The organism is Bacillus sp. G1(2015b), from assembly GCF_001482475.1.
Lineage (GTDB): Bacteria > Bacillota > Bacilli > Bacillales > Bacillaceae > Bacillus > Bacillus safensis.
This window is the reverse complement of record NZ_LKIC01000030.1, coordinates 1-56,796: the sequence shown is the minus strand read 5'-3', so window position 1 is coordinate 56,796 and position 56,796 is coordinate 1. Positions and strand designations below refer to the sequence as shown.

The window sequence follows — 56,796 nt, the reverse complement described above, 5'->3', positions numbered from 1 at the left end:
GAATAATGGTTTCATCTTCATCTCCTCCTTTATCTATTGATCCTTTTCACGTTCTATTCATTTCTCAAACATTTATCGCACATTGAACAATTTTTCATTTTTCGTCTGTATTTATTTTAAAAAGGAAGAAAATCTTATACAATGATAAGTATGACAAAAAATAGTTGGTGACTGACATGACAAATGAATTTGAACATATGAAGCTGGAAAATCAGCTTTGTTTCTTGTTATATGCAAGTTCACGAGAGATGACGAAGCAGTATAAACCGTTATTAGAAGAATTAAACATTACGTATCCGCAATATTTGGCACTGCTTTTATTGTGGGAGCATGGAACATTAAATGTGAAAACGATGGGAGAGCTTCTCTATTTAGACTCCGGTACACTCACACCCATGCTGAAACGAATGGAGCAAAACGGACTCATTATCCGAGAACGCTCGAAAGAGGATGAGCGGTCTGTGCAAATTCGTTTAACGGAATATGGAGAACAGCTAAAGGAAAAGGCTACTGCAATTCCGTCTCACATGCTGACTGGGACAGGCAGATCAGAAGAAGAGCTAAAAATACTGCGCGCCTCTTTACATGAGCTTTTGCAAAATTTAACACAACCAAAAGGCTGAGGGAACGATCCCCTCAGCCTTTTATTGATGTCTAATTATTGTGCGACAGCTACTAGTTCTACTTCGATATTTCCTTGAGTTGCTTTTGAATATGGACATACACCGTGTGCTTTATGAACAAGTTCTTCTAATACTGACTGCTCAATGCCAGTTCCCTTTACTTCTAATTGAACGCCTAGTTTGAAGCCGCCATCTGAACTGTCTTTTAATAAGCTGACATGTGCTGTTACTTCACTTTCAAAACGGATACGCTCTTGTCTTGCTACCATTTGAAGGGCTGAATCAAAACATGCAGAGTAGCCTGCTGCGAATAATTGCTCTGGGTTTGTTGCTTTTTCAAGTTTTTTTGCTCTTGGTGTTCCAGGCATTGCTACATCATGCTCAAGTACACCATCTGTTGAAACAACCTTTCCTTCTCTTCCTCCGACAGCTGATACCGTTGCTGTAAATAAAACGTCTGACATGAATATAACCCTCTTTCTCTCCAATAATATTTTCTACAATTGAATTGTACACAATTTAAATTGCGGAGTCAATCAATAAATACTCTTTTTTAAGTTTTCCTCCCTGAACCCTTTTTATGAGCATGTCCCAAAATTGTTAGACATAAAAAAAGCCCTTTAACAAGGGCTTTTAGATCGTGTCATGCTGTGGATTCGGTTGTTCTAGCGTATGGTTTCTGTTATCTGGATCGGCATTTGCTGCTGCCAGCCACAATGCCATGATGGTGATGCTTGTACAGACGACTGCCCATTTTTTAAAATTCATATAAACAATCCCCTCTCTGAATATAGATTCGCGCATGTTCCGCTTCCCCATAGAACATGGAAGATTTTTCATAATCCCCCATTTCATTATAATACTTTGCGGTATCTAATGCCAGCTCCTCTATATCAGGATATGCATAGGCAGACTCTAAAAAATGGAAAATTTGTTTCATATGCTCCGCATCTTGTCTTAAATACAATGCTTCTAGAAATATGGTTTTCTGAATATGAATGTCATCTTGAAGAGCTTCTGCTCGCTTCATACATTCTTCTCTGTAGTGTAATGCTTCTTCGTGTTTTCCTTGTTTGTATAATATCTGAGCGGCTGTATAAAGAGGGTCTATAGATCGACGAAGATGATCGGATTGATTTTGATCAAATAACGAGATGGATTCTTTCATTAATTCGAGTGCGCGGCCTAAGTCTCCCATTCGGTAATAACTGTTGCCCATATTAAATAAAGAGGAGGCAATAAAACGCACATTCTGAAACTCTCTTGATCTCGCAAGTGCTCTTTCGAGATGTGGTAATGCTTTTTCATGCCTTCTCATATCATCGTAGTTACCGGCCACAATAAATTGACACTGAATGGTGCGAAGCGCATACAGTTCATGCTGAACATAAACATCCAGCGCTAGTTTAGCATGGTGCATCGAGATATGCGTTTGTTTCATGTGGTAATATATTTCTGACATTTTAAAATGAAATTCCGCACGTTCAATATCATCTGATACAAAAGAAAGCTTGTGCTCTGCCTTTTGATAAGACGATATGGCAGCAATATACTCCCTCCGTCCGAATTCATACATGCCTCTGAAAAAATGATAGTAGTATTCAAGCATGCCTGTGACATGCGTTTGATGCTCATCTATTTCTTTCGAAAGCTCGGAAAAGTTGGCGCGAAGCTTTCCTTCCTTTAATGGCTTTAAATAATCGAGCATGACCTCATGCCGAAATTCCATTAAAGAAAAATAGAGAAGCAAATTCTGATCTTCTTCCATTGAATCAAGAGAGGTGCGAATTTCCTGTTTTAACTGTTCTGCTTGTTCTGAATCAAATCTGCGGATTAATTCATACCACTTGTTGATTTTCACTCCAATATCCGAAGAGGGAATGATTTTCGCCATACGTTGCCTTCTCCAATCTTCTCAAAATATAAAACATTACCATATTTTATCATACTTGACCGGAGAAATACAAAAATGAAAGGAAAAAGAGAGCCTGTTGTCACAAGACTCTCTTTTGAATTCGTTATTCTCTTATTTGTCCTTGACCACGAATGACAAATTTTTCAGACGTTAAGGCTGGCAGACCCATTGGTCCTCTTGCATGAAGTTTTTGTGTACTAATACCTATTTCCGCTCCATAACCAAATTCAAATCCATCTGTGAAACGAGTAGAAGCATTATGATAAACAGCGGCAGCATCGACAGCTGTTAAGAAAAGGGCTGCATGTTCATCATTTTCCGTAATGATCGCTTCAGAGTGCTTAGAGCTATAAGTTTGAATATGCTGAATCGCTTCTTCTATGTTTTTTACTATTTTAATGCTGACAATCGGTGCTAAAAACTCCGTTGCATAGTCCTCAGTTGTCGCTAATGCAGCACTAGGAGCAAGCGCGCAAACAGCTTCATCACCGCGTATTTCTACCCCATTTGATTGAAGGGCTTCAAATAACGAAGCACCGTATGTTTTTGCCCAAGTTTCATGAATGACAATGCTCTCAATCGCATTACAAACAGATGGTCTTTGGGTTTTGGCATTCAGCACAATCCGCTCAGCCATTTCGTTTTTCGCTGTTTCATCAATGTAGATATGACAATTTCCCGCACCTGTCTCAAGCACCGGCACAGTTGACTCTCTCACTACAAGATCAATTAAATTCTTCCCGCCGCGCGGAATGAGGACATCGAGGTATTCATTTAAGGTGAACAGTGTTTTCGCCGTTTCACGGCCCGTATCTTCAATCAATTGCACACTGTCTACTGGAATATCCGTCGTATGAAGCGCTTCATGAATCACCTTTACAATCGCTTTATTACTATGAATAGCAGATGAGCTTCCGCGCAGAATCACAGCATTCCCAGTTTTCAAGCAAAGGGTCGCAGCATCGACTGTCACATTTGGTCTTGCTTCATAAATCATGCCAACCGTTCCAAGCGGTACACGGACCTTTTCGATGAATAGACCGTTTTCTTTTTGAATGGTTTCTAACGTTTCACCAATTGGGTCTTTTAGCTGAATGAGTTGAAGGGTCGCGTCTGCAATGGCTTCAATTCTCTCTTCCGTGAGTGTGATCCGGTCAATGACAGATGGCGTGAACTGCTTTTCCTCAGCCGCTTGAACATCCTTTTGGTTCTCCTCTATTAAATAAGCTGAAGATGCTTTTAGTGCACTTGCAATGGCGTGCAAGGCAGCATTTTTTTGTTCCGTCGTTTTTAGAAGCAGCTGATCTTTAGCTACACTTGCTTTTTTTGCTTTTTCAAGAACTTCATTCATCGTATTCCCTCCTCAGTTTTGTACATGCTGTACCCAGTGATCTCGGTGTATGACCTCAGGCTTCTCTTTTGAAAGCTCGTCACTTCGCATTCCTTTAATGCCAAGAAGCTCATCGGATGCGTACAAGGTTTGTCCCTTACCAACTAATCCGTTTGGCCCGACGACTTCTACAACCTCTCCTTTAGAAAAGTCACCAGCGACATCAATGACTCCTGCCGGAAGAAGACTTCTACCATTATGCAAAATCGCCGCTTCCGCTCCTGCATCAATCATGATCTTTCCAGAGACCGGTGAGTGGAATTGAATCCATTGACGGCGGTTGTTCACAGCTGATAAATCCTGTTCACCGATATACGTTCCGTCACCTTGACCCGCAAGAATGCGAAGCAGTTTGTCTTCCCCAGTGCCTGTACCAATGAAGACTTTCACACCAAGTGAAAGTGCCGTTTGTGCAGCAGACAGCTTCGATTTCATTCCGCCTGTTCCAACCTTTGAACCAGTGCTCTTTGCATATGAAAACAATTCTTCTGAAATGTGAGTCAGGACATCAAACCGCTTCGCCTCAGGATGCTCATTTGGATTTGCATCATAAATGCCATTGATGTCTGTTAATATGATCAATTGGTCTGCATGGATTAATCCACTGACAAGAGCTGACAGCATGTCATTATCCCCAAAGGTAAGCTCCTCGATGGAAACTGAATCATTTTCGTTTATGATCGGCAAAATCTTTCTTTCCAGCAGCTCCATCATCGTTGCGTAAGCATTTCGATATCTTGTTCGATCTGAAAAGTCATTACGTGTTAAAAGCATTTGAGCAGGTGTCATCTGAAACTGTGAAAAAAGCTCTGTATATTTTTGCATTAACAAGCCCTGACCAACGGCAGCGGCTGCCTGTTTCCCCTTTAAGGTCACAGGTCTTGATGGATAACCTAGGCTTCCAAATCCTGCCGCAACGGCTCCTGATGAAATTAAAATGATTTCATGCCCTGCTTCTTTGAGCTTTGCTATGGCTCTTACATGATCCTGCATCTTTTGTTCATCAATGGCTCCTTTTTGCTCTGTTAATGAACTGCTGCCAATTTTTATGACGATCCTTTGCTTTTTCATCCTTGATTCCCTCCGCTATACCTTTAGGCACAAAAAAATCCCTTTTTCTCCTTATGTAAAGGACGAAAAGGGATTTTCCGTGGTACCACCTTCATTGAATAAGCATGCGACATGCTTATTCCACTCAACTCCTGTAACGCCAGGCACGCGCTTAGATTTTTCCTCTAAGGCTCAAAGGGCAGGTTCAGCAGCTGTCTGCGGCAAATGTTTCAGCATATCATTTGCTCTCTTTACGCATCAGTTCCTGCTTACTATTCCTTTTCAACGCTCGTTAATTTTTTTATATTATCACCAATTGCTAAAGAAAAGTCAAGCGGTCAATTAAAGACAATCGTTTTATTCTCATGAACAATAATTCGATCTTCCAAGTGCCATTTGACAGCACGTGCAAGCACACTGCGCTCAATTGTCCGGCCAATATTTTTTAGAGCTTCCGCATCATCCCGGTGATCTACACGCTCAATATCTTGTTCAATGATCGGTCCTTCGTCTAAATCATTGGTCACATAATGAGAAGTCGCACCAATTAATTTGACTCCCCGCTCATATGCCCGCTTGTATGGGTTTGCACCAATAAACGCTGGCAGGAAGGAATGATGAATATTAATGATTTTATTCGGATGCTCTTCAATAAATTTAGGCGTTAAAATTTGCATGTATCGAGCAAGCACAACGGCATCAATGTCGTACTTTTCTAATAGAGCAAGCTGCTGTTTTTCTGCCTCTTGACGAATGTCTTTATTCGCCTTCACAAAATGGAATGGGATGCCGAGTGCTTCGACCGTATCCTTTGCCGTTTCATGATTGCTGATCACAACTGCGATTTCAGCCATTAAATTTCCGCTTTGCCATTCCCATAGAAGTTCATTTAAACAATGAAGCTCTTTCGATACAAAGATCGCCAGCTTTTTCAGATCACTTGCACGTGACATGCTCCATGTCATTTGAAATGATGCGGCAATTGGCTCAAAGCTATTTTTCAACTGATCTAAGTTGGCCGAAATGTCTTTCCAATCAAATTCAATTCTTAAAAAGAACCGGCCGCTTTCATGATCTGTTGTATATTGGCTGGATTCAATGATGTTCGCTCCGTGCTCAAATAAAAAGGAAGAAACAGCTGATACAATACCAGGCTGATCCGGGCAACTGACAAGCAGTCTGCCTTTTTGCTCGTGCTTTTGTCTGTGTAATTCAAGTTTCTCTGTAATCAATGTTCTCATGTTTCATGACCTCATTTACGTTTTCATTCTAATGAAATATTATACTGGACTGGAAAGAGAAAAAGCAATGAAGAGTCCATTTTTTATTGAATATTCATTCAATTCTGCACCTAGCATGATATAATGTGAGTAGACCTTTTATCACAAAAGGAGTGATGGAGATGAAAAGCATGACTTTGTTTGGTAAAGTGAGCTTTTGGCTCGGCATCGTATGTCTGATCACAGGTATTTATCTATTTATGACCGGTGAGAGACTCATTCCTTTGCTCACATTTGGTGTCTGTTTTCTGCTAGTGAGTCAGCTTTACCGCAAAAATGAAAACGATTCCAAACATCATTCGATGTAATAAAAAAGGCTGGCAGACAGATGCCAGCCCTTTTCTTATTCAATAATCTTTAACCCGACCGCCGCAGATAAAATCAATGCGATAAAGAAAATACGTTTTGCGTCTTTCGACTCACCATAAAACAGCATGCCGACAATGGCTCCTCCAGCAGCTCCAATACCTGTCCAAATGGCGTACGCCGTTCCCATCGGAATTGTATTCATCGCAAGAGAGAGCATGAGAAAGGACAGCGAAAATCCAGCTGCAATAAATAAAATCCATTTGACATGCCGGTCTTTCTGGAATTGATTCATCATGGTGACACAAAGCATTTCTAAAATGCCTGCCCCAATGAGTAAAAGCCAGCTCATGATTGAGTCTCTCCTTTCTTTTCTCCTGTGGTCAGCTTGAGCCCTAATACACCGCTTAAAAGCACCATGATTAAAAGTAATTTCACTAGCTGTACCGGCTCCCCCATGACCATACCTACTATGACAGTACCTGCTGTCCCAAGTCCGGTAAAAACGGCATAAAGTGTGCCAACTGGCAGTACAGTCGTAGCTTTCAGGAGTAAATAAAAGCTGACGACAATACAAACGATGGTTGCGGCCCATTCCAATAAAGAGTCAGCATATTTCAATCCCATCACCCAGCCGACTTCAAAGATCGCCGCAATCAAGACATTTCCCCATTTCATTAGATCCCTTCCTTTCTGAACGATTCCAACCAACAAAAAAAAGCCTGGAAATCGATCGTTTGATCAAATCTCCCGGGCTTTTATCCCTCCGTGTCATACGGTCTATTGTCTAGACCCTATGTGTTTTCTCTCGGTCCAGACTGCGCCACCCGCACGGAACCCTAGAAAACCAATTCATGATAAGCAGATCTGACTTAGAGCAGATTCTGTGTCAAAATTGTATCACACCCCTAAATACTGGTCTATCACTTTGCTTTCCTCTGCCAAATATACTTGTTCATTTTTCGAAAGAATTTTTATGGGACCGCCGTATACTAAGTGTTAGAAACAGGTTAACTGATCAAGAAGATTTACGGGCTGTTTCGCGTGCTGCGGACTGAAGGGAAATGAGCATATATGACAATCCATTTATTTTTTATGACATTGACGATCAAGCGTAAATACAAGGACATGGAGACCGTACTTTACGAACAAGAAGTTGAAGCATTTTATGAAGAAATGAAACAGAAGCAGCTAAAGTATATGAACTAAAACAGGAGGAGATCGACATATTTATCATGCTTTCATACGAGAAAGAAGATTCATTCCGCCTTCCTTAAAGCGCGGGTACGGGTACGGCAACGATCACATCGCTGATATAATGAAATAAGATTGATGTGATGAACGATCAACTTTAGAATGCTGAAAAACATTTTATAGAAAATCAAGAGGTGGATTCATATGATGATGACCGATGAACAAAAACATGAATTTTATCAAGCACTTGTTGACAAGAATCCGCAATATGACGGCACATTCTTTGCCTGTATTAAGACAACCGGCATTTTCTGTCATGCCACATGTACGGCCAGAAAGCCAAAATATGAAAACTGTGAGTTTTTCTTTACAGCGGAGGAGGCACTGCTGGCAGGGTATCGCCCATGCAAACGCTGCACACCGTTAACATACCCTAACAGTATTCCTGAAGAAGTCAAAACACTCGTTTCAGCAGTAGAAAAAAATCCTGAGAAACGCTGGAAGGAAGAGGACTTCCGTCAATTAGGGATTCACTCTGCCACAGCTCGAAGAAAGTTTAAAGACATTTACGGCATGACCTTTGTTCAATATGCAAGATCACGCCGAATGGGACTTGCCTTTAAAGAAATTTTGAACGGAAAAAAAGTAATCGATCAGCAGGTCACCTTCGGCTATGAATCTTCAAGCGCCTTCAATGATGCATTTACGAAAATCATGGGAAATCCCCCTAAAAAAGCGCAGATTCACATTCTCTATGCTAATTTTATTTCCACACCGATCGGGCGGATGATCAGCGTGACAGATGCCACACATGTGTATTTACTGGAGTTTATGGACAGGAGGGGACTCGAAAAAGAAATTGAAACATTAAGAAAGAAGCATCATGCCCGTATTTTAGTTGGAGAAACAAACGTCCATCAGCAATTAGCAAAGGAATTGGCCTTATATTTTGAGAAAAAGCTGACCAAGTTTACTGTACCCCTTTCCTTACATGGCACCCCTTTTCAAATGAAGGTGTGGGAGCAGCTCTCACTCATTCCATCAGGCGAAACGAGATCCTATCGTGATCTAGCCACAATACTGGGCGATCCGCATTTGGTTCGTGCCGTTGGTAATGCAAATGGTGCGAATCAATTGGCGATTATCATTCCCTGCCACCGCGTGATTCAAACAAGTGGTGAACTTGGAGGCTACGGCGGGGGAATTGAACGGAAGAAATATTTGCTTCAGTTAGAACAGCGTGAATAAAAGAGAAAACGGCTCTGCTTATTCGGTAAGCGAGCCGTTTTCTCCGTTACGGATGATGCTGTATACATCAATGATTTGGTCCCATTTTGAAATGGTTTTTTCTTTTTTCATGCCCATTTTTAAAGCAACCTTCACCGACGCTTCATTCTCAGGACGTATTAAGCTGATCATCCGTCTGACCTTCATTTCTTCAAATCCATAGGTGAGACAGCCTTTTGCAGCCTCCGCAGCATAGCCATTCCCCCACGCCGCTTTCTTTAGCATATAGCCGATCTCAAGCTCGGTTTGCCCTTCAATATTTTGCAGGACAATTCCGCTTTGTCCAAGTCGTTCATTTGTTTCTTTATCTTCAATGATCCATAGCGAGGTGTGGTACGTGCGGTCATTTTTTTGATTCCATGCAATCCACTCTTTTGTCTGCTGTTCATCCTTCAAAGAAGGATAATACTTCATCACTTCTTCGTCTTGAAACAGCTCGTCATATAAAAATGACGCATCATGTTCATTCATCGTTCTCAGTTTCAGGCGCTCTGTTTCAAATACTGTTCTTGTGTGAACTGTCATTGATGATCCTCCCTTTTTTTACTTGCTAAAAATATCTCCGAACAACCCATTTGAATCTGGGGCAAAGTAATGGAAGCCCGCACCGGTTAAACTAGCAGCCAGCGCTGTCCACATCATTAAGCTCACGGTCATCCACACCGCGACTTGCTTTCTTTTCGTTCCAAAGCTCATGCACATCAAGGCGGCTAAATGACTTCCGATGATAAAAGGACCAATGAGCGCTAATCCAGGCAGACCATATCGTTCCCAAATTTTTCTCGCCCGCAGCTGCTTTTTCTCTCCTTTTTCATCACCTTTCTCTTCTTTTCTCTTTAACCACCATGCTTTAAACCGGTCCACAAACACAATGAGAAACAAGACTGTGAGAACGTTGCCGATGAATCCAATCACAGCCGTTGTCACAGGATGCAGCCCACTTAAGATTGCGAATGGAACGACACCAATCACTTCAAAAAAAGGCAAAGCAGCCAATACAAAAACGAGTACATACCCCCATACGATATCCAAAAACAGAACCCCTTTTCATTTTTGTCCTCTCCCCATTGTAATGAAAAACACAATTCCATTTCTACATTTTTTTAGAAAAAGAAAAGCACATCGGATCGGATGTGCTCAGTTTACATTCGTATTTTCATTTTTCTTATTTGCCCGGCGCAGGACAATGAGCATAAGCCCTATTAAAATCACAATAGACAGCAGGCTTTGGAGTAAAATCACACTTGGTGACGTCCAGCCAATCCATTCGAATATGAGCTGCGGTCCGAAAAAGATGAGCGGAATCAATGAAACGACATTCGCCTTTAAGATTGCATTGAATACAACGATACATAGCAGCATAAGCAGAATGACGCCCCATCTTTGTCCTGAAGTAAGTACAAGTAATGGCGTGCCAAGTTTTTGATCCAAAAGTTTGATTGTCACCATTGCTGTCAGCTGGAAAATTCCTAAAATCCAAAAATAGAGAAATGCCCTGCGGTTTGTTTGAAAGGCGGTCGCTCTAAACATCACAATGATCATGATCACATTGGCCACTAAAACGATTGGATATCCAATCAAAGCAAACCAAGAATACGATAAGTTTTGACTGATTGCATCTGATAAAATCATGTAAAAAAGTGACCCAATCAAAAATGCACTGACAAACGGCACCCAGTCTTTATGATTTCCTGACAGCTCTTTTGAGAGTTCATCTGCATAGCTCCGCGGATCTCCGCCGAACACATCCTCTCCTGTTTTGCCGTCTTTTTCAGCCTCAACCGCATGTGTGGTCAGTTCGTCCATCAGCTCATCAATCTCATCCTGATTTTTTCCCTTTGATATGAGATAAAGTTGCAGCTCTAGTAAAATGTGTCGTGTTTCTTTTGATACCATAATCTCACTTCCCTTTTTGTAATAAGCGGTTTACATTATTTGAAAGCTCATCCCAGCGGGCAATAAACTCTGTGAGCGCTAGTTCACCCGCTTGTGTGAGCGTATAGTATTTCCTTTTCGGTCCGCTTGCTGAAGCTTTTGTGACAGTGGTCACCAGCTGTTCCTTTTGCATTCGCAGCAAAATCGGATAGATACTGCCTTCACTTATTTGATCAAACCCATAATGCGCGAGCTTCTTCGTCATTTCATACCCATAAATTTCACCCTCAGAAATAATCGACAGCAGGCAGCCTTCTAAAATTCCTTTTAGCATTTGTGTGGATGTTGTCATAATCGTTCCTCCGGTTTCAGTATCTTGCATCACAAGATAGTTTCATCTTACCATACACTATCTTGTCATGCAAGATACCGTACTAGAAAAAAATCACCGCTTAAAGGGTGATTTTTACGCCCAAGGTTTATCTGTCCCAAGTGCGTCAGCAAGCGCCTTACTATGTTTTCGGCGGCTTTTTCTTTCCTCTGCCCGCTGCTTCGCTGTTTGATGAAGCATGATCTCTTCTTCTGTTTCCGGCATCACCTGCGGGACTCGTTTAGGCTTTCCGTTTTCATCTAATGAAACAAATGTCAGAAATGAAGTCGCTGCGAGCCTGCGTTCTCCAGACATCAAGTTTTCTTTAATGACTTTAACGAACACTTCCATAGAAGACGTGCCGACCCATGTGACATAGGATTCCAAGCATACGGACTCCTTTTGTCCAATCGGCTCTAAAAAGTCAACAGAATCCATTGAAGCTGTGACCGTTTCACTGCGGCTGTGTCTTGCTGCCGAGATAGAGGCAATGTCATCTATATAGCTCATTAATTTCCCGCCAAATAACGTTTGGTGGTTATTCGTATCGAGAGGGAATACCCTGCTGGTTTTAACAACTTTCGATTCCTTGCAGTATTTGAAATTTTCTTCACTCATCATCATAGCTCCTTCTTGCTGTTTTCGTAGATGCGGAACGACTTTTATTAAACACTATTCTTTTAGGTTTGTCTAAACTTTTTGCTTTAGTCTTATGTGAGAGATTTTCTTTCGGAAATGTTTCAACCATGACAAGAAGAAGGAATAATAGAACTATGAACGAACAAGGAGGCCATTTGATGGATTCGATGAGAGCAGAGCAATTATACAAAATGCCGCAATGCATGAGTGAATACGACGATTTAGAAGAAGTTCTTTTATGCAGTCCTATTTATATGGAAATCAAACAAATTATCAACGAAACACAGAAACATTTTGCGAAAGAAAATATTTCTCAAATGAAAGCAGTCGCTCAGCATAAAGAATTGATCCAAACGCTTAAAGATCATCAAGTACGGCCCATCCTGCTCCCAGCGAATGACCGCTTCCCTGAGCAAGTCTTCACTCGGGATATTGGGTTTACGATTGGACATACACTGTTTGTTTCAAAGATGGCCGCTCCGGTTCGGCAAGGGGAAGAACAATGTCTAAAAGAGTGGGCACAGGCAAACGGGTTATCAGCTGTCACCTTGACAGACGGAACGATTGAAGGCGGCGATGTGCTTGTGGATCAGAACCGTGTGTTTGTTGGCACGAGCAAAAGAACTAGTCCAACCGCAATCTACCAGCTCAAAAAGGAACTGCCGGATCACGACATCATTCCAATTCACCTTCCTCCTCACATTTTGCACCTTGATTGTGTGATGAATATTCTGTCTCATGACGAGATATTCATTTATCCTGAAGCGTTCAAGCAAAAGGATCTCCAGCTGCTCAAAACGTATTATCATTTTGTTGAAATCAGTGAACAAGAGCAATTCACACTTGGACCAAATGTTTTATCCATTGGGCAGAAAAAAGTGATCAGCTTGCCAAGCAACCAAGAAACAAATGCTGCATTAATCTCTCACGGGTACACCGTTATTGAAGTGGACTTTTCTGAAATTATTAAATCTGGCGGCTCGTTCAGATGCTGCACATTACCTATTCGGCGTTCATCTATTAAAAAAGCCAGCGTGTAGAACAGCTTGTCTACTTGCTGGCTTTTTATCTGGCTTGTCCTATTTTCTATTATATAAATGACAGGCGACTTCATGTCCTTCTTCCACTGCTTGTAATACTGGCTTTTTTTCAGCACACACATCCATCGCGGCAGGACATCTTGTTCGAAATACACAGCCGCTTGGCGGGTTCACTGGACTTGGAATTTCTCCTTTTAAAATAAACCTTTTGCGCTTGTCCTCTACGTCAGGATCTGGAATGGGGATGGCAGACAGCAAGGCTTGTGTATATGGGTGAAGCGGTGTTTGATATAATGCATCACTCGTCGTCAATTCAACGAGATGGCCTAAATACATGACACCGATTCGGTCGCTAATATATTTCACCATCGACAAGTCATGTGCAATAAAAAGAAAAGTTAATCCTTCGTCTTTTTGCAGTTTCTTCAGCAGATTCACGACCTGCGCTTGAACGGAGACGTCTAGTGCAGAAATTGGCTCATCTGCCACAATAAACTTTGGCGCTAAGGCAAGTGCTCTTGCAATGCCGATTCTCTGCCTCTGTCCTCCGCTAAATTCGTGCGGATACCGGGTGGCAAAATCATAGCTTAACCCTACCGCTTCGAGCAGTTCTTTTACGCGGGCAATCCTTTTCTTTTGACTGCCATAAAGCTGATGAATCTCCATTGGCTCCAGCATAATATCTTTTACTGACAGTCTCGGATTTAAGGAGGAATACGGATCTTGAAAGACCATTTGCATTTGCCGGTTGAAATCAAATGATTCTTTTTTAGAAAGGTGGTGAAGACTTTTCCCTTCATATAAGGCTTCACCATCTGTTGGTTCATAAAGACGCATGAGCACTTTTCCAAGTGTGGATTTGCCGCAGCCAGATTCACCAACGAGACCAAAGGTTTCACCTTGTTTCAGCTGAAAAGAGACACCATCCAGCGCTTTTAACGTTCTCCCTTTTGATAGGTGAAAATGTTTTTTGAGGTTGTTTACTTGTAAAAGTGGTTCAACTGTCATGACCGCTCCTCCTCTCGCTTGGTAAATACCGCCTTGCACCTGCCCATTCCTTTTCATATGAAGTGCCAGAAAGGGAAAGCAGTTCAATTTGTCTGCCGGTTTTAGGCGAATGAAGCATCTTCCCGTCTCCAGCGTAGATCCCTACATGGCGGACCGCTCCCTTTCCGTTTTCATTTGCAAAAAACAACAAGTCACCTGGTTCTAAATGGCTTGATGTCACCGGCGTTCCTTGAACTGCTTGGTCACTTGCGTCTCTCGGTAAAAGATATCCGCACGCTTTGTACATGCTGTAAGCAAAGCCTGAACAATCATAGCCAAAGCTGCTCATGCCTCCCCATAAATATGAAAGTCCAATAAATTGTTTTCCTGCGTCTACGACATCTTTGCCGGTCAAAGAGTAAGCATGTGATACTGGGCGTACATCCGCTTTGTTGATTTCTCTTATTCCTACTGGTGTGACAACATAAAATTGATCATCTGTTTCTTTAACTGCTGCCAGCTCTGTTAAAAAACTAATCTCCATATCGGGTTCCCCGTTTTGATAGAGCGTGGCTTTTTTCTGACAAACGATCAGAGATGCTGCTGACGCACTTCCCTCTGTTACTTGGTTTAATTGCTCAACAGGTATATAGCCTGGATAGCCTTGCGGATGTTTCCGGCTGGCCTGCTGCGGTATGACAACTTTCATCCAGCCATCTGCCTCTTCTAATCCAATCACTCGCCCGCCGAGCAGTACTTGAGATTGAATCAAATTTTCTTCACATAAAGCCAACTTTTCTTCATATGTTTGCTGGTCAATCCACTCTTTGATGTTGATGGAGTCCTGAAGTACATTTCGATCGATTTCTCTCGGAGACTGCGGCGCTGTCCATACGTTAGCGACTGGAACCTTTGATTCATATATCATCACGAGACTCCTTTCACCCCTTGAATGCCTAACCCATGATCGAGCGGTAAAAATATGTCTTTTCCTTTGTACACGATTCCTCCGTCTATCATGTCTTCTTTCAGCATAAGCGGCGCATCAAAATCGCAGCGGGTGATATTCGGCTGACTTGCGGCGAAATGTGCCGCTGCTGTAATGCCAAGCTTTGACTCAATCATACTGCCAACCATGCACTGAACACCGTATGCTTCAGCTAGGGCATTGATTTTTAGTGCTTCTTTTATGCCGCCCGATTTCATTAGTTTTAAATTGATCAGATCACAGCTTCTCGTTTCAAGCACTTTGATTGCATCATGAAAACTAAAAATGCTTTCGTCTGCCATAATCAATGTATCAGTTGCTTCTGTCACACGGCGCAGACCTTCGATATCTTCTTTCGGCACTGGCTGTTCTACTAATTCAATATTCAGTGCTTCCATTTTTCGAATGGCTGTGATCGCTTCCTTCCACGTCCATCCTTGGTTTGCGTCGAGCCTGATCTGAATGTCCGGTCCGACTTTTTCTCGAATCCGCTTGATCCGCTGAATATCCGTGTGTATGTCATCTTTCCCCACTTTCACCTTTAACGTCTGAAAGCCTTCGGCTGCGTATTGTTTCGCATCTTCTGCCATCTCGAGCGGACGGTTTACACTGACCGTATAGTCGGTTTCGAGCTGATGACGATATCCGCCAAGATATTGATAAAGCGGAAGTCCTGCCTGCTTTGCTAACCCATCATAAATGGCCATATCGATTGCAGCCTTTGCGCTTGTGTTGCTTGCGAGCACACGGTTCATAGCAGAAAAGATTTGTTCATACTCTGCCAAGGAAGCCCCGAGCAAAATGGGTCTGATCACTTCACAGATGGCATAGTCGATGCTTTCCAGCGTTTCTCCTGTAATCACCGCCGTGGGAACTGCCTCTCCGTAGCTGACGTCACCTTGATCATATGTGATGATGACGATTAGAGATGCTGCGTCATACACCGTTCTTAAAGCGGTTTTAAAAGGCTTTTTTAGCGGTACACTCGTTCTGCATGTATGAACATCCACGATTTTCATTTGATCGCCTCTTTCGCAGCAACGCCTGGAGAAATGTGCAGTTTTTTCCCCTCCGCATCTAGTGCAGCCTGCACGCCCATTGGAATGGCAAAGTTCGGTGATGAATGACCGATCCGAAAGCCGCCGAGTGCAGGTTTCTTTTGCGGCACAATATAGGTTTCCCACAGCTGTTCCAAGGTTAAGGACTGGTCTTTCTTTTTTGGTTCACATTGATGAAAATCTCCAATGATGAATCCTGCCGCATCATCCAGTTTTCCAGCAGAGGTGAGGTGCTGCATCATGCGATCGATTTTATACGGCTCTTCGTCAATATCTTCAATGAACAACAGCTTTCCCTTCGTATCAATTTCAAAAGGTGTACCAAGTGTTGTCACGATGAGGGCAAGATTCCCTCCTATGATGTCACCTGAAGCAGTGCCGGGGTAGAAGGTATGAAGAGGTGACAAGTGGTGCGTATACGTAAAGGCCTTCGGGGCAAACAGCTGCAAAAAGGTATCCTTCGTATACGGATGAACCTCTTCAAGTCCCACATCAGAGGAAAGCATTGGACCATGAAAGGTCACAAGGCCGGTCTGCTGCTGGATGGCCGTATGTAAAAACGTAATGTCACTATAACCCCAAAAGATTTTCGGATTTCGGCGAATGAGATCATAGTCAATGGCTTCCGCAAGTCTTCCAGTTCCGTACCCTCCGCAGGCACAAATAACTGCTTTGACTTCTGGATCTTGAAACATGCCATGAAGATCTTCCACTCTTTCATGATCACGCCCCGCTAAATACCCGTACCGAGAATCGAGATACTTCCCTTTTTTCACCTTCAGCCCGAGGCTTTCTAAAAAGGCAATTCCTTTGGCTAATTTCAATTCATCAGGCGGGCTTGCTGGTGCAATAATCCCCACCGTATCCCCTGTTTGAAGCGCTGCTGGCAGCTGGTTCATGCCAATCCCCTCTTTCTCTTTGTTTCTTTCAATCTATGGGCATCTTCTCCATAACATGAACGAATAAAGGAACAGACGCTTTTTTCCAAAGCGTCCGTGTTTCTCATTTACTACTCTCCATCTACTTGCGCCCATTTCAAATCGATATACCCAACAGGGTGGCGGACAATCCCCTTCACGCCCTCTTTTTGTAAATGGACTTGGTTATAAAAATGAATTGGAATGATCGGTGCTTCTTCCATGAGAAGTGCCTCTGCCTCATGAAGGATGCTGTTTCTCTTTTGTTCATCTGCTTCCTGGCTCGCCTTTTTAATCAGCTGATCATAGGTGTCGTTTGACCATCCCGTCCGGTTCATCGCATTCCCTGTTTGAAAGCTCTCTAGGAAATTGATCGGATCTGCATAGTCTGCTAAAAATGAACTTTGCGAGAATTGGAATTTCAGCGCCTTTTGATCTTCTGCAAATACATTGGCTTCCATGTTCGCAAGCTTCACGTCTACACCCAGCGCTTCTTTTAATTGCTGCTGGATGGCTTCAGCTTTTTTCTTGTTCTCAGGCTTTGTGCTATATGTTAATGTGACGGGCGGCAGCTTCGAATAGTTCTCTTCTTTCAGCCCTTTTTCTAATAGCTTCGCAGCTTCACTCGTATCTTGTTTGACAAGATCGCCGCCAGCTTCTCTGAAATCTTCACCCTTTGAATCTAGAATTCCCGGTGAAACGAAGGCGCGGGCAGGCTTCTCTTTATTCTTCGTTACATAATCCACGATATCTTGCGGATTGATCGCCATTTGAAAGGCTTTGCGAATGTTCTTATTTTGAAAAGGTTCCATGTTCACATTCAGACGATAAAAGAACAGTCCTGCCTGATCTTCAATGTGCACATCTTTATTTTTCAGCAAATTTTCACTTTGTTCTGCTGGGACGAAGGCAGTATCTAAATCTCCCGATTGATACATTTGATAATCAGTGTTGCGATCACTGATCATCAGCCACTTTACCTGATCCAGCTTAACTGATTTTTTGTCCCAATACGTCTCACTTTTTTCCATAGTGAAGCTCTCATCATGCTTCCATTCTGTCAGCTGAAACGGTCCATTCCCAACAAAGGTTTTGGCATCCTTTGCCCAATTTGGGTCCTTCTCAGCTACCTTCTCATTGACAGGGAAAAAGGCAGGGTTTGCGGTCATATTTAAGAATGACTTCTGCGGGTATGCCAGTGTGACTTTTAGCGTTTTGTCATTTTCAGCACTGACTTTTACGTCCTCTTTCTTTCCCTTTCCGCTGTTAAATGCCTCTCCGCCTTCAATCATGTAAGCTAAGAACGATGCAGAGGAGCCTGTTTTCGGATCGAGCAGACGCTTCCACGCATATTCAAAGTCACTCGCTTTCACTGGATCACCATTCGACCACTTGATACCATCTCTTAAATGAAACGTGTACGTTTTTCCATCCTCTGAAATCTCCCATTTTTCAGCCATTGCAGGAGATGGTTCGTGCTTTTCATTCAGTCTCGTTAATCCTTCCATTAAGTTATTCAGCCCTTGCCACGATACATTATTAAAACCAATCGGCGGGTCAAATGACGTCGGTTCATTTTCGTTATTTAAGGTTAATATTTTCTTTTCACCCTTGTTACTTGATGATCCTTTACCTGCTTGCTCATTCGCTGTACATCCTGCGAGCAGCATGATGATGAACAAACAAACACTGATGATCCACCCTTTTTTTCTCATCAAAAACTCCCCCTTTGTGTTGAAGATAACATCGCTTGGTTCGCTCGCTCATCCTGGAGCCAGCAATGCACTGTATGAGTAGGTGATCGCTGCGTTTCATGCGGCATGATATGATCACACACTTTCATGGCAGACGGGCAGCGATCGGTATACGGACAGCCCTTTGGCGGCGCAAATAAATCAGGCGGGCTTCCTTCAATCGGAATCAGTTCATCTTTCATATCAAGTCTTGGAACGGATTGCAGGAGCCCTTTAGTATAAGGATGCTGCGGACTGTAAAAAATATCTCTTCTTGTTCCGACTTCAACCATTTTCCCTCCGTACATGACTGCTACTCGGTCGGCAACTTGGGCTACGACCCCTAAGTCGTGTGTGATTAAAATAATGGTGACACCTGTTTTCCTCTGAATCTCTTTAAACAGCTCTAAAATTTGTGCCTGTATGGTCACATCCAGCGCGGTCGTCGGTTCATCTGCGATCAGCACCTTTGGCTCACAAATCAGTGCCATTGCAATCATGAGCCGCTGCCTCATTCCTCCGCTGAATTGGTGTGGGTATTGCTTTAACCTCTCCTTCGGCTGCGGAATACCAACCAAATCAAGCATCTGTATGGCGGCTTCTTTCACTTCTTTTTTCGTCAGCTTTTGATGTTCCTTCGCCGCTTCCATCAGCTGATCTCCTATTGTCAAGGTTGGGTTGAGTGCCGTCATCGGATCTTGGAAGATCATCGAGATATCGACACCTCGTATGGCGCGCATTTCTTTTTCAGATAATGACAGCAAGTTGCGGTCTTGAAACCAGATTTCTCCCTGATCAACATGCGCGCTGTATGCAGGCAGAAGCCTCATAATACTTTGTGATGTCACACTTTTTCCGCAGCCTGATTCTCCTACAATGGCTAAGGTTTCTTTTTCATAAACATCGACATTCACTCCGCGTACTGCTTGAACTGAACCGCCGTATGTTCGAAAGCTGACGTGCAGATCGATAATTTGCAGAACTTTTTTCACAGCACCATCACCTCTTCATCTTTGGATCAAGCGCATCTTGCAAGCCATCACCTAAATTGTTAAAGCAAAACATCGTGAGTGAAATAAAAAATGCCGGGAAAAATAAACGCCACCAATGTCCATTGTCTGACAGCACAGTCGGCAAAGCATCATTGGCCATCACGCCCCAGCTTGCAAACGGCGCTTGAATACCTAAACCGAGAAAGCTAAGGAACGCTTCAGCAAATATCGCGGTCGGCACAGTGAGGGTCATCTGGACGATAATCGGCCCCATCGTATTCGGCAGAAGGTTGCGGCGAATGATCCGCAGGCTTTTGGCACCAAAGGTTTTGGAGGCAAGGACATATTCCTGGCCTTTCAGCTGAAGAACCTGACCTCTCACAATTCTTGCCATTCCAATCCATCCTGTGACAGTGAGCGCTACAATAATGGTGACAAGCCCTGGCCCCATGAGCACCATCAATAAAATGACGACAAGTAAATAAGGAAGTCCGTAGAGCACCTCGACAATCCGCATCATGATATGGTCATAGCGTCCGCCTTTATAGCCGGCTATGCCCCCATAAATCACACCGATGGCAAAATCAATCAGGGCTGCCATGACGCCCACAAATAACGAAATGCGTGCTCCGTACCAGGTACGTGTGAACACATCTCGCCCAAGCTCATCTGTTCCGAACCAGTGAGCAGCCGAGGGCGGCAGATTTTGCATCGAAAGACGCTGCTCTGTCACACTATTTGGCGCAAGCAATGGGCCTAAGATTGCCATGACAAAAAGAAAAATCAGGACCGATAGACTAAACATCGCAAGCTTATTTTGCTTCAGCCGCCTCCATGTATCAGCCCAATAGGAAAGAGAGGGTCTTTTAATGGCATGGGCTTCCGTTTTCTTTTGCTCTCGAGGAGAAAACCATTCGTCCGGGACTTCAGGATGCCTGTTCGGTGGATCATGCTGAAGGTGTATACTCATGCCTTTCCTCCTTTCTGATGCAGCTGAATCCTCGGATCAAGGAGACGATACGCCACATCGACAATGAAGAGAAGTGTGATTAAAATAATGCTGTAAAAAACAGTGGTTCCCATGATGACAGGATAATCACGGTTGTTAATGCTCTCGACAAAGTATTTTCCCATTCCAGGAATGGCAAATATTTTTTCAATGACAAAACTTCCTGTTAAAATACTTGCGACAAGTGTTCCAAGAATGGTCACAACGGGTAAAAGTGCATTCCGAAGCGCATGCTTAAATACAATTTTTAAAGGAGAAAGTCCTTTTGCTTTGGCAGTACGGATATAGTCTTGCGACAGCACTTCAATCATGCTCGATCTCGTTAACCTGGCGATAATGGCCATTGGCCCGACAGCAAGGGCGATTGTAGGCAGCACCATATGCATTGGACTTGTCCACATCGCTGTAGGAAAGAGCTTCAAATTGACAGCAAGCTGCTGGATTAATAAGGTAGCAAAAATAAAGTTTGGAATGGATATACCGAAAACAGCAATGGTCATAGCGATGTAATCAATCAAACCATTATGCCGGAGGGCAGCCATGACCCCTAGCAGAATGCCAGAGATGACAGCAATCAATATTGAGATAAGACCAAGTTCTAATGAGACTGGGAAGCCTCTCGCCAATAGATCATTGACACTTTCAGAAGGCTTTTTAATGGAAGGACCAAAATCAAAGGTAACAATGGATTTTAAATAGATGACATATTGAACATAGAGTGGTTCGTCTAAGTGATAGTAGCTTTCGAGGTTTCGCTGGACGGTTTCGTTTGTATTTCGTTCTTCATTGAAAGGCGATCCTGGGATGACCTTCATTAAAATAAACGTTAAAGTCGTAATCGTTAAGATCGTGGCAATCATCGCAATAAAACGCTTGAGCAAAAAGCTGGCCATCTACTGTCTCCCCCTCGCTTAACAAAATGTTGTACGTGCGGCAAGCTCTGTCATGACAAGCATCGCTTGATAGGCTTCTAATATATTCTCAGCTTGGTACGTCACCATTGTTGTTCCTTCTATGATGGCAGTACCCGGCATTAAATTCGCCCATTCAGCTTGTCCATAGTTGGCAAACTCAATCTTAAGCAGCGGCTGATCAGGAGGCGTCAGCGGCTTCATTTGATCAATCTGTTTCATCGCGGCTTCCACTTGCTGCGAGATTTGTTTATTGACTTTGGCTGGAGGTAAGCATTTCACAGCAGATCTTGAGATGGTCTCTTTCACCGCTACTGTTTTCACACCAGGCATCAGCTTTTCTGCCTCTAGTGCTGCTTGATCATCCCCGCAAACAAGAATCACTGGAACACCATAGTAGCCTGCAACATACGCATTAAAACCCATTTCACCAATTGGATGATCATTTATGTAAAAATGTCTGACCCCAAAAATCATACTGTGCGACATCACACCTTTCATTGATGCTCTTGCATGATAGCCTAAAAAAACAGCTGCATCATAGGTTTGATCCAACCCTTGCACCATGGAATAAGGCTTTACATCACCTGATATGAGAACTGCCTCTTCATGCAGTTCTTCGATCAAAAGATTATTCATTTTAGAATGACTGTCATTCACCAAAATGTCGGTGGCACCATGCTGAATAAGCGCCTCTACACAGGCATTCACTTCACCTGTCATAATACGTCTGCCCCGCTCATAGTTATGCTGGCGTGAATCAACAAATGTATGATCAGCTAGACCAGTAATTCCCTCCATATCGACAGATAGATAGAGCTTCATTCCCATCCCCCTTTAATTAAACATAAAATTTGTGTATATTTTTCTAAATTTTCTAAAAAATTATATGAGAACTTGATTGATTTTTCAATACAATGTCTGAAAATAAGGAATTTAGACTCAGATAATACAGGTCAAAAGACTATTTCAGAAAGGATTTTTTTAACAAATAAAACACCACTAACTATGTCTTTAGTGGTGTTTATCCGCTTCATTAATCTGCGATTTCAGCTGTTCATATTTCTTCATGGTTTGTGTAAATAAATCATCAAACATCTGAGGTGCCTGCTGTTGAATGACCTCAGCACCTTCTCCTGTAATTCCCCCTTTTGTCGCCACTCTATCGACAGTTTCAGCAAAGGTGAGACCTCGTTCTACAAGGATCTGGCCTGTCCCTAAAAGGGCATACGTTAAAAATTCATTCGCTTCCTCTAAGGAAAGATCACTATTTCTCACAGCGGCTTTCGCCATTTCTTCAAACAGAGCAGCAATAAAACCAGGAGATGAGCTTGTCAAATTGCTTGCCGCATCAAACCGGTCTTCCTCTACCTCCCTGACGATGCTAAAAGCTGAAAGCAGACGGTGTAAACGTTCTTTGTTCTCACGCCCTGCGGCTGCACCATGTGCAACAAGGGATACGCCTGTCCCAACAGCTGACGTAAGTGTTGGGATGTATCTAGACACTGGCTGTGTTGTATGTGCTTGTAACTTTTCTAATGTCACAGCTGCTGCTACTGACACAATATGTACCGCTTTCGCTTTAGATGGCAGCTGATCTAGAACATCTAGTACAGCAAGCGGCGGCACGCAGACAAACAATATATCACATGACGCAGAAAGTTCGTCTAATGAACAAATGCTGATTTCTTGGTACTTTTCTTGAAGCTGATGCAGGCGTTCCGTTTCACTTCTTGTATGGATCATGATTTGATGAGCATCTAGCACCCCATTTTCCAACCACTTTTGCACCATCATATCAGCCATACTTCCATATCCAATAATTCCGATTGTCTCCACAGTTTAAACTCCTCTATTTGCTAAGATTCACTACTTATTTTAACAATTTCCCACAATGTTTTCATTTTTATCCCACACTTTTTTCTTACGATAAAATCAGTCACCACCACATACGGTAAAACACCTTGAACACATACATGAAAAAATCAATGAAAGAGAGTGATTCGGATGACTCACAAAGATGACAAACAAACTATTGAACAACCTCAAAAACAGAAGAAGCCAAATGGCTGGTTTAAACCATTCGTCAGCGGTGTTGTAGGCGGTATATTAGCGTTAGGTGTCTACGTTCTTACACCGTATGCTCAGCATTCATCAAACAGCACTGCAAATGATTCGGCAGCGAAAACAGAAGCAGTATCGACAAATCACACGAATTCGTCAAAAACAACAGCCGTCCAAACAGCAAATTCATCAAACAGCATTTCCAGCATGGTCGAAAATGTATCACCAGCAATTGTCGGCATTACAAACTACCAAGCACAAACTCAAACAGACACGAGCTTTGGCGATTTCAGTAACCCTTTCGATGAATCACAGCAAAACAAAAGCAGTCAAGAGGAAGAAACCGGTACAGGCTCAGGAGTGATTTTCAAAAAATCAGGCAATAAAGCCTATATCTTAACAAACAACCACGTCATTGAAGGGGCAAACAAACTCACCGTATCCTTACACGATGGCAAAACCATTGAAGGAAAACTGGTCGGAGCTGATCCGCTCACTGACCTAGCTGTTGTGGAAATTAGCAGCAGTCATGTGACGAAGGTGGCGGCATTAGGCAATTCCTCCTCACTGCGTGCTGGAGAAACTGTCATCGCAATCGGAAACCCGCTTGGTGAAGACCTTTCAAGAACGGTAACACAAGGAATTGTCAGCGGTGTCGATCGAACAGTCTCTATGAACACATCAGCAGGCGAAAGCAGCATTAATGTCATTCAAACAGATGCAGCCATTAATCCAGGTAACAGCGGCGGCCCGCTTCTAACGACAGACGGAAAGGTTGTGGGGATCACGAGTATGAAAATCTCTGAAACAGGTGTGGAAGGCATTGGATTCGCGCTGCCAATCAATGATGTCAAACCAATCGCTGATCAGCTTCTCGCAAAAGGAAAAATTGAACGTCCATATATCGGCATCAGCATGCTGGATCTCGAACAAGTTCCAGATGTGTATCAGAAAGAAACACTCGGACTTAAAAGCAGTCAGCTCGATCAAGGCGTGTATGTCAAAGAAATCGCCGCTGGCTCACCTGCCGCCAAAGCAGGCTTAAAGTCAGAGGATGTCATTACCGCCATCAATGGAAAACAAATCAAAACTGGCAGCGAATTACGTCACGAGCTATACACGAATACAAAAGTAGGAGACACCGTGAGCATCACCCTCATTCGAAACGGAAAACAAGAAACGAAACAGGTCACATTAACACAATCTGAATCTAAGCAAGTCAGTTCCTAATGAAAAAACAGCTCAGTTATGAGCTGTTTTTTTATGACGATTGAATTGGCGTTAATCTTTGTTCAATTTCTGCTCGTTTATGCTCTAGGAATGGCGGAAGGGCTAATTGATCGCCAAGTACATCCACCCCTTCATCAACTGTAAACCCAGGACCATCTGTTGAAATTTCAAATAAAATACCATTTGGCTCTCTAAAGTAAAGAGCTTTAAAGTAAAAGCGTTCTACAACACCAGAGTTCGTAAAGCCTGCTTTTGATATTTTTTCATACCATTTTTCAAGCTCTTCTGCATCCTTCACGCGGAATGCGACATGATGCACACTTCCTCTGCCGGAACGTTCAGAAGGCCCTTCTGTTTTTTCAATCACATGAATTTCTGTTCCAGCACCGCCATTTCCTGACTCAAAAATGGTCACGATCTCACCATCATTTGATTGTTCACGTGCTCTTTCGGTGAAACCAAGGATGTCTGTTAAAACACGGATCGTCTTATCAGCTTCTGCAACAGTTAATTCAACTGGACCTAAACCTCTAATCGCATACTCTGCAGGGATATCGTCATGCACTGGCGGTGAGCCTTCTTCTTGTGCGTTCGGTTCTACTGTTAAAAACAGCTGCTGCCCTTCTGGATCTTTAAAACGCAAGGCAGGTCTTCCGCCTCTCAAGGAAGCTGTTTCTTGCTGTACGCCTTTATCTTCAAACCGCTTTTCCCAAAACGTGAGTGCCTCTTCAGAAGAAACGAGAAGGCCTGTGCTTGTGATCGCATTTGTCCCTTCCAAACGGCGGGCAAGCATTGGAATCTCAAAGAATGTAAGCTCTGTTCCTGGTGAGGCAACCTCATCTCCATAAAACAAGTGATACATAGACGGGTCATCTTGATTGACTGTTTTCTTTACAAGTTTCAAGCCAAGAATTTGGCGATAGAAATCAACATTCTTCTGAGCATTGGCTGTTAACGCAGATACGTGGTGAATCCCATTGATTTTCATTATTTTCACTCCTATTTTAAATTATCTCGAATTCGAGATAATATCCTTATGAATAAAATAGTTCATTTTTCAAGAAAAGTCAACCATTTGACTGTACGTTTACTGGATGTTCGGTTTCCGGCCATTAAATTAACATTAAATCGAAAATATTCTTTCATCGTTCGTTTTTAACACAACATTCACCCTAATATCTCCAATAAACGAACACTTTCAATCACAAATACGAAAATCAGAAAATTTTTTTAATTCTTGTTTTCCTAAAATCGTATTACAATGAACAAAATACATGTCACAGTAACGTACGAAAGTGATGCAGGAGGTCGTGTGTAATGAACAAAGAACAACCAGCGTTAAAACAAGACATCGGCTTATTTTTCGCCCTATCTCTTGTCATCGGGACCATTATCGGGTCAGGCGTCTTTATGAAGCCAGGCAACGTCCTTTCCTATTCAGGGAGCTCAGACATCGCATTATTCGCTTGGCTGTTAGGTGGAATCTTAACCCTTGCAGGCGGACTGACTGTCGCTGAAATTGGTACACAAATCCCGAGAACCGGCGGTTTATACGCCTATCTTGAAGAAGTGTATGGTGAATTTTGGGGCTACTTATGCGGCTGGGTGCAGATTATTATTTACGGACCCGCCATCATTGGTGCACTTGGTCTTTATTTTGGTTCATTATTAGCCAATTTATTTTCGCTTTCGACTTTATGGTCTACAACGATCGGCATTATCACCGTTTTATTTTTATGTATCATCAACATCATGGGAACAAAATACGGCGGATTTGTTCAGGGGCTGACCACTATTGGAAAGCTTGTCCCAATTGCCGCTATTATTGTGTTTGGCATATGGAAAGGTAACGAAAACATCTTCATGGCTGTCAACGATAGCATCGCTCAAATGAACTTCGGTGCAGCGATTTTGGCTACGTTATTTGCTTATGATGGCTGGATTTTACTTGCTGCGCTTGGTGGAGAAATGAAAAACCCTGAGAAACTGCTTCCTCGCGCGATGGCAGGCGGAATTTTAATTGTGACGGCTTGTTATCTCTTTATTAATGTCGCACTTTTGCACGTGCTCCCAGCTGATCAAATCGTCCAGCTAGGTGAAAATGCGACGAGCACTGCTGCTACCATGCTCTTTGGACCAATTGGCGGGAAAATCATTAGTATTGGGATCATCATCAGCATCTTTGGCTGTTTGAACGGAAAGGTTCTTTCATTCCCACGTGTGATTTTTGCAATGGCAGAACGAAAGCAGATTCCTTTCGCCAACGCGATTTCCCGTATTCACCCAACGTTTAAAACACCTTGGATCGCTGTATTTGTGCAAATTTTGATCGCCATTGTGTTTATGATCGTCAGTAATCCCGAGAAGCTCTCTGAAGTATCGATTTTCATGATTTACATCTTTTATGTCATGGCCTTTTTCGCCGTCTTTAAGCTGAGAAAACAAAACAGCGGAATGAAGCGTGCGTACAGTGTACCACTTTACCCGCTGACACCAATCATTGCGATTATCGGTTCATTATTCGTCTTAATCAGCACCATGATCACCGATTGGAAAAGCTGCCTGATCTCCATGCTGATCGGGATGGCTGGACTGCCTATTTATTATTATATGAAAAAAACACAAAATAAAGCAGAGCACTAATCAGTGCTCTGCTTCATTTTTTATATTGTTTGATTACTTTGTATGATTCGTTTAAATATCTCATGAGCCGGTATGGCTTACTAAGCACGCGGATTGGGAGCCTTGAGATAAATCCATTCAGGTTCGACTTATATTCCTGCGTGATCCGCTTTGGCTTTGTCGCTATTTTTTCATATACTTCTTTGTAAAATTCCTTCATGATGTCGACTTGCACACTGATCTTTTGATGACACTCTGTACACTCAACGCTTTTCATCTGATCATTCACATAAACGATGCTGTGGAGGGTCTCTTCTTGGCACCGAGTACAATGTAGGTTTGCTTCCATTTCGGTTTTCTTCAAGATACACAGCTCCTTTCTCGTTTGATGTTGCTCTTGTTATACCATTCGAACGCTGCAAGCCTTTTATTGCACGGATGCTTCCTTTAAAATGGCTGCCGCCGTTAGTTCGTCTGTCACCAGTACTTGGATGAACCCACCATTTAAAGCCCCTAAAATACTTTCAGCTTTATGGGTTCCTTCTACAACAGCGATGACCGTTTTGACGCTCTTTAATTGTTCCAGCGATAAGCCTATGACCTTTTGATTCAGTTCATCTTGGACAGGTTTTCCTGCTCCATCAAAGAAACGAAAACCAATATCACCAACAGCCCCTGATTGCCTTAAACCAGATAAATCCTCTTCTTTTAAATAACCGACTGTTTTTAAAGTCGACCCTTTATGCGGGTTGCCAATACCGATGAGGGCAATATCCACATTTCTGCCTTCTTCAAGCACAGCTTCTATGTCCTGCATCGCCATTAGCCGTTCTTTTAATTCTTCTGTTTCTAAAATCGCAGGGGCATATAAATAGGAACACGTGCCGTTCATTTTCTTTGCCAGCTCATATGCCAGCTGATTGGCATGAATATCGACTGCCTGCCTGCCCATTCCGCCCTCTAAAGGAATGACCTTCACATCGTTTCTTCGTTCAAACGGATATTCTTTGACAAGCTCAGCAAGCGTCGTCCCCCATGAAATACCGATTTTCTCCGCATTTTTCATGTTTTTAGACAAATAATAGGCGCCTGCTTGACCGACTGCCCGCTTCACCATCTCGGACATTGTCCCAACACTTGGGACAACGACCGCATCTGTTAATTGAAAGGTTGTTTCCAGCTGCTTCTCAAGTTCCACTGTATGAATGCTTTCGTCTTTAATGTACACTTCAACGATTCCCACATCTTTTGCTTTTTGTAAGAGCTTTGAAATGACTGGTCTTGAGACATTGAGCTTTTTTGCAATTTCTTGCTGCGTCCACCCGTCTGTATAATAAAGATGAGCAACTTTGACGAGCTGTCGTCTTTCTTCCCAATTCAGCATGTGACATCATCCTTTTAATATACTATGATTACCAGTATATCAAACATTCGTTTCCAATTGGAACAATTGTTATGAAAATGACAAAAAGAGCGATTAACTCTCCGCTCTTTTTCCCTCAGTATATTTCGGCTGATACGTTCTCCCACCGTCTAACAAGATAATTTGTCCGTGCAAATAACTCCCCTCATCACGTGTGAGAAATAAAGTGAGTCCTGCAATATCATCAGGCTTTCCTAACCTTCCGATGGGAATGAGTGATTGCAGCTGCCTTTTCTCCTCAACAGTCGGATAGAGTGTATCAAGCATTTGAGACTCAATCACGCGGGGAGCAATCACATTGATGCGTATATGATGGGAGCCTAGTTCCTTTACGAGCGATCGCATCAATCCAAAAGCACCTGCTTTTGATGCATAATATTGAATACCGCCGCCTGAGCCGGTGATGGCCGATCCCGATCCAATAATGACAACACTGCCTTCCTGCCGCTCACACATATAGGGTGCCAACGCTTTGATGCAATAGTAAAGACCATATAAGTTCACAGCCAGTGTCTTCTTCCAAAGTGAAAAATCGACTTCTAAAAAAGGCAGAGATTTTGTCATTCCTGCTGAATACACAAGATGAGCAATACCGCCCAGCTCCCTTTCAGCTGCTGATATCATTTGCTGAACACTTTCCCACGATGAAACGTCAGCTTGAAATATCAGCAGCTGAGGATACTGTGTCTTTAAGAGCGAAAGTCCCTTTTCATCTATATCTGACACAGCAACTGGCTGTCCTTCTTTTAAAAAACGCTCAGCTATTTCTTTTCCGATCCCTTGTGCTCCGCCAACGATGAGAACTGGTTTTTGATCATTAGCCAGCGCTCTCACCCCCATCAAGCATAATCGCCACGCCATCTGTAAATGCACCATAGGATGTACTGAGGAACACCGTCATATGTGCCACAGTCTCCTTGATTTGCTCTGTATCAGGAACCAAATCGAGAGGCGGAGGCAGCAGCGCAAGCACCCGAATGCCTTTGTCTTTAAATTCTCTCGCTAACCCTTTTGTCATGGCATTCAGCATAGAATTCGAAGTAGCATGCGAGATCCCGCCATCTCCTGTGATACTGCCTGATGACGATATATTAATGATGCAGCCTTGCTTCTGATCAACCATATGCCATACGGCAGCCTGACTGGAAAGAAAGACGGTATTCACAGCCGATTCCACTTCATCTACCCATCCATCAGGGCTCACGTCATCAAGCTCTGCGCACGCTCCTTGCTCTGCTTGATTGACCAGAATATCCAGTTTACCGCATGTATCAATCACTTGCCTCAGCATCCGTGTCGCATCATGCGGCGTTTCAAGCGGGTTCTGAATAATACTCGCTTGACCGCCCATTTTTTGAATGTCTTCACGAATGGTTTTAGCCTTTGATTCATCATGAAACGTGTGTAAAAAAACATGTGCACCTGCCCGGGCTAAAGCCAGGCAGATGGCTTCTCCAAATCCATCTGTGCTACCTGTCACAAGTGCCGCTTTCTGATGAAGCTGGACGTGCACACGTATCTCCTCCCTATCCCTTGTTTGGCCATTATTTTCTCAGCTTACTCACGATATCAAGTGCTGCTTCATAAAAACCTTCTGAGATGGTCGGATGCGGATGAATCATTTTCGCCATCTCTTCTGCTGTTCCTTCTAAATACATAAAGGAGGAAGCTTCTGAAATCATCTCTGTGACGTGCGGGCCAACCATCGTCGCGCCAATCACTTCACCATAGGCTGTATCGTATACCAATTTAATAAAGCCTGTTTGCTCACCTGCCGCTAGTGCTTTACCGCTTGCCGCTAAATCAAATCGTTCTGCCCGCACGTTAAGTCCTTTGGCTTTTGCCTCTTTCTCAGTCAGACCGACACTTGCTACCTCTGGTAATGTATAAATACATCTAGGCATGATATCAGCATTCATTTTTTCAGACACACCGCAAATATTACTGACCGCAACAGCGGCCTCTGCCATCGCTGCATGAGCCAGTTGATAGCCGCCCGCAACATCCCCAACTGCATAGACACCTTCAACGCTTGTCTGCATCTTGTCGTTCACCTTGATAAAAGGACCATCCAGCTGAAGATCAAGCTGGCTGACAGCAGAAACAGCAGGTCTTCTTCCTACACAAACAAGCAGTCTTTCAGCCGTAAAGATATGCGTCTCCCCTTTATCGTCTGATGCATGAACCGCTTTGACTCCTTCGCTTTCCGTTACCTCTGTCACAGTGGTTTTCTTCGCGATATGGATGCCTTTTTTCTTTAATTCTCTTTCTAGCAGCTTAGATGCTTCCTCGTCTTCTTGCGGAATAATGGACGGAGCTGCTTCAATAATCGTGACTTTTGATTGAAGGCTCTGGAAGATACAAGCCAGCTCAAGTCCAATGACACCGCCGCCAATGATGACGACAGAAGCAGGAATATCTGGGATGTCAAAGATCGTATCACTTGTGTCAAATTGAATGTCTTTAAGGCCCGGTATTGGCGGAATAGCGGGTGAAGATCCAGTGGCAATCATGAGCTCTTTCGTTTCAATCAATTCTGAACCATCTTGTTTTTCAATCTCAATCTGGTGTCTTGTCACAGCTGTACCTCTGCCGTTATATACATCAATCTTTCCTTGCTTTAATAAAAAGGCAATTCCGCCTCTGAGCTTTTCAATGACGTCATCTTTGCGCTTTCTCATTTTATCGAAGGAAAGGACCAAATCACCTGTTTCAATTCCCCAGCTTTTCGCCTTCTCAATTGATTCAATGACTTCTGCATGTTTGAGCAGTGTCTTTGAAGGAATGCAGCCCCGATTTAAACAAGTACCGCCAAGAAAATCCTCTTCAATCAATGCGACCTTCCGTCCACGCTCAGCTGCTTGAAGGGCGGCAGTATACCCGCCAGGCCCTCCGCCAATGACTGTCAGATCATACGTTTTCGTCATCCGATTCATCTCCTACATTAGCAATTCAAATGGTTGTTCAAGCACTTTTTTAAGGTCTGTTAAAAAGGCAGCCGCTGGTGCGCCATCTACCACTCGGTGATCAAACGATAAACTAACGCCCATCATCGGCCGCACCTGAATTTCTCCATCTACCACAACAGGTTTTTCTTGAATGCGCCCAACGCCTAAGATCGCCACTTCTGGCTGATTGATAATCGGGGTAAAGGTATCAATGGCATACATACCTAAGTTACTAATGGTAAAAGTGGACCCTTTCAGCTGGTCTGGCAGCAGTTTTTGGTCACGTGCGTTTCGGCCGATTTCTTTCGCCTCTTTTGTCAGCTGTTTTAATCCTTTTTGGTTCGCATGAGAAATGACTGGAACCATTAAGCCATCTTTTACAGCGACAGCGAGACCAATGTGCACATCATCATGGAAATGGAGCTCATTTTGTTCAAACGTCATATTGATATGCGGGTGGCGCGTGAGTACATTGCTGACCGCATGAATGATAATTTCTGTGAACGACAGTCTGTAGCCTGTCTCTTTTTCAATCGCTGGCAATAGCTGTTTGCGTACTTCTTTTGCTTTTGTCATATCGATTTCACTTGTTAATGTCACGTGCGGTGCTGTAAAGGCACTTTGTGACATACGATCAGCGATCACTTTTCTCATGCCAGCTAGTTTTTGTGTTTTCACTGGAGAAGACTCAGCTGTTTGTGCAGCTGCTGCCGTTACATCACTCTTCATAATTTTTCCGTGCGCACCAGATCCAGCAACATTCGCTAAATCGATTCCTTCACGAGCCGCCACTTTCTCTGCTAGAGGTGACACGCGCTGGTCTTTCTCATTAGAGTGGACAGCCGCCTCGACGTCCCGCTTTTGAACTCTGCCTTTAGGTCCTGTGCCAGATACCTCATGAATTGCCACATGATGATCCTTTGCCGTTTTTCTCGCCGCAGGAGTGGCACGCACTTTTTCATTAGGTGTTTTTGGGGCTTCAGTAGAACTGGATGAAGCCGTGTCTGATGAAGCCGATTCGCTGCTGCCGGATGAATCTTCATCTGATTGTGCTGGCGGTTCGCTTGGCACCTGTTCATTTGTCTCTCCGATATATCCAATGACAGCATTGACTGGAATTTGATCATCGGCTTCATAATATTTCTTTAGAAAAATACCATCATCATAGGCTTCCACTTCGATATTGATCTTGTCTGTCATAATTTCAAAAAGAGGCTCACCGATTTCAACCGAATCTCCTTCTTCTTTAAACCATTGAAGCAAGGTGCCGACTTCCATCGTACTGCTTAGCTTCGGCATAAATATCTCTTTTGGCATGATCTTCTCCCCTTTACTTAAGAGCGCACAAGCTCTTTTGCTGCTTCAATAATATCTGGCACTTGTGGAATGACCGCTTTTTCCAGCGTCGGGTTGTATGGTATTGGAACCGCAAGACCGCCAAGTCGTTTAATTGGAGCATCTAAGTAGTCAAAGGCTTCACTTTCCGCTATCATACTTGCAATCTCTCCGCCATAGCCACCTCGTTTTACCGCTTCATGAACCACGATACATTTACCTGTTTTCTTCACAGATTCGATAATCGTTTCTTCATCTAATGGGACAAGTGTTCTTGGGTCAATGATTTCCACATCGATTCCCTCTGCTTCTAGTTCCTTCGCCGCTTCTAACGCTTTGTGAACCATAATCGCTGTTGCTACAATCGTGACGTCTTTCCCGCTTCTTTTCACGTCTGCTTTTCCTAGAGGAATTGAATATTGCTCTTCAGGCACTTCACCGATTGTTTTATATAAAAGCTTGTGCTCGTAGAAAATGACAGGGTTGTCATCATCCATCGCTGCTTTTAAAAGACCTTTTGCATCATAGGCTGTTGACGGCTGAACCACTTTGAGTCCTGGAATATGTGCCATCCACGCTTCTAAGCTTTGTGAGTGCTGCGCCGCTGCACCCGTTCCTGATCCTGCTGGTGTTCTTACAACGAGCGGCACCTTCCCTTTTCCGCCAAACATGTATCGTGTTTTGGCTGCTTGGTTCACAAGCTGATCCATTGCGATTGTAATAAAGTCAGAGAATTGAAGTTCTAAAATCGGACGCATACCGGTTAAAGCCGCTCCGACTGCCCCACCTGCGATGGCTGCCTCTGAGATAGGTGTATTGCGAACGCGCTCTGGCCCGAATTCTTCAATCATGCCGCGCGTGACCCCAAAAGCACCTCCATATACGCCAATATCTTCACCTAAAATGAAGACATCTTGGTTTTCTCTCATTTCCTGACTCATAGCCTCTCGAACGGCTTCTAAATATGAAATCTCTCTCACTGTTGTTTTTGTCACGTGATTCCCCTCCTAATTAGGCGTATACATCCTCTAATAGTGTGTCGATTGACGGTTCTTTACTGTTTTTGGCGAATTCTACAGACGCTTCAATTTCCTGCTTCGCTTCTTCCTGTAAGCTTGCTGCCTGCTCTTCTGTCAAAACATTCAGTTCAATCAAGAGAGACTTAAAGCGTTTGATGCCGTCTTTTTGTCTCCACTCTGTCTCTTCTTCACGTGTACGGTATTTTTTCGCATCACTCTTAGAGTGACCCTTCCAGCGGTACGTTTTCATTTCAATAAGTGATGGGCCTTCTCCCGCTCTCGCACGGCTGACTGCTTCATCAACTGTGTTCATAATTTCGACCATGTCATTTCCATCAACCGTTTTCCCTGGCATTCCGTAGCTTTCTGCTCTTGTTGAAATATCTTCAATGTTGATCATTTCTTTCACAGGACCAGACATGCCGTACTGGTTGTTTTCACAAATAAACACAACCGGTAAATCCCAAATGGATGCAAGGTTTAAAGCTTCATGGAAGCTGCCTTCATTTGTGGCACCATCTCCAAAGAAACAAAGAACAACAAAGCCTTCCTGCTTCATTTTAGATGTGAGCGCTGCACCTGTTGCCAGCGGGATACCGCCGCCAACGATTCCATTTGCCCCAAGGTTTCCTTTTTCTAAGTCCGCGATATGCATGGAGCCGCCTTTACCTTTGCAATAGCCGGTTTCACGTCCAAACAATTCAGCCATCATTTTATTGACCTCGGCCCCTTTTGCAATACAGTGACCATGTCCTCGGTGTGTGCTGACGATCTTATCTTTATCTTTTAATACGGCAATCGATCCAACAGCTGATGCTTCCTGCCCAACACATAAATGAGTGGTGCCATGGATAAGTCCTTTTGCAAAGAATTGATCGACCTTTTCATCAAAATATCTCACTAACCACATTTGTTTATATAAATCTGCTAATTTCTCATGACTAATCTGTTCAGGCAAAGTGATTTGTTTTTGCATTTCTTCTCTCCCCTTTACATTTGTTCTTGTGTGTTACATTTGTAATTATCATACGTTTAAGTGTCATCGAAGTCAAGCATTTCTCTCTCATTTTTAAGCGTTTTCATCTTTTGTCAGAAAAAAAGAGAAAGGCAAAGCCCTTTTCCAAAGAACTTCTCTTTCTCTTTTAATCTCCTACACTCATTCATCTGGATACATCATGATTTTGACGCTCTCACCCTCAGGATTCCTTGCGCATTCTATCGCCTGAAGCAGCTGGCTTAACGGATAACGGTGCGTCACCATCTTTTCAGTGTTGACCACTTTTGCTTTCAGAAGCTCAAGGGCTTCACGATAATGATATGGATGCGATGAATAGGCTCCTACTACCTTCACTTCATCATTGAAAAATCGTTCAGCAGGAATGGCCACATCTCCCTTTGGAAAATGAGCAAAAACCAAAATCGTCCCGCCTCGCGCTACAGCTTGAAACGCCTCTTTTAAAAGCGCACTGCTCCCAACAGAAATAATAACGAGGTCTGCTCCCTTACCATCTGTTTCTTTCATCACCCGGTTTTCCACTGGCTCAGCTGCTGGATGAAAAGCGGCATCTGCACCTAAACTTCTCGCACGCAGCAGCCTGTTCTCATTCACATCTGTTATCATCACTTTTCCAGCTAAATAATATTTGGCAAGCTGCAATTGAATACAGCCAATTTGCCCCGCTCCAAGGATCAAGACGGAATCTCCTGGATGAACAGGTGCTCGTTCAAACCCGTGCAGGCAGCAGGCAACGGGTTCTACCATCGCCCCTTGCTCATAGGATACGTCTTTTGGAAGCTTGCCCATCGTGTGCTTGACATGCAAAGCAGGTATACGGATATATTCTGAAAACCCTCCCGGCTCTACATTTGTGGCTGTAAACTGCGGACACATCGTATAGAATCCCTTTTGACAAAAGTCACAGGTGAAACAAGGCACATGATGCGCCACATAGACCCTGTCTCCCGTCTGGACATTTGTCACGCGTGTGCCGGTCTCGACAACATCACCAGCGATTTCATGTCCTAGCACCGTTCCAGGAGGGACTGTCTCATGCGTTGCTTTATAAATATCTGTTCCACATAAGCCGCAGGCACGCAGCTTTAACAGAACTTCATCATCACCGATGACTGGCCGGTTCCGCTCCTCATACCGAATGTCCTCTGAAGAATAAAAGACAGCTGATTTCATGTAGCGGCATCCTCCTTTTCATCACCCTTCGCAAAATCCTGTAACGTTTGAACAAGCTGCTTGTACTCACTCATCTCACTTGATATCCAGTAACGCCCTCCGAATATCCGGGCTGGTCCCACCCTGACATAGACTTTTCCAATATGAGGATATGGCTTTAAAAAAAGCTTTCCTTTAATATCAGACACTGCATATGTGTGCCATCTGCCAAAAGCCCCTATCTTCAGTTGATCTTCACTAATGACGACATTTGTCGGCTGGTTCAGTCCTGTGATACTAGACAGCATGAGAATCGGCAGTGTATAAACGCCTAACACAGCTAACGGCTCAGGTCCTGCTGACCATAACGTATAAAGAGACCAGAGAAAAAACAGAGAGATGAGCACAGCCGGAAGAAAAATAGACAACACTGCAGACGTTCGGCTATAAGCATGATGCTGCATGAGACTTCCTCCTTTCAAATCACTAGAAGGAGCCGCGAAAGCTCCTCCAGAAAATAGCCCTCTACTTGATATGCTCTATGATTTTCTCGATATCATCTTCAATGCCAAATCCAGTTAAAAAGGATAATGTTTGAATCACAGGTGTCCCTTTTGTATCACTCACAGGCGTTGTTGTCACAATTAAATCGGCGCCCTCTGCTTTTTGCGGGACTTCAGATGCCTTACATTGTTCCACCACGACATCATATCCTTTTTCCTTTAACGTCTCTTCTACCTTTTTAGCCACAACCGTTGATGTTGCAACTGCCGTTCCGCATGATACTAATATTTTCTTCGCCATTAGAATCCCTCCAGCTCATTTATTGTTCTTTCTGATCTAAGCCCATTTCTTTTGCATACTGCTTTTTAATATCATTTCGCACCCAGTACCATAGAAGCGCATAAGCCAGAGCACAGATGATGGCTGCAATAAAGTAAGGGTTGCTCGGATCAAGAAGTCTCACCATGATCCAAGGAATGACGTGAGAACCAAGGTCAATACCTGAAATCATGTTTGCCCCTTCTGGGAAATCAAAGCCGACGGCTTTCCCCATGGTCGTTGCAAGCGGTGCAAGGTTCGTTGCGATAAAGAAGACAATCATTAATGTAAAAATACTGTTAATAAGGCCGCGAATAATATTTCCACGAGCGGCTGCTACTGCCCAGACAACTGTAAATGGCAGAACCGATAAGTCAGCAAACGGAAGCATTCCATTGTAAGGCAAAACAACAGCGAGCAAAATCGTAATCGGCACCATTAAAAGGGCTACCGCCATATTCGCTGGATGACCAATGACAATCGCTGTATCTAAACCAATATAGACATTTTTCCCTGGGAAACGCTTTTGAATATAAGAACGAGCGCCCTCAGAGATTGGAATGAGTCCTTCCATTAATAACGCAACCATTCTTGGCATTAAGACAAGAACTGCTGCCATTTGAATCCCGAGTGTCATCACGCCTTTTGCATCATAGCCGCCGAGAAGACCAATAATGATACCAAGTATGAGACCCATCACAAGCGGTTCGCCAAAGATGCCAAAGCGTTTCTTTAATGTTTCTGGATCAGCATGAATTTTGTTTAAACCAGGAATTTTATCAATGACGCGGTTGGACGCATACATCAGCGGTGCGAAGTTGACCGTTTCAGCATGAGCCATCGATACGCCTTTTAATCCAAAATGGTGTTCGATTGTCGGCGCTGTCCAATCGGCTAATTTAAGCGTGATCGCAGAAACAATCAAGCCAACAGCAAGAGCCAAGAACATATTATGATAAGCGTAGTAAGTAACAGAGGCTGCGAAAATTAAATGCCAGAAGTTCCAAATATCCACATTCAGTGTTTTCGTGAAGTTTACGGACAATAAAATCACATTTAACAAAAGCACAAGAGGAATCATGAGCGGGGCAACAGGTGTACCAAAGGATATGGCAGCGCCAATCGGCCATCCAACATCCAAAATGTCGAGCTTTAGTCCAAGGGAATTAACCATAGCTTTCGCTGCTGGCCCAAGACCGCTCACGAGCAAATTAATGACAAGATTGACACCGACAAATCCAATTCCGATCGTAATACCGGCTCGGAAAGATTTCTTAAAGCCCTGTCTTAAAATCATACCGAAAAGCGTCATAATAATCGGGAGCATAATAGTTGGTCCAAGGTCTAATATAAAATCGACGGCTTGCTTGATCATACATCCACCTCCTGAATTTTTCAGATAAAGCGCTTACATTATTTCATGAATGATTATTGGTTTAGCTCTTGTTGAAGCAAGTGAGCCGCTTCTTCATAAGAGGTCATGTGAGACAGCTTTGTCATCACTTCTTCTTTTCTAAAAAGTGTCATCAGCTTCTCGAGCATCACAAGCTGTTTGCTAGGCTCAGAGATTGCTAGGACAAACACAATTTTGGCTTGCACTGTTTCATCGGGGCTCCCCATCTTATGAAACACGACAGGTTCCTTTAATGTAGCAACACTAATCGCCGGTTTGTTCACATGCTCAGGATCTGTATGCGGAATCGCTACCCCAAAAGTTGCTAGCGGGAGACCTGTAGGATATGTTTTTTCTCTTTCAAGCACTGCAGGTAAATAGCTCGATTTAATGTACCCTCCAGCTTCTAACCTATCTGCTAAGTATGTCGTCACCTCCTCTCTCGAAGATGCTTCGAACTGCAGCGTAATCAGTTGTTCATTTAACTCAAACAAGTTATTCAAACAACCACCCCTTTCATTTGGTATAAATATGAACACATGTAACAAAAAGAATGAACATTTTAGAAAAGAACCTTTTATAAAGCGCTTACAATTATGCGTTCTGAAAAATGTTCAATGTTGTTACCTTTGTAAAGATATTATAATATTCGAAATTATAAGTCAATGTTCCTAGGGAAATTTTTATAAAAAAAAGACGCAGTGATCACTGCGTCTTTCTCTACTCGCCTTCTATACTTCTTGTTAAATGTGGCTTCCTATATCTAAAAATTCAGATACAAATAGATTGTCTGTCTGTACTGCCATTTCTTCCTTTGTGCCAATTTTTTCGATTCTTCCTTCATTCATCACCACGACACGATCAGCAATATCGAATGCTTCTTCTTGATCATGTGTCACAAAAATAGTGGTCATTTGAAAGTCACGATGAACTTTTTTCAGCCAATGCCTTAATTCTTTCCTTACCTTTGTATCAAGAGCGCCAAAGGGTTCATCTAAGAGGAGTGCCTTCGGCTGAACGGCAAGTGCTCGTGCCAGTGCTACACGCTGCTTTTGTCCGCCTGACAGCTGCTCTGGATAACGCTGCTCATACTGTGTGAGCTGAACAACCTCTAAAAGCTCATGCACCCGCTCTTTGATGTCTTTTTTAGACAGTCTTTCTCCTCTAGGTTTAATTTTCAGCCCATATGCCACATTATCAAAAACCGTCATATTTCGAAAAAGTGCATATTGCTGAAACACAAAACCGATTTGCCGTTTTCGTACTGGAATGTGTGTGTAATCCTGATCTCCGAATAAAACTTGCCCGTTATTGGCGTAATCAAGACCTGCAATGATTCTTAATAACGTCGTCTTTCCAGAGCCAGATGGTCCTAATAAAGAAATCAATTCACCATTTCTTATCGATAAATCCACGTTTTGCAAAACCTTTGTCTGACCAAATTGTTTTGATATTTGTTTTGCTGTAATCCCCAAGGCCGATCCCTCCATTTATGTTGACCGCTTGCCAAGCCGGTGATCCCTCTGCTGAATGATTTGTTTAATGATTAAAGTAATGACTGCCACAAATGCCATAAGAGACGCCACAGCAAAAGCGGCTTGAAATTGGTACTCATTGTATAAAATTTCGATATGAAGCGGCATCGTATTGGTCATCCCTCGAATATGACCTGATACAACCGACACAGCACCAAATTCACCAATCGCTCTTGCCCCGGCTAAAATAACGCCGTAAAAAAGAGCCCATTTGATATTTGGGAGTGTCACAAGGAAAAAAGTCTTCCATCCGTTTGCACCAAGTGTGAGTGATGCTTCCTCCTCATGAATGCCTTCATGCTGCATAAACGGGATTAATTCTCTAGCAATAAACGGAAATGTAACGAATATGGTTGCTAGAATCATGCCTGGTACAGAATAAATGACTTTCCATCCATTCTCCATAAGCCAAGGTCCTAAAAGCCCGTTTGAACCAAATAAAAGCACAAATACAAGTCCAGCAATCACAGGCGAAACGGCAAACGGGAGGTCAATCACAGTTGTTAACAAACGTTTGCCGCGGAAGTTAAATTTTGTGATAAGCCATGCAGCACTCACCCCGAAGATCATTTGAAGCGGCAAGGTGACGACGACAATGAAAACGGTCAATTTGATTGCCGCTAGTGTATCTGGATGTGAGATGGCCAGAAGGTATGAACTCCACCCTTTCTCAAAGGCCTTTGAAAACACGGCGATCAGCGGTATGAGTAAAAATAAAATCAAAAAAGCGTACACCACCGTAATCAATAGGATTTTCACCGCTTTAGATTCGGTTACAGGACTTTTATACTGAACATGGCTCCGATGACTAAGCTCTCTCTCCAATGGTTTCACCTCACGTATACTTGTTTTTTCCGCTCAACATACCACTGAATGCCGTGAATCAATAACAGGATGAAAAACGAAAGAAGCAGCATCAAGCATGCAATCGCTGCTGCACCATGATAATCATATTGTTCAAGCTTGGACATGATCATCAGCGGTGTAATTTCTGTTTTAAACGGAATATTTCCAGCAATAAACACAACAGAGCCATATTCCCCTAGTGCTCTTGCAAACGCAAGTGAAAATCCAGTCATCACCGCAGGAAACAAGGCTGGGAGCAGCACGTAAAAAAAGGTCTGTCTCCTTGTCGCACCAAGAGTCGCCGCAGCCTCTTCCACTTCCTGCTGCAGCCCTTCTATCACAGGCTGGACGGTTCGGATAACGAATGGTATGCCGATAAAAATAAGTGCCAGAATAATCCCAATCGGTGTGTATGCCACCTTTAAATGCAGAAATTGACCAATCCACCCATTTGGAGAATAAAGGGTGGTGAGGGCAATACCCGCAACAGCCGTTGGGAGCGCAAAAGGCAAATCGATGAGAGCATCTAAAATTTTCTTTCCGGGAAATGTATACCTGGCGAGAACCCAGGCAATCAGTACACCAAACCCTGCATTGATGAGAGCAGCTGCAAAGGAAGTCGTCACGGTCAGCTGGAGCGACTTCAATACTCTTGCATCGGTAAACACCTTCCAAATCCCCTCTGCTCCTAATGAAGCCGTCCAAATAAATACCATGGATAAAGGAATGACGACAATCGAACTTACATAAACGAGCGTCACCCCAAGGCTCAGCCCAAATCCAGGCAATATACGTTTTCTTTTATTGGCGGCTGCATGTGTTTTCTTCATCACATCGCCCCCTATTTTTGTCCGCTGTATATTTGATCAAATAAGCCGCCATCATCAAAAAATCTTTTCTGCGCCTTTCTCCACCCGCCAAACGCTTGATCAATCGTCACCATATCAATCTTTTTAAACTGGTCTTTATATTTGTTTAAGACTTCTTGATTTCTAGGACGATAATAGTTTTTCGCCGCAATTTCCTGCCCTTTTTTAGAATATAAATAATCTAAATAAGCCTTTGCCACTTTCTCTGTTCCTTTACGTTTCACATTTTGATCGACGACCGCAACAGGCGGCTCTGCTAGAATACTGATTGATGGGGTGACAATCTCAAATTTGTCTTTGCCTAGTTCGTGCTGTGTTAAATAGGCTTCATTTTCCCATGCAATTAACACATCTCCAAGACCGCGTTCAACAAAGGTCGTTGTGGCCCCGCGTGCACCTGAATCAAGGACTTCGACATGTTCATATAGCTTTTTGACAAAATCCTTTGTTTTGTCTTCATTCCCATGAAATGTTTTATCGGCATAGGCCCATGCAGCTAAGTAATTCCATCTCGCACCCCCGGACGTTTTCGGATTTGGTGTAATGATGGACACACCTGGTTTAATCAAGTCGTCCCAGTCTTTAATATTTTTGGGGTTCCCTTTCTTCACAAGAAACACAATGGTCGATGTATACGGAGTTGACTGATTTGGAAATTCTTTTTGCCAATCTTTCGAAAGCAGTCCGCGATCTGCAATCGCATCAATGTCATACCCTAAAGCCAGCGTTGCCACATCTGCCTCGAGTCCATCAATAATCGATCTTCCCTGCTTTCCTGATCCACCGTGAGACTGCTTGATCGTGACATCCTCACCTGTTTTGTCTTTCCAATACGTCTGAAAGGCTTGATTGTATTCCTGATACAATTCACGTGTAGGATCATACGAAACATTTAACAGCTCACCCTTCCCCTTTTGCTTTGAGGATTCGTTTGCGTTTGAGCACGCAGCACTCGTCACAGCCAAGACCACTACGATAGTTACAACCGAGACCCATTTCCACTTTTTCACGTTATCCCGCTCCCCTGTTATCAAATAATAGTGACACCAACCTTGCCGTTTCATACGCAAAAAAGACCCTTAGCCACCTGAAATACATTACAGTCCTGTACTTCAAATTGCCAAGAGCCTTCGGTTGTCCGATCAGCTATGTATGATTGATGTTAGTCTATATATTATTCAAACTATTCACAGGTGTCAACTCTGTTTTTTAATTAAACAAAAAAAGAAACGCCATCTTGCAGAGGCGCTTCTTTTCCCGGGAAATGGTTTTAATCGGCAGATAGCTTTAAATTGACACCAACAGCGGTTCCGTTTCTCGAGGAGTCAGCAACTCCAGTAAAAGTCCCTGCTTTTCGATCAATGAGTAAGGCTTGCACATTTCCTATATCAATAGGCGAACTGCCAAAACGGTGACCCATATCATTTAGCTTCGTTCTCACATCAAGGGGAACTCCTACTTCGTAACGGTAAGAAGTTGGACTGTTTGTATATATCCGCGGCTCTTCCACGGCATCTTGAAGCTCCATGTCGTATTCAAGCAAGTTTAGGATGGTTTGTGAAACAGACGCAATAATGGTCGTTCCTCCAGGTGAGCCCACAGTCATGACCGGCTCGTTATCTTTGAATATGATCGTCGGGGTCATACTGGATAATGGACGTTTATTCGGCTGGACTTCATTTGCTCCGCCTGGTCTTGCGTCAAAATCTGTTAGTTCATTGTTTAAGAAAAAGCCATATTCCGGAACAAGAATCCCTGTACCAAATAACTGTTCAATGGTTGTTGTGAATGACACGACATTTCCCCACTGATCGGCAACAGTAAAATGAGTGGTCTCACCAATGGTTTTATCTTCTGGCTGCGGGACAATCGGGGATGGATTTTTTTCATCCTCATAAGCCCATGGATCTCCTTCTTTCGGGTTTTTGTTCATTTGATCTAATTGAATGAGAGAAGCTCTTTTTGAAATGTAATCATCGTCTAGTAGTCCTTTTAGTGGAACATCTACGAATTCGGGGTCGCCTGCATATGCAGCACGGTCAGCATAGGAGAGATGCATTGTTTCAGCAAGCAGCTGATATTTTTCGAATGATTTGGGGTCATATTGTGATAGATTGAAGTGATCTAGTATTTTGAGTATTTGCAGCATAAACACACCGCCTGAGCTTGGTGGAGGCATACTTGCAAGCTGGTATCCTTTATAGTCCCCCCAGATAGGCTTGTCAGTCTTGACCTCATAACGACCAATGTCATCAGTTGTCATCGTTCCGCCAAAATCTTGGACTGTATTTGCAAGTGCCTTTGCTACTTTTCCTTCATAAAATGCTTTACTTCCTTTTTTCGCAATGAGCTTAAATGTTTTAGCAAGACCTGGCTGTACAAGCAGATCGCCTTCTTTGAGCGGCTGATCATCTGGAAGAAAGATTGGCGCTGCAGCCGTTTTTTTCAGCTTTCCTTGATGATCTTCAATGGCTTGTGCCAGAACAGAATCGATTTCAAATCCATCCTCTGCAAGCTGAATGGAAGGCTCAATCAATTCCTTCATCGAACGGGTCCCCCACTTATCCAATGCTGCCTCGAGACCTTTTACTGTCCCTGGAACACCAACCGCATTACCGTGTGTAGACCGCTCAGCAAATGGGATGACTTTTCCCTCGTCCGTTAAAAACATGTCAGGTGTTGCGCCCTGTGGTGCTCGTTCTCTACTATTGATGATGGATGTTTCTTTTGTCTTTCCATCATAAACCATCATAAAACCACCGCCGCCAATTCCAGACATCATTGGCTCTGTCACATTCAGTGCGTACTGGATGGCAACAGCAGCATCCACTGCGTTTCCACCTTTCTTCAATACATCAGCACCTACTTCTGATGCCAGCGGGTGAGCAGTAGCCACCATGCCATCTTTACCAACAGCTACTTTACTCCCATGAGATTCGTTCGCATTGACTTGGCTGACAGGCAGAAAAAACGAGAAAACAAACAGACATATGGACAAAACAGTTAGAGAAATGCGTTTCATGAACAACACCCCTTCCATATTCTTACTTTGACCTTACCGACTTCTTGACCAGAATACAATAGATTATTCTAAAATTTCAAAAATTTTCATCCTATCATCCTACTTTTCCCAAATCGGACATTGTTTTTCAAAACATATGACGCACTCGATCATTAGGAATAAAGACACAGCATTTCCAACGATTCGGGTTCAAGGTATAATAAATACAACAAAGAGGGGGAAAAAACGGTGAACAACAAAAGCAGATTATTTTGGGAAGACTATTGGAAAGAGAAATCAGAACAAGCACCCGCTGACGCATTTGTATCGGCGTGGGCATTCGGATCAGATCCAGATCATTTACTTGATCTTGTCAAGCAAGGAAAGAAAACAGCCACTTGTTCTGGTCACCTGTTTTATGAAAAGGAACATGTGCCGCTTCCAAAACCCGGACAATATGCGGTCATTTTGGATAGCCAGGAAGAGCCAAAAGCCATCATTGAAATTACAGATGTAGATGTCATGCCAATGAATGAAGTCCCCGAATCATTTGCAAAAGCAGAAGGTGAAGGCGATTTATCTTATGACTATTGGTATAGAGAACATAAAGAATTTTTCACAGAAGCACTCCAATCATACGGATTAGATTTCAAAGAGGATATGCTTCTTGTTTGTGAAAGGTTTAAGCTGATTCATTCGGCTTCTTAGCCTATAAGCGGTGCCAAAAATGGCCCGCTTTTTTCGTTGCTTTTCCCCTTTTAGAAAAAGGTGTGTTGAGATCACATCTTTAGGTCAGAATAAGATCAAATAGAAAAAGTGAAGAAATTTTCGACTACACCTGTTTTTTTTCGACAAAAGAATATATAATTATTTGATGTGTGCATTGTCTCATTTATACAATGGAGGGTTTTTACATGTTAAAAAGGAAAAAAGACAAGTTTTCCGTCTTGTTAACGGAAATTGCTAAAAATTTAGATGAAACTGCTGAGTATTTTGTTAGCTATAAAGTAACAAATCAAACCACTCTGAAAGAATTTTCTGACACATTGAAGGAATATGAGACAAAAGGTGATAATCATGTTCATACCATGATTAAAGAGCTGAACAAAGCCTTTATTACACCGATTGAACGTGAAGACATTCTTCAATTAACGAATAGCCTCGATGATGTTTTAGATGGAATTGAGCATTTTTCCGCAACATTAGAAATTTACTCAATCACAAGCTCTGACGAACATATCGACAAATTCAGCCACTACATCAGAGAGTGTGCGAAAGAAATTTTAATCACAATTGATTTACTAGCTGAAAATCGCTTGAAAGATATTCATCCGCACGCAATCAAGATTAAAGAGATTGAACATAATTGTGACAATCTTCATCGTAAATCATTAAAGAACTTGTTTGGAAAAGAAACAGATCCAATTAAGGTGATTCAATACAAAGAAATTTACGAAACACTTGAAGAAATCGCTGATTCCTGTCAAAGTGTTGCCAACAATCTAGAAACAATCATTATGAAGAATGCGTAACGGGGTTAGTTAAACATGGACACATTACTCATCCTTACCATACTTATTGTCATTTGTGCACTTGCTTTTGATTTCATTAACGGGTTCCACGATACAGCAAATGCCATTGCGACTTCAGTTTCAACGAAGGCATTAAAGCCTAGACATGCAATTATCATGGCAGCGTTCATGAACTTCTTAGGAGCAATGACATTTACAGGTGTGGCAAAATCCATTACAAAAGATATCGCAGATCCATTTACACTTCAAAACGGCTCTGTTGTGATCTTGGCTGCTTTAATTGCCGCCATCACATGGAACTTGCTTACTTGGTATTACGGGATTCCGAGTAGTTCTTCACATGCACTAATCGGATCAATTGCAGGAGCGGTTATTGCCTCTGCTGGTTTTGGCGCTTTAAACTATTCGGGATTCATTAAAATCATTCAAGCCCTTTTGCTTTCACCTATCCTAGCTTTCGTATTGGGATATATCGTGTATACCATTATCAAAATTATATTTAGAAACAACAATCTCGCAAAAACAAATAAACAATTCCGACGTGTTCAAATTTTAACGGCTGCACTGCAATCGTATACCCATGGAACAAACGATGCGCAAAAAGCGATGGGAATTATTACGATGGCTTTAATTGCAGGTAATTTGCATACAACAGACGACATTCCTTTCTGGGTACAATTCTCTTGTGCGCTTGCAATGGGACTCGGTACTTCTATTGGCGGCTGGAAGATTATCAAAACAGTCGGCGGTAAAATTATGAAAATTCGTCCAGTAAACGGAGTATCTGCCGACTTAACGGGTGCAGCTATTATCTTCGGTGCGACGTTTATTCACTTACCTGTTAGTACCACTCACGTGATCTCATCTTCTATTCTAGGTGTAGGTTCTGCACACAGAGTCAAAGGGGTAAACTGGGGTACGGCAAAACGTATGCTTGTCACTTGGGTGATTACATTACCGATTTCAGGAACTCTAGGAGCTCTTATATACTTTGTGTTAAATGCGATTCTCTAATTTCAAAGACCTGTCTGACAGGTCTTTTTTTATTTGTCTGCACACTTAAATATCCTTTCCCCGCAGGACATTTTTTCATGAAGCAGGGTTTCCAATCATATCCATAGAAATAAACAAGTATTCATCTGTCTATGGGAGAGAAGAACATGCTATTATTTTTTCAATTGACTGTATGGTTATTGCTAGGTGCTCTTGCTGTGTATGTATTTGCGGTATGGCGCTTTGAACAAAAAGTAAAAGAAAAGATGTTTGCCATTCGTAAAACGTGGTATTGGATTTATGTAGCGGGTGCTGTCGTGTACTGGACAAATGATCCTTCTTCTATCTTCACTGATTGGATGCACTACTTGATCATTGCCGTTTTTTTCGCATTAACCGATGCTTTCATCTTTCTTAGCTCCTATATTAAGAAACTCGGAAATCATGAGCTGGAAACCGACACCCATCAACTCCTTGAACAAAATAACGATCTGCTTCATTCTTACCTTAATAAACTAAAAACGTACCAATACCTATTGAAAAATGAACCGATCCATGTATATTATGGAAGTGTAGGGGCATATATAGAGGGAATTGAGCGGCTAATTTATTCTTTTGCCGACAAGATGAATATTCAAGCGGTGCTTTGTCCATACGATACGCAGGAACAAAAAGATGACCTGCTTCGGACACTTGACCAGCGGGCTCTCATTCAGGCGAAGCTTGACAGGCAGGAAGTATATTATGATGATTTCGGTCATTTGGTGCTCATCCCATTTTCTGTAGCAGATGCTCATTTTGTCATTAAGCTCACCTCCGATGAGATTGTCACGGAGTTCGACTATTTATTAATGACATCACTTACAACAATTTATGACCTAATCTTGCCTGACGAAGAGGAAGGTGATGAAGATGGACCACGCACTTCAAGGGGATAACAACAATCCTAAGAAAAACCCTTTTAAAATTTTAAAGAAAAAACGCCATATCAGTATGGCCGATTATAAGGTAAGCCCCCATACTGAGCGAATTTTTAAAAAGAATGAACAGCTTCTGGATGAGTATAAAAATAAAAAGGCTTGATTACACTAAAGGACGCGGAACGAAATCCGCGTCCTGATTCCATTTTTACATAGACTTGCATACAATACACTATACGCTGCAACGATTGAGGTGCCAAAATGAAAAAGAAAATCAAACAACTAAGGTATGTTCAGTTTGCCGAATATCAGCCATCCCCATATACTAGGCGATTAATTGAAAAAAGTGAAACAGCCATCCAATCATACAAACAGAAACACTCACTGATTTAATAGTTTAAGCAGCTTTTCCTTCGTTTTAGGACCGTATACCCCATCACTTGTCAGACCGTTCACCAGCTGAAAGCGTGCCACGGCATTCGCCGTTTTTTCTCCGTAAACACCATCGATGCCTTTATCTGCAGCCGATTTATCAGGATAAAAATAAACGGCAGCAAGCGCTTTTTGGACGAGGCGTACGTGCTCTCCCTTCGTTAGAGGCGAAGTCACCTTTAAAATCCCATCCGGCAGCTCATACATCATTTTTCCATCATTTCGATAAATTTTAAGAACCTGTCCAATTTGAATCTTGTTCGGGTCGCTAATGTTATTCCACTTCTGTAGATCCTGAACTGTGACGTCATGAGCTTTAGCAATACTCGTTAACGTATCCCCGCTTTTGACGACATACGTGATGACCGTCTCAGGGTCTCCTGCCGTTTCAATTCCTTTTTTAAATTCATCCCATGTAGCAAGAAGCAGGCGTGGACATGCTTTTCCAGACCAGTGCTGATGTGTAACCACGTTAGCTAGTGGAATGTTATGTTCTTTCAGCAGCTTTTGGATGAGCCATTGCGCATGTTTGACCGCTTGCTGGAAATTCCCATCTTCATTTTCACAAATTTCAATGCCGATCGACTTTCGATTACCATTGCCTTGTCCGTCCCCTGCATGCCAGCCATTTTCATTTAACGGCAGATGCTGAAAAATTTCATGATCATCCACTGTAAAGTGCCAGCTCACCTCTGTCGTTGGGCGTTTCACATATGCCGCATGACTTTTCGCATCCGCTCCTTTTGATGTGTTTGCTGTGTTATGCACCGTCACATACATCGGTGTCATGGCGTATCCTGGGCGGTTTCCGTTTCCAACTGGAATAAAATCTTGATAAATTTCTACCATGTTCTGCACTCCCTTTTGCTAGATTGAATTGATCTTTCTCATCAATTGGTGGCGTTCGTAAGACAACATGAGTTTGTTTTAGTGATAAGACTATGGTAAAATTTGAATTCAATCACTCATTTTAGTAGTGGAAAACGTAAAAATGAAGAAAAAAACAGGAATTAATTCCATTTTTCCTTGATTTTATGTTAAAATTGTTAAAAATAAGCCGATAATAAAAGTAAGCAATAGCTCAATTAGCTATTTAGTCCTATATGGACTTTTCTTTTACGTCAAAAATAGAACATACGTTTGCTTGGAGGTTTTTAAATGACTGGATTTTTAACCCATTTAGAAGAAGAGATTAAACGGTTATATGCCAAACTACAAATAAGCGGTCCTGCTTATAGAGACATGCAAAGGATCGCTTCTGAATTTCATGTATGGGTCCACTATGAGGATACTGGCAGCATGATGATCAAACATCAAGGTCTTTACAGTATTATATTAAACAGATCTCTATCATCAGAGGAACAATGGCAGGATTTTGCCCACGAGCTTTGTCATGTGCTCAAGCATGCAGGCAATCATTTCAAGATGCACAAACTCTTTCGAGAACTGCAAGAGTTTCAGGCTAAACAATTTATGTATCACTTTTGTGTACCGACCTTTATGCTGATGCAAATGAAGCTTCCAAACCTTCGGCAGCAAGCCATTTTACACATTGCGCAAACATTTCACGTCACCTGGGCTTTTGCTGAAAAGCGGCTTGCCTTATTCGAACAACGGAAAGCCGGCATTCGCTTCCAACAAGAGTTTACATCTTATTTAATGAAAGCCGAAAAGGTCGCGGAAAAAGAAGCTGTTTATCAAACGTAAGCCTCTCTGCATAGGGGAACAGGCGTTTATTCATACAGGTTTAATACTTGCTTGAGTACATTTGTGTACCGATAAAATTGCTCATTTTGCGTTTCGCGGCGATAGCGCCGTCTGAAGTCTTGAAAGAATGCTCTTCTTTGCGCCTGACTGATTTCAAGTTGTACACTTTTTCCCGTCAGACATTGATTATTGATATTGTGAGGATGTGTTCCAGAATAACGATCAGATTCAGATAGCAGCACTGCTTGGAAGCCATTAAGCGTTAAACGTTTCACTGTTTCCGCCGCTCTTTCTCTGTCTGTCCCGCCCACTAATGTTTGAAGCATCTCCGTTTCCCCGTAGCCATGGAGCGCAAACGTGTAATGATGGGTATGCACTAGAGAAAGGCAGACCGGCTCATCGAAACGTGTGCTTGTAATGTGAAGCACATGATTGCCTTTCACTTTAAGGCCTTCAAATAAATACATAGACTGATTACTTGCGATTTCATGAATGAGCTCACTCACGCCAGATTCAATTCCTCCGGCATGAGGGGATAAAACCAAAAGCTGGTCACCTTTCCGCTCGTGAAGAATTTGATAATCGATTCCTTCTCTTTCATGAGCGGAAAGCTCTTCATAACTTTGATATGTATCAATGATTTGCGTCATTCCATCTTCCCCATTTCTCTATATGAGCATAAGTCTACTGATCTTAAATTCTTTTGTAAAGGGATTTCGAATGACCTATCAACATAAAACATCCTTAAATTTTCCTTATCTTTACGGCTATCTGTTGAATTTTGAGAAAAAATGACCGATAATTGAAATGAATAGAACTTTTGGACTATATGAATCTTTTTGCATTCTCTCTCATAAATTAGAAATATTGTGATCTACATCTGGAGGAATTCATGTTAAAAAAGAAAACCACCATCACCCTTGTTATCTTATTCCTTAGCTTCGCTGGCATCATTTACTGGAAATGCTTTTCTCTTCAAGGCGTATCTCACGGAACCTTTATCCGCTCGATGACATCACCAGACGGAACATATATCATCAACACCTATCGACATAGCGGAGGGAAACTAAAGGAGAACGCAGTTAGAGCAGAAATTGAAAACAAGCTCACCCACCGAAAGAAAACGATTTACTGGAAATACCCTGATAAAGACCCCCTCATCAAATGGAAAAATGGACAGCTTGTTCAAATCGGGCATGAATTTTTAAATGTGGTAAAGGGTGAAACATACGATTATCGCTTTGATCGGAACAAAAGAAAATAGCGTATTAAAAAAACGAATCCCTCTTGGATTCGTTTTTTACGTTGACATCACATGCTGCATAAATTCTTTCATTTCTTTACTTACGATTGTCAGTCGTTCCACAATTTCACTAAACTCTGTTACAAGTAAAGCCTGCTCTGCTGATGAACCTTTCATATGTCCCATACTCTCAAGTAATGTATGTATATTGGAGGAAATTCCTTGCAAAGAGCTTTCGATATTTTCTGTTGCACGTGAAGTTTCACTTGAAAGCTTTTGAACCTCACTGGCTACAACACTAAAACCAGCCCCTTCTTTTCCTGCCCTGGCTGCTTCGATTGACGCATTCAATCCTAGCAAACTCGTTTGTTTCGAAATCCCTTTAATCATCTTTGTAATATCGGATGTTTTTTTCGAGCTTTCAAGTGTTTGCTGCGTTTGTAAGGTCATTTCCTCACTTGTCGCAGAAAGCTCCTCTGAATGCGCCGCCACCACATGCACCTTTTCTTGAATACTATGAATGATGTCATTTAATGACTCCATATATGCTTCAAGCTCTAATTGATTTTTAAGCGGAAAACCTAAAGCGAGTGCGCCGATCACTTGTTGATTTTCATCAAAAATTGGCAGCCCCATTGCATTTAACGGTATTCCGTAAACCGATTCAGGCACAAACATACTTGATGTCTCACCTCTAAGCGCTTTTTTCATATTTAAATCATCTGGTTTAATAAGTTCTCCAGCACGAATTTGAAAATCTACATCTTTCGATGGCAAATACAGCAAAAATTTCTCTCGATCAATGACACCCATCGTCACTTCGTTTTTTAAAATCTGCATCATATAAGGTGCTGCTGTCACAATACTCTGTAGTATATCCAATTTCTCTACCCCCTTATATAGTTTATCGGTCGTTCTTCTTAAATTAATAGTTACTTTTTAAAAATAATAATGATGATTGAAGAAATTCTTCATATTTACGAGTAAAAAGAAGTGCGTTTCCTTTCTATATTCAAGCGGAAATTTGCTATAATTAATGAATCAACATATGATGAAATGGTCATGTAACCATTTTGTGTATTCAATGGAGGCGCATGTTGTGACACAACCCATGAAATATGAGCGGGCAATCGTCATTGGCGGAGGTATCACCGGGATGCTCGCTGCAAAAGTTTTATCAACGTTTTATCATCAAGTATTGATTATTGAAAAGGATGAACTGCCGGACTCTCCAGAGAATCGTCTCGGCACTCCTCAAGCCTTTCATCCACATAGAATGCTGCCACTTGGCAAGCAAATCGTTGAACGGCTATTTCCTGGTTATACAAAAGAGTTACTGGCAATGGGCGGATTTAATACCATGCATCAAACCTCTCGATTCATTACAAAAGATGGCGAATTAACACTCACTGATAGAGAAGAAACCGCCGTCACAAGACGCGCAATGCTAGAGTGGGTATTGATGCAAAGAATGGTAACAGAAGAACGCGTGCAGTTTTTAGAAAAACATGAAGCCATCTCCCTTCAGTTTAAAGAGGGAACTAATCAAGTCATGGGGCTTATCGTGAAGGACCGGCAAGTAAAGCCTGGCAGCATTCATGAAATGAAAGCGGACTTAGTAATTGATACGTCTGGAAGAAAGTCTAAATTGCCAAAATGGCTGAAAGACGCTGGACTCACCTTACCACAGACTGATGAGTTAAGTGTGTTTCTAGGCTACAGCACAAGATACTATCAAATACCATCAGGTGCGCCACCCCTGCAATCAATGGTTGTAGTTGGCCAGCCAGACAAGCAAATCCCGACAGGACTGTTTGAACGGGTAGATCATGATTTAGTAGCTGTGCTTCTTTCTGCAGCCGGCGGTTCACATTATCCAACAACGGATGCTGATCAGTTTGACTCAGAAACCGCTGTACTGAGCGATCCCGCGATAGCAGAAGTCATCACCCATTTAACGCCCTTTACAAATCCAAAAGGATTTAGAGTCCCTTCTTGCGTAAGACATCACTATGAACACATGCAGGATTGGCCAAGTGGATTATTGGTGATGGGCGATTCCTTGTGTACGTTAGACCCCATTCATGGGCAGGGCATGACCAAAGCAGCTCTTGAAGCTCAAACACTTGACCGTATGCTCAAACAAGCACAAAACAATGAGCGAGTCTCTTTTGAAAAGGACACATTAAAACAAATGCAGCAAGCGAGTGATCTTGGCTGGTGGCTTTGTGCAATTGCTGATATGGCTTGGGACGGTGTCGAGTTAAAAGGAGAAACAACCATACCCCACTTGACGTTCGTACAAGAATTTTTAAATCGCTACGTACAATACGCCATTGTCACAAAACAGCCTGAACGTCTTGAGGTGTATCACCGAATGCATTCTTTCTTAACAGAACCGAGAGAAATCATCAACTTAGAACAGCTGCACGACATGATTCAAGCTGACCCCTCTGGAGAAACAGCCGAATGGTGGAAGCAATGGGATCAAAAGAACGATGAAGGCAACCGAGCTTTTTTCCATGAAGCGGTTCCTGACTTTCGTCTAGAGCACTTGCTGTCATTTGATTGAACTAAAAAAAGCCCCTTTAATGGGGCTTTTTCATTAACGTAATAATTGAAGTACGTTTTGTGGCTGTTGGTTTGCTTGTGCTAACATTGCTTGAGATGCTTGAGAAAGAATGTTGTTCTTTGTGAACTCACTCATTTCTTTCGCCATGTCAACGTCACGGATACGAGACTCAGCAGCTGTTAAGTTTTCAGCAGAAGCACCAAGGTTGTTGATTGTGTGCTCTAGACGGTTTTGGACTGCACCAAGAGCTGAACGCTGTTTAGATACAGCGCCGATTGCTACGTCGATTTTTGCTACTTCAGTGTCAAAGTTAAAGCCTTCTTCATTTACTTTAATATCTTTGACAGTCAATGTTTCAGCGTCCATTTTACCAATCTTTACATTGATATTTTGCTCAATGTTCGCTCCAATTTGAAATTGGAATCCATCCTCAACAGTACCATCCAACAGTTGCTTTCCGTTAAATGCTGTACGCTGAGAAATACCATCAATTTCCTCAACCAAAGCATCGAGTTCTTCTTGAATAGCTGTTAAATCTTCTGTTTGTTGAGTACCAACGTTACCCGCTTGAACTGTCAATTCACGCATACGTTGAAGAATCGCATGTGTTTCAGTTAATGCACCCTCAGCTGTTTGAATAAGAGAAATACCATCTTGTGCGTTTTTAGACGCCATTTCTAATCCGCGGATTTGTCCACGCATTTTTTCAGAGATGGCAAGACCTGCTGCGTCATCTCCTGCACGGTTGATTCGAAGACCAGAAGAAAGCTTTTCCATGTTCTTTTGCCCTGCTCCATTGTTTGCAGACAAACGGTTCAGTGTGTTAAGTGCTGCGATATTGTGGTTAATTCTCATGTTAAATAACCTCCATGTGTTTGAACCAATTGGACGTCCTTATCCAAAAGTTCTAAATTAGAATTTTTTTGTAAGCCTTACAATCCATTTATCGAACTTAAATGGAATATGTTTAACAAAAAAGGAATAAATAAGGATAAAGTCTCATTCAATATGATCGTTTCGCTAGAGTATGCCAAATTTAAAGGTCATTTTTCATGATTTATCAGAGGGATTTAAGAATCATAAGACTGGAGAAAACGCGAAGAAAAGAACATAAAAAAAAGCCCCATAAAGGGGCCTGTCATTAACGTAGTAATTGAAGTACGTTTTGTGGCTGTTGGTTCGCTTGTGCAAGCATTGCTTGAGACGCTTGAGAAAGAATGTTGTTCTTCGTGAACTCACTCATTTCTTTCGCCATGTCAACGTCACGGATACGAGACTCAGCAGCTGTTAAGTTTTCAGAAGAAGCACCAAGGTTGTTGATTGTGTGCTCTAGACGGTTTTGAACCGCTCCGAGTTTACCACGCTCAGAAGATACTTTATTGATTGCAGCATCTACTTTGTCTAATAGAGCATCTGTATTAGCTGTTGTAGCAGTTGTTACAACATAATCAGCTTTCAACATATCAAGACCAGTAGCAGCAGTACTCATGTCACTAATTTGAACTGTCAGCTGTTGTGTTTTGTTAGCACCAATTTGGAAAGTGAATCCGTTAGTTTGAGTACCATCAAGAAGGTTTTTACCGTTGAATGCTGTACGTTCAGAAATTCCGTCTACCTCATCAAGAAGGTTATCAATTTCATCTTGGATAGCTTTAAGATCTGTTGTTGCATCTTGAGTACCAGTGTTACCCGCTTGAACTGTTAGTTCACGAACACGTTGAAGGATTGAGTGAGTCTCAGTCAATGCACCCTCAGCTGTTTGGATAAGAGAGATACCATCTTGTGAATTTTTAGAAGCCATTTCTAATCCGCGGATTTGTCCACGCATTTTTTCTGAGATTGCTAGACCTGCAGCGTCATCTCCTGCACGGTTGATTTTAAGACCAGAAGAAAGTTTCTCCATGTTCTTTTGGCTCGCACCGTTGTTTGCAGACAAACGGTTTAATGTGTTAAGTGCTGCGATATTGTGGTTAATTCTCATTTCCTATTACCTCCATGTATGTGGGACCTGACAGACGTCCTTGTCTGAAAAAAGTCCGTTATTCTAGGGCTTATCAACCCTGACAATTCTATTATCGGACGTGATTATAGGATGTTTAGCAGATTTTTAAAAAAATATCGCATTTTTATCATGACGTTAATCCTAACTTTGAGAATTCTATAAAAATAAAGCTGCTGATCTCTTATCAGCAGCTTTACAATTTATGAATATCAGTATTGCTTGATATCAAACATTAATATATTTTGGTACACCACGTAATCCTTCTTACTTGTGAAAGGTCCTTTATTGTGTTCATCATTGATTTCATAGAAGTTCATGCCAATTCCAAAACTTCTTTCTTTGTACCAGTTAAGAAAATCGTTGATTTCTTTCATTGAAAGCAAATAATCCTTTTGCAGCCCGTTTATCATGGTAATTGAAAGTATACCTTTTGTTGATTCTTCACCAGGTTTTGTCCCGTCTTGATCTTTCGGTTCTTCGGTTGTGCCATCACCCGGCTTTGTCCCGTCTTGATCTTTCGGTTCTTCGGTTGTGCCATCACCCGGCTTTGTTCCGTC

63 protein-coding genes, 1 pseudogene, 1 riboswitch and 1 other annotated feature (1 of these 66 only partly in view) are annotated in these 56,796 nt (G+C 42.5%); of the genes and pseudogenes, 15 read left to right on the top strand and 49 right to left on the bottom strand.

Annotation, left to right across the window (positions count from 1 at the left end):
* Positions 1 to 15 carry the 5' portion of an organic hydroperoxide resistance protein gene (locus AMR95_RS17140; RefSeq protein ID WP_034281509.1) on the bottom strand. It extends 402 nt beyond the left edge of the window, so only the first 15 of its 417 coding nucleotides appear in the window; the start codon lies at positions 13 to 15; the stop codon falls past the left edge of the window.
* 161 nt (positions 16 to 176) lie between these two features.
* Between AMR95_RS17140 and AMR95_RS17135 the strand changes: the two genes are divergently transcribed.
* Positions 177 to 623 carry a MarR family winged helix-turn-helix transcriptional regulator gene (locus AMR95_RS17135; protein ID WP_039178012.1) on the top strand — a complete coding sequence of 149 codons (447 nt, stop codon included), beginning with the start codon at positions 177 to 179 and terminating at the stop codon, positions 621 to 623.
* Positions 624 to 658: 35 nt separating this feature from the next.
* Here AMR95_RS17135 and AMR95_RS17130 read toward each other — a convergent pair whose 3' ends face one another.
* The 6 genes from AMR95_RS17130 to purU all read right to left on the bottom strand — a co-directional run bounded on the left by AMR95_RS17130 (position 659) and on the right by purU (position 6,219).
* Entirely contained in the window at positions 659 to 1,087 is a 429-nt protein-coding gene (locus AMR95_RS17130) for an organic hydroperoxide resistance protein (protein ID WP_039178010.1), read from the bottom strand.
* A 169-nt stretch (positions 1,088 to 1,256) separates the two neighbouring features.
* On the bottom strand, positions 1,257 to 1,391 hold the full coding sequence (locus AMR95_RS17125; RefSeq protein ID WP_024424642.1) for a hypothetical protein: 135 nt from the start codon (positions 1,389 to 1,391) through the stop codon (positions 1,257 to 1,259).
* The gene (locus AMR95_RS17120; RefSeq protein ID WP_058838957.1) at positions 1,381 to 2,517 is read right to left on the bottom strand and encodes a Rap family tetratricopeptide repeat protein; all 1,137 of its coding nucleotides are present in this window, start codon (positions 2,515 to 2,517) and stop codon (positions 1,381 to 1,383) included. The genes AMR95_RS17125 and AMR95_RS17120 overlap by 11 nt, the downstream gene beginning before the upstream one ends.
* Positions 2,518 to 2,641: 124 nt before the next feature.
* The gene (locus AMR95_RS17115; protein ID WP_058838956.1) at positions 2,642 to 3,889 is read right to left on the bottom strand and encodes a glutamate-5-semialdehyde dehydrogenase; all 1,248 of its coding nucleotides are present in this window, start codon (positions 3,887 to 3,889) and stop codon (positions 2,642 to 2,644) included.
* A gap of 12 nt (positions 3,890 to 3,901) precedes the next feature.
* Positions 3,902 to 4,999, bottom strand: coding sequence for a glutamate 5-kinase (gene proB / locus AMR95_RS17110; RefSeq protein WP_039178004.1), 1,098 nt, complete (start codon positions 4,997 to 4,999; stop codon positions 3,902 to 3,904).
* A 55-nt stretch (positions 5,000 to 5,054) separates the two neighbouring features.
* Positions 5,055 to 5,273: a binding site (T-box leader), on the bottom strand.
* A 43-nt stretch (positions 5,274 to 5,316) separates the two neighbouring features.
* Positions 5,317 to 6,219 carry a formyltetrahydrofolate deformylase gene (purU, locus tag AMR95_RS17105; protein ID WP_039178002.1) on the bottom strand — a complete coding sequence of 301 codons (903 nt, stop codon included), beginning with the start codon at positions 6,217 to 6,219 and terminating at the stop codon, positions 5,317 to 5,319.
* Positions 6,220 to 6,380: 161 nt separating this feature from the next.
* Between purU and AMR95_RS17100 the strand changes: the two genes are divergently transcribed.
* Positions 6,381 to 6,566 (top strand): hypothetical protein, encoded by a 186-nt coding sequence (locus tag AMR95_RS17100; protein ID WP_058838955.1) that lies wholly within the window; start codon positions 6,381 to 6,383, stop codon positions 6,564 to 6,566.
* A gap of 35 nt (positions 6,567 to 6,601) precedes the next feature.
* Here AMR95_RS17100 and AMR95_RS17095 read toward each other — a convergent pair whose 3' ends face one another.
* Both AMR95_RS17095 and AMR95_RS17090 read right to left on the bottom strand, forming a co-directional pair.
* Positions 6,602 to 6,916 (bottom strand): DMT family transporter, encoded by a 315-nt coding sequence (locus AMR95_RS17095; protein ID WP_024424636.1) that lies wholly within the window; start codon positions 6,914 to 6,916, stop codon positions 6,602 to 6,604.
* Positions 6,913 to 7,242, bottom strand: a complete 330-nt coding sequence (locus AMR95_RS17090) for a DMT family transporter (RefSeq protein ID WP_058838954.1) — start codon at positions 7,240 to 7,242, stop codon at positions 6,913 to 6,915. Before AMR95_RS17090 ends, AMR95_RS17095 begins: the two co-directional genes overlap by 4 nt.
* A gap of 67 nt (positions 7,243 to 7,309) precedes the next feature.
* Positions 7,310 to 7,418: riboswitch (guanidine-I (ykkC/yxkD leader) on the bottom strand.
* Between the two features lie 220 nt (positions 7,419 to 7,638).
* Between AMR95_RS17090 and AMR95_RS19020 the strand changes: the two genes are divergently transcribed.
* A complete protein-coding gene (locus AMR95_RS19020) occupies positions 7,639 to 7,773 on the top strand; it encodes a YrzI family small protein (protein ID WP_073204910.1) in 135 nt (44 codons plus the stop codon).
* A 189-nt stretch (positions 7,774 to 7,962) separates the two neighbouring features.
* Positions 7,963 to 9,006 carry a bifunctional transcriptional activator/DNA repair enzyme AdaA gene (locus tag AMR95_RS17085; protein WP_058838953.1) on the top strand — a complete coding sequence of 348 codons (1,044 nt, stop codon included), beginning with the start codon at positions 7,963 to 7,965 and terminating at the stop codon, positions 9,004 to 9,006.
* Between the two features lie 18 nt (positions 9,007 to 9,024).
* Here the strand turns inward: AMR95_RS17085 and AMR95_RS17080 are convergent, their stop codons facing one another.
* The 5 genes from AMR95_RS17080 to AMR95_RS17060 all read right to left on the bottom strand — a co-directional run bounded on the left by AMR95_RS17080 (position 9,025) and on the right by AMR95_RS17060 (position 11,908).
* Entirely contained in the window at positions 9,025 to 9,570 is a 546-nt protein-coding gene (locus tag AMR95_RS17080) for a GNAT family N-acetyltransferase (protein ID WP_058838952.1), read from the bottom strand.
* An 18-nt stretch (positions 9,571 to 9,588) separates the two neighbouring features.
* Positions 9,589 to 10,077: a small multi-drug export protein gene (locus AMR95_RS17075; RefSeq protein ID WP_058838951.1), complete on the bottom strand. Its 489-nt coding sequence runs from the start codon at positions 10,075 to 10,077 to the stop codon at positions 9,589 to 9,591.
* A 105-nt stretch (positions 10,078 to 10,182) separates the two neighbouring features.
* Positions 10,183 to 10,941 (bottom strand): HAAS domain-containing protein, encoded by a 759-nt coding sequence (locus AMR95_RS17070; protein ID WP_058838950.1) that lies wholly within the window; start codon positions 10,939 to 10,941, stop codon positions 10,183 to 10,185.
* A 4-nt stretch (positions 10,942 to 10,945) separates the two neighbouring features.
* On the bottom strand, positions 10,946 to 11,272 hold the full coding sequence (locus AMR95_RS17065) for a PadR family transcriptional regulator (protein WP_058838949.1): 327 nt from the start codon (positions 11,270 to 11,272) through the stop codon (positions 10,946 to 10,948).
* 114 nt (positions 11,273 to 11,386) lie between these two features.
* Positions 11,387 to 11,908, bottom strand: a complete 522-nt coding sequence (locus AMR95_RS17060; RefSeq protein ID WP_008346212.1) for an acyl-CoA thioesterase — start codon at positions 11,906 to 11,908, stop codon at positions 11,387 to 11,389.
* Positions 11,909 to 12,087: 179 nt separating this feature from the next.
* On the opposite strand from AMR95_RS17060, the gene AMR95_RS17055 reads away from it, so the two are divergent.
* Positions 12,088 to 12,969: a dimethylarginine dimethylaminohydrolase family protein gene (locus tag AMR95_RS17055; protein ID WP_058838948.1), complete on the top strand. Its 882-nt coding sequence runs from the start codon at positions 12,088 to 12,090 to the stop codon at positions 12,967 to 12,969.
* A gap of 39 nt (positions 12,970 to 13,008) precedes the next feature.
* Here the strand turns inward: AMR95_RS17055 and AMR95_RS17050 are convergent, their stop codons facing one another.
* From AMR95_RS17050 to proG, 10 genes are all read right to left on the bottom strand, one after another.
* Complete coding sequence (locus tag AMR95_RS17050; RefSeq protein ID WP_039177986.1) at positions 13,009 to 13,977, bottom strand: ABC transporter ATP-binding protein; 969 nt, start codon at positions 13,975 to 13,977, stop codon at positions 13,009 to 13,011.
* Positions 13,967 to 14,884 (bottom strand): C40 family peptidase, encoded by a 918-nt coding sequence (locus AMR95_RS17045; protein WP_058838947.1) that lies wholly within the window; start codon positions 14,882 to 14,884, stop codon positions 13,967 to 13,969. The genes AMR95_RS17050 and AMR95_RS17045 overlap by 11 nt, the downstream gene beginning before the upstream one ends.
* Positions 14,884 to 15,963, bottom strand: a complete 1,080-nt coding sequence (locus tag AMR95_RS17040) for a dipeptide epimerase (protein ID WP_058838946.1) — start codon at positions 15,961 to 15,963, stop codon at positions 14,884 to 14,886. The genes AMR95_RS17045 and AMR95_RS17040 overlap by 1 nt, the downstream gene beginning before the upstream one ends.
* Entirely contained in the window at positions 15,960 to 16,901 is a 942-nt protein-coding gene (locus AMR95_RS17035; protein ID WP_058838945.1) for a S66 peptidase family protein, read from the bottom strand. The genes AMR95_RS17040 and AMR95_RS17035 overlap by 4 nt, the downstream gene beginning before the upstream one ends.
* Before the next feature lie 110 nt (positions 16,902 to 17,011).
* On the bottom strand, positions 17,012 to 18,634 hold the full coding sequence (locus AMR95_RS17030; protein WP_039177980.1) for a peptide ABC transporter substrate-binding protein: 1,623 nt from the start codon (positions 18,632 to 18,634) through the stop codon (positions 17,012 to 17,014).
* The gene (locus tag AMR95_RS17025) at positions 18,634 to 19,644 is read right to left on the bottom strand and encodes an ABC transporter ATP-binding protein (RefSeq protein WP_058838944.1); all 1,011 of its coding nucleotides are present in this window, start codon (positions 19,642 to 19,644) and stop codon (positions 18,634 to 18,636) included. The genes AMR95_RS17030 and AMR95_RS17025 overlap by 1 nt, the downstream gene beginning before the upstream one ends.
* 7 nt (positions 19,645 to 19,651) lie before the next feature.
* Positions 19,652 to 20,614 (bottom strand): ABC transporter permease, encoded by a 963-nt coding sequence (locus AMR95_RS17020; protein WP_058838943.1) that lies wholly within the window; start codon positions 20,612 to 20,614, stop codon positions 19,652 to 19,654.
* On the bottom strand, positions 20,611 to 21,546 hold the full coding sequence (locus AMR95_RS17015; RefSeq protein WP_039177974.1) for an ABC transporter permease: 936 nt from the start codon (positions 21,544 to 21,546) through the stop codon (positions 20,611 to 20,613). The genes AMR95_RS17020 and AMR95_RS17015 overlap by 4 nt, the downstream gene beginning before the upstream one ends.
* An 18-nt stretch (positions 21,547 to 21,564) precedes the next feature.
* Complete coding sequence (locus AMR95_RS17010; RefSeq protein WP_047203042.1) at positions 21,565 to 22,389, bottom strand: M55 family metallopeptidase; 825 nt, start codon at positions 22,387 to 22,389, stop codon at positions 21,565 to 21,567.
* A 189-nt stretch (positions 22,390 to 22,578) separates the two neighbouring features.
* Complete coding sequence (gene proG, locus AMR95_RS17005; RefSeq protein ID WP_058838942.1) at positions 22,579 to 23,403, bottom strand: pyrroline-5-carboxylate reductase ProG; 825 nt, start codon at positions 23,401 to 23,403, stop codon at positions 22,579 to 22,581.
* 168 nt (positions 23,404 to 23,571) lie between these two features.
* Between proG and AMR95_RS17000 the strand changes: the two genes are divergently transcribed.
* Positions 23,572 to 24,858, top strand: a complete 1,287-nt coding sequence (locus AMR95_RS17000) for a S1C family serine protease (protein WP_058838941.1) — start codon at positions 23,572 to 23,574, stop codon at positions 24,856 to 24,858.
* Between the two features lie 31 nt (positions 24,859 to 24,889).
* Here the strand turns inward: AMR95_RS17000 and AMR95_RS16995 are convergent, their stop codons facing one another.
* The gene (locus AMR95_RS16995; protein ID WP_047203045.1) at positions 24,890 to 25,846 is read right to left on the bottom strand and encodes a ring-cleaving dioxygenase; all 957 of its coding nucleotides are present in this window, start codon (positions 25,844 to 25,846) and stop codon (positions 24,890 to 24,892) included.
* 329 nt (positions 25,847 to 26,175) lie between these two features.
* Between AMR95_RS16995 and AMR95_RS16990 the strand changes: the two genes are divergently transcribed.
* On the top strand, positions 26,176 to 27,501 hold the full coding sequence (locus AMR95_RS16990) for an APC family permease (RefSeq protein WP_039177966.1): 1,326 nt from the start codon (positions 26,176 to 26,178) through the stop codon (positions 27,499 to 27,501).
* 13 nt (positions 27,502 to 27,514) lie between these two features.
* Here AMR95_RS16990 and AMR95_RS16985 read toward each other — a convergent pair whose 3' ends face one another.
* From AMR95_RS16985 to ggt, 18 genes are all read right to left on the bottom strand, one after another.
* Positions 27,515 to 27,844 carry a hypothetical protein gene (locus tag AMR95_RS16985; RefSeq protein ID WP_024426788.1) on the bottom strand — a complete coding sequence of 110 codons (330 nt, stop codon included), beginning with the start codon at positions 27,842 to 27,844 and terminating at the stop codon, positions 27,515 to 27,517.
* A 63-nt stretch (positions 27,845 to 27,907) separates the two neighbouring features.
* Entirely contained in the window at positions 27,908 to 28,864 is a 957-nt protein-coding gene (locus AMR95_RS16980) for a sugar-binding transcriptional regulator (RefSeq protein WP_058838940.1), read from the bottom strand.
* Between the two features lie 93 nt (positions 28,865 to 28,957).
* Complete coding sequence (locus tag AMR95_RS16975) at positions 28,958 to 29,743, bottom strand: SDR family NAD(P)-dependent oxidoreductase (protein WP_058838939.1); 786 nt, start codon at positions 29,741 to 29,743, stop codon at positions 28,958 to 28,960.
* A complete protein-coding gene (locus tag AMR95_RS16970) occupies positions 29,721 to 30,416 on the bottom strand; it encodes an SDR family NAD(P)-dependent oxidoreductase (RefSeq protein ID WP_058838938.1) in 696 nt (231 codons plus the stop codon). The genes AMR95_RS16975 and AMR95_RS16970 overlap by 23 nt, the downstream gene beginning before the upstream one ends.
* A gap of 31 nt (positions 30,417 to 30,447) precedes the next feature.
* Entirely contained in the window at positions 30,448 to 31,830 is a 1,383-nt protein-coding gene (gene lpdA, locus AMR95_RS16965; protein WP_058838937.1) for a dihydrolipoyl dehydrogenase, read from the bottom strand.
* Between the two features lie 12 nt (positions 31,831 to 31,842).
* On the bottom strand, positions 31,843 to 33,168 hold the full coding sequence (locus AMR95_RS16960) for a dihydrolipoamide acetyltransferase family protein (protein WP_058838936.1): 1,326 nt from the start codon (positions 33,166 to 33,168) through the stop codon (positions 31,843 to 31,845).
* 17 nt (positions 33,169 to 33,185) lie between these two features.
* Positions 33,186 to 34,166 carry an alpha-ketoacid dehydrogenase subunit beta gene (locus AMR95_RS16955; RefSeq protein WP_034281944.1) on the bottom strand — a complete coding sequence of 327 codons (981 nt, stop codon included), beginning with the start codon at positions 34,164 to 34,166 and terminating at the stop codon, positions 33,186 to 33,188.
* A gap of 31 nt (positions 34,167 to 34,197) precedes the next feature.
* The gene (gene pdhA, locus AMR95_RS16950; protein ID WP_039177954.1) at positions 34,198 to 35,181 is read right to left on the bottom strand and encodes a pyruvate dehydrogenase (acetyl-transferring) E1 component subunit alpha; all 984 of its coding nucleotides are present in this window, start codon (positions 35,179 to 35,181) and stop codon (positions 34,198 to 34,200) included.
* A 180-nt stretch (positions 35,182 to 35,361) separates the two neighbouring features.
* Complete coding sequence (locus AMR95_RS16945; RefSeq protein WP_058838935.1) at positions 35,362 to 36,393, bottom strand: alcohol dehydrogenase catalytic domain-containing protein; 1,032 nt, start codon at positions 36,391 to 36,393, stop codon at positions 35,362 to 35,364.
* Positions 36,390 to 36,836 (bottom strand): hypothetical protein, encoded by a 447-nt coding sequence (locus AMR95_RS16940; RefSeq protein WP_058838934.1) that lies wholly within the window; start codon positions 36,834 to 36,836, stop codon positions 36,390 to 36,392. Before AMR95_RS16940 ends, AMR95_RS16945 begins: the two co-directional genes overlap by 4 nt.
* A gap of 61 nt (positions 36,837 to 36,897) precedes the next feature.
* A complete protein-coding gene (locus AMR95_RS16935) occupies positions 36,898 to 37,176 on the bottom strand; it encodes a PTS sugar transporter subunit IIB (RefSeq protein WP_047203576.1) in 279 nt (92 codons plus the stop codon).
* Between the two features lie 19 nt (positions 37,177 to 37,195).
* On the bottom strand, positions 37,196 to 38,569 hold the full coding sequence (locus AMR95_RS16930) for a PTS galactitol transporter subunit IIC (RefSeq protein ID WP_025093457.1): 1,374 nt from the start codon (positions 38,567 to 38,569) through the stop codon (positions 37,196 to 37,198).
* Positions 38,570 to 38,622: 53 nt separating this feature from the next.
* The gene (locus tag AMR95_RS16925; protein WP_058838933.1) at positions 38,623 to 39,090 is read right to left on the bottom strand and encodes a PTS sugar transporter subunit IIA; all 468 of its coding nucleotides are present in this window, start codon (positions 39,088 to 39,090) and stop codon (positions 38,623 to 38,625) included.
* Positions 39,091 to 39,330: 240 nt separating this feature from the next.
* Complete coding sequence (locus AMR95_RS16920; RefSeq protein ID WP_058838932.1) at positions 39,331 to 40,062, bottom strand: sulfate/molybdate ABC transporter ATP-binding protein; 732 nt, start codon at positions 40,060 to 40,062, stop codon at positions 39,331 to 39,333.
* 15 nt (positions 40,063 to 40,077) lie between these two features.
* The gene (gene cysW / locus AMR95_RS16915) at positions 40,078 to 40,947 is read right to left on the bottom strand and encodes a sulfate ABC transporter permease subunit CysW (protein WP_058838931.1); all 870 of its coding nucleotides are present in this window, start codon (positions 40,945 to 40,947) and stop codon (positions 40,078 to 40,080) included.
* Between the two features lie 5 nt (positions 40,948 to 40,952).
* Positions 40,953 to 41,798 carry a sulfate ABC transporter permease subunit CysT gene (gene cysT / locus AMR95_RS16910; RefSeq protein ID WP_058838930.1) on the bottom strand — a complete coding sequence of 282 codons (846 nt, stop codon included), beginning with the start codon at positions 41,796 to 41,798 and terminating at the stop codon, positions 40,953 to 40,955.
* Positions 41,799 to 41,809: 11 nt separating this feature from the next.
* Positions 41,810 to 42,847 (bottom strand): sulfate ABC transporter substrate-binding protein, encoded by a 1,038-nt coding sequence (locus AMR95_RS16905; protein WP_058838929.1) that lies wholly within the window; start codon positions 42,845 to 42,847, stop codon positions 41,810 to 41,812.
* Between the two features lie 260 nt (positions 42,848 to 43,107).
* On the bottom strand, positions 43,108 to 44,859 hold the full coding sequence (gene ggt, locus AMR95_RS16900) for a gamma-glutamyltransferase (RefSeq protein ID WP_058838928.1): 1,752 nt from the start codon (positions 44,857 to 44,859) through the stop codon (positions 43,108 to 43,110).
* A gap of 228 nt (positions 44,860 to 45,087) precedes the next feature.
* Between ggt and AMR95_RS16895 the strand changes: the two genes are divergently transcribed.
* From AMR95_RS16895 to AMR95_RS16875, 5 genes are all read left to right on the top strand, one after another.
* Positions 45,088 to 45,546 (top strand): ASCH domain-containing protein, encoded by a 459-nt coding sequence (locus AMR95_RS16895; protein ID WP_058838927.1) that lies wholly within the window; start codon positions 45,088 to 45,090, stop codon positions 45,544 to 45,546.
* A gap of 206 nt (positions 45,547 to 45,752) precedes the next feature.
* Positions 45,753 to 46,370: a DUF47 domain-containing protein gene (locus tag AMR95_RS16890; RefSeq protein ID WP_024426775.1), complete on the top strand. Its 618-nt coding sequence runs from the start codon at positions 45,753 to 45,755 to the stop codon at positions 46,368 to 46,370.
* Positions 46,371 to 46,385: 15 nt separating this feature from the next.
* Complete coding sequence (locus tag AMR95_RS16885; protein ID WP_017359158.1) at positions 46,386 to 47,384, top strand: inorganic phosphate transporter; 999 nt, start codon at positions 46,386 to 46,388, stop codon at positions 47,382 to 47,384.
* A gap of 146 nt (positions 47,385 to 47,530) precedes the next feature.
* On the top strand, positions 47,531 to 48,301 hold the full coding sequence (locus AMR95_RS16880) for a type II toxin-antitoxin system SpoIISA family toxin (RefSeq protein WP_058838926.1): 771 nt from the start codon (positions 47,531 to 47,533) through the stop codon (positions 48,299 to 48,301).
* A complete protein-coding gene (locus tag AMR95_RS16875) occupies positions 48,276 to 48,446 on the top strand; it encodes a type II toxin-antitoxin system SpoIISB family antitoxin (RefSeq protein WP_024424961.1) in 171 nt (56 codons plus the stop codon). The genes AMR95_RS16880 and AMR95_RS16875 overlap by 26 nt, the downstream gene beginning before the upstream one ends.
* Positions 48,447 to 48,664: 218 nt before the next feature.
* Here AMR95_RS16875 and AMR95_RS16870 read toward each other — a convergent pair whose 3' ends face one another.
* Complete coding sequence (locus AMR95_RS16870; protein WP_039177933.1) at positions 48,665 to 49,564, bottom strand: N-acetylmuramoyl-L-alanine amidase; 900 nt, start codon at positions 49,562 to 49,564, stop codon at positions 48,665 to 48,667.
* A gap of 309 nt (positions 49,565 to 49,873) precedes the next feature.
* Here AMR95_RS16870 and AMR95_RS16865 point away from each other — a divergent pair, with 309 nt between their 5' ends.
* Entirely contained in the window at positions 49,874 to 50,422 is a 549-nt protein-coding gene (locus AMR95_RS16865) for an ImmA/IrrE family metallo-endopeptidase (RefSeq protein ID WP_024424963.1), read from the top strand.
* A gap of 26 nt (positions 50,423 to 50,448) precedes the next feature.
* Here the strand turns inward: AMR95_RS16865 and AMR95_RS16860 are convergent, their stop codons facing one another.
* Positions 50,449 to 51,072, bottom strand: coding sequence for a poly-gamma-glutamate hydrolase family protein (locus AMR95_RS16860; protein ID WP_058838925.1), 624 nt, complete (start codon positions 51,070 to 51,072; stop codon positions 50,449 to 50,451).
* 242 nt (positions 51,073 to 51,314) lie between these two features.
* Between AMR95_RS16860 and AMR95_RS16855 the strand changes: the two genes are divergently transcribed.
* The gene (locus AMR95_RS16855; RefSeq protein ID WP_039177928.1) at positions 51,315 to 51,686 is read left to right on the top strand and encodes a DUF5412 domain-containing protein; all 372 of its coding nucleotides are present in this window, start codon (positions 51,315 to 51,317) and stop codon (positions 51,684 to 51,686) included.
* A gap of 36 nt (positions 51,687 to 51,722) precedes the next feature.
* Here AMR95_RS16855 and AMR95_RS16850 read toward each other — a convergent pair whose 3' ends face one another.
* Positions 51,723 to 52,547 carry a methyl-accepting chemotaxis protein gene (locus AMR95_RS16850; RefSeq protein ID WP_047203586.1) on the bottom strand — a complete coding sequence of 275 codons (825 nt, stop codon included), beginning with the start codon at positions 52,545 to 52,547 and terminating at the stop codon, positions 51,723 to 51,725.
* A gap of 217 nt (positions 52,548 to 52,764) precedes the next feature.
* Here AMR95_RS16850 and AMR95_RS16845 point away from each other — a divergent pair, with 217 nt between their 5' ends.
* On the top strand, positions 52,765 to 54,237 hold the full coding sequence (locus AMR95_RS16845; RefSeq protein ID WP_058838924.1) for an NAD(P)/FAD-dependent oxidoreductase: 1,473 nt from the start codon (positions 52,765 to 52,767) through the stop codon (positions 54,235 to 54,237).
* Positions 54,238 to 54,270: 33 nt separating this feature from the next.
* On the opposite strand, the gene hag (AMR95_RS16840) is transcribed toward AMR95_RS16845, so the two are convergent.
* From hag (AMR95_RS16840) to AMR95_RS19285, 3 genes and pseudogenes are all read right to left on the bottom strand, one after another.
* On the bottom strand, positions 54,271 to 55,092 hold the full coding sequence (gene hag, locus AMR95_RS16840; RefSeq protein WP_024424967.1) for a flagellin Hag: 822 nt from the start codon (positions 55,090 to 55,092) through the stop codon (positions 54,271 to 54,273).
* A 286-nt stretch (positions 55,093 to 55,378) separates the two neighbouring features.
* Positions 55,379 to 56,218 carry a flagellin Hag gene (gene hag / locus AMR95_RS16835; RefSeq protein WP_058838923.1) on the bottom strand — a complete coding sequence of 280 codons (840 nt, stop codon included), beginning with the start codon at positions 56,216 to 56,218 and terminating at the stop codon, positions 55,379 to 55,381.
* 230 nt (positions 56,219 to 56,448) lie between these two features.
* Positions 56,449 to 56,796, bottom strand: a pseudogene (locus tag AMR95_RS19285) (Kelch repeat-containing protein); the annotation flags it as partial.

Coding starts and splice junctions, on each gene's coding strand:
- AMR95_RS17135 (WP_039178012.1), top strand. CDS start 177: ATGACAAATGAATTTGAACATATGAAGCTGGAAAATCAGCTTTGTTTC.
- AMR95_RS17130 (WP_039178010.1), bottom strand. CDS start 1,087: ATGTCAGACGTTTTATTTACAGCAACGGTATCAGCTGTCGGAGGAAGA.
- AMR95_RS17125 (WP_024424642.1), bottom strand. CDS start 1,391: ATGAATTTTAAAAAATGGGCAGTCGTCTGTACAAGCATCACCATCATG.
- AMR95_RS17120 (WP_058838957.1), bottom strand. CDS start 2,517: ATGGCGAAAATCATTCCCTCTTCGGATATTGGAGTGAAAATCAACAAG.
- AMR95_RS17115 (WP_058838956.1), bottom strand. CDS start 3,889: ATGAATGAAGTTCTTGAAAAAGCAAAAAAAGCAAGTGTAGCTAAAGAT.
- proB (WP_039178004.1), bottom strand. CDS start 4,999: ATGAAAAAGCAAAGGATCGTCATAAAAATTGGCAGCAGTTCATTAACA.
- purU (WP_039178002.1), bottom strand. CDS start 6,219: ATGAGAACATTGATTACAGAGAAACTTGAATTACACAGACAAAAGCAC.
- AMR95_RS17100 (WP_058838955.1), top strand. CDS start 6,381: ATGAAAAGCATGACTTTGTTTGGTAAAGTGAGCTTTTGGCTCGGCATC.
- AMR95_RS17095 (WP_024424636.1), bottom strand. CDS start 6,916: ATGAGCTGGCTTTTACTCATTGGGGCAGGCATTTTAGAAATGCTTTGT.
- AMR95_RS17090 (WP_058838954.1), bottom strand. CDS start 7,242: ATGAAATGGGGAAATGTCTTGATTGCGGCGATCTTTGAAGTCGGCTGG.
- AMR95_RS19020 (WP_073204910.1), top strand. CDS start 7,639: ATGACAATCCATTTATTTTTTATGACATTGACGATCAAGCGTAAATAC.
- AMR95_RS17085 (WP_058838953.1), top strand. CDS start 7,963: ATGATGATGACCGATGAACAAAAACATGAATTTTATCAAGCACTTGTT.
- AMR95_RS17080 (WP_058838952.1), bottom strand. CDS start 9,570: ATGACAGTTCACACAAGAACAGTATTTGAAACAGAGCGCCTGAAACTG.
- AMR95_RS17070 (WP_058838950.1), bottom strand. CDS start 10,941: ATGGTATCAAAAGAAACACGACACATTTTACTAGAGCTGCAACTTTAT.
- AMR95_RS17065 (WP_058838949.1), bottom strand. CDS start 11,272: ATGACAACATCCACACAAATGCTAAAAGGAATTTTAGAAGGCTGCCTG.
- AMR95_RS17060 (WP_008346212.1), bottom strand. CDS start 11,908: ATGAGTGAAGAAAATTTCAAATACTGCAAGGAATCGAAAGTTGTTAAA.
- AMR95_RS17055 (WP_058838948.1), top strand. CDS start 12,088: ATGGATTCGATGAGAGCAGAGCAATTATACAAAATGCCGCAATGCATG.
- AMR95_RS17050 (WP_039177986.1), bottom strand. CDS start 13,977: ATGACAGTTGAACCACTTTTACAAGTAAACAACCTCAAAAAACATTTT.
- AMR95_RS17045 (WP_058838947.1), bottom strand. CDS start 14,884: ATGATATATGAATCAAAGGTTCCAGTCGCTAACGTATGGACAGCGCCG.
- AMR95_RS17040 (WP_058838946.1), bottom strand. CDS start 15,963: ATGAAAATCGTGGATGTTCATACATGCAGAACGAGTGTACCGCTAAAA.
- AMR95_RS17035 (WP_058838945.1), bottom strand. CDS start 16,901: ATGAACCAGCTGCCAGCAGCGCTTCAAACAGGGGATACGGTGGGGATT.
- AMR95_RS17030 (WP_039177980.1), bottom strand. CDS start 18,634: ATGAGAAAAAAAGGGTGGATCATCAGTGTTTGTTTGTTCATCATCATG.
- AMR95_RS17020 (WP_058838943.1), bottom strand. CDS start 20,614: ATGAGTATACACCTTCAGCATGATCCACCGAACAGGCATCCTGAAGTC.
- AMR95_RS17015 (WP_039177974.1), bottom strand. CDS start 21,546: ATGGCCAGCTTTTTGCTCAAGCGTTTTATTGCGATGATTGCCACGATC.
- AMR95_RS17010 (WP_047203042.1), bottom strand. CDS start 22,389: ATGAAGCTCTATCTATCTGTCGATATGGAGGGAATTACTGGTCTAGCT.
- AMR95_RS17000 (WP_058838941.1), top strand. CDS start 23,572: ATGACTCACAAAGATGACAAACAAACTATTGAACAACCTCAAAAACAG.
- AMR95_RS16995 (WP_047203045.1), bottom strand. CDS start 25,846: ATGAAAATCAATGGGATTCACCACGTATCTGCGTTAACAGCCAATGCT.
- AMR95_RS16990 (WP_039177966.1), top strand. CDS start 26,176: ATGAACAAAGAACAACCAGCGTTAAAACAAGACATCGGCTTATTTTTC.
- AMR95_RS16980 (WP_058838940.1), bottom strand. CDS start 28,864: ATGCTGAATTGGGAAGAAAGACGACAGCTCGTCAAAGTTGCTCATCTT.
- AMR95_RS16975 (WP_058838939.1), bottom strand. CDS start 29,743: ATGGGGGTGAGAGCGCTGGCTAATGATCAAAAACCAGTTCTCATCGTT.
- lpdA (WP_058838937.1), bottom strand. CDS start 31,830: ATGACGAAAACGTATGATCTGACAGTCATTGGCGGAGGGCCTGGCGGG.
- AMR95_RS16960 (WP_058838936.1), bottom strand. CDS start 33,168: ATGCCAAAAGAGATATTTATGCCGAAGCTAAGCAGTACGATGGAAGTC.
- pdhA (WP_039177954.1), bottom strand. CDS start 35,181: ATGCAAAAACAAATCACTTTGCCTGAACAGATTAGTCATGAGAAATTA.
- AMR95_RS16945 (WP_058838935.1), bottom strand. CDS start 36,393: ATGAAATCAGCTGTCTTTTATTCTTCAGAGGACATTCGGTATGAGGAG.
- AMR95_RS16940 (WP_058838934.1), bottom strand. CDS start 36,836: ATGCAGCATCATGCTTATAGCCGAACGTCTGCAGTGTTGTCTATTTTT.
- AMR95_RS16935 (WP_047203576.1), bottom strand. CDS start 37,176: ATGGCGAAGAAAATATTAGTATCATGCGGAACGGCAGTTGCAACATCA.
- AMR95_RS16930 (WP_025093457.1), bottom strand. CDS start 38,569: ATGATCAAGCAAGCCGTCGATTTTATATTAGACCTTGGACCAACTATT.
- cysT (WP_058838930.1), bottom strand. CDS start 41,798: ATGAAGAAAACACATGCAGCCGCCAATAAAAGAAAACGTATATTGCCT.
- ggt (WP_058838928.1), bottom strand. CDS start 44,859: ATGAAACGCATTTCTCTAACTGTTTTGTCCATATGTCTGTTTGTTTTC.
- AMR95_RS16890 (WP_024426775.1), top strand. CDS start 45,753: ATGTTAAAAAGGAAAAAAGACAAGTTTTCCGTCTTGTTAACGGAAATT.
- AMR95_RS16885 (WP_017359158.1), top strand. CDS start 46,386: ATGGACACATTACTCATCCTTACCATACTTATTGTCATTTGTGCACTT.
- AMR95_RS16880 (WP_058838926.1), top strand. CDS start 47,531: ATGCTATTATTTTTTCAATTGACTGTATGGTTATTGCTAGGTGCTCTT.
- AMR95_RS16875 (WP_024424961.1), top strand. CDS start 48,276: ATGGACCACGCACTTCAAGGGGATAACAACAATCCTAAGAAAAACCCT.
- AMR95_RS16870 (WP_039177933.1), bottom strand. CDS start 49,564: ATGGTAGAAATTTATCAAGATTTTATTCCAGTTGGAAACGGAAACCGC.
- AMR95_RS16865 (WP_024424963.1), top strand. CDS start 49,874: ATGACTGGATTTTTAACCCATTTAGAAGAAGAGATTAAACGGTTATAT.
- AMR95_RS16860 (WP_058838925.1), bottom strand. CDS start 51,072: ATGACGCAAATCATTGATACATATCAAAGTTATGAAGAGCTTTCCGCT.
- AMR95_RS16855 (WP_039177928.1), top strand. CDS start 51,315: ATGTTAAAAAAGAAAACCACCATCACCCTTGTTATCTTATTCCTTAGC.
- hag (WP_024424967.1), bottom strand. CDS start 55,092: ATGAGAATTAACCACAATATCGCAGCACTTAACACACTGAACCGTTTG.
- hag (WP_058838923.1), bottom strand. CDS start 56,218: ATGAGAATTAACCACAATATCGCAGCACTTAACACATTAAACCGTTTG.